51 protein-coding genes, 1 tRNA gene and 2 pseudogenes (1 of these 54 running past the window's edge) are annotated in these 57,671 nt (G+C 42.0%); 27 read left to right on the forward strand and 27 right to left on the reverse strand.

Annotated features, from left to right (window positions below; translation table 11 throughout):
* Window positions 1–875: 875 nt before the first annotated feature.
* A pseudogene (locus tag HUS62_RS23480) lies at window positions 876–1,090 on the forward strand (DUF2787 family protein).
* A 482-nt stretch (window positions 1,091–1,572) separates the two neighbouring features.
* Here HUS62_RS23480 and HUS62_RS04125 read toward each other — a convergent pair.
* A tRNA-Leu gene (locus HUS62_RS04125) sits at window positions 1,573–1,657 on the reverse strand.
* Between the two features lie 176 nt (window positions 1,658–1,833).
* Window positions 1,834–3,486, reverse strand: a complete 1,653-nt coding sequence (locus tag HUS62_RS04130; RefSeq protein ID WP_175078632.1) for an acyl-CoA dehydrogenase family protein — start codon at window positions 3,484–3,486, stop codon at window positions 1,834–1,836.
* Between the two features lie 140 nt (window positions 3,487–3,626).
* Between HUS62_RS04130 and HUS62_RS04135 the strand changes: the two genes are divergently transcribed.
* Window positions 3,627–4,127: an RDD family protein gene (locus HUS62_RS04135; RefSeq protein WP_058586574.1), complete on the forward strand. Its 501-nt coding sequence runs from the start codon at window positions 3,627–3,629 to the stop codon at window positions 4,125–4,127.
* 73 nt (window positions 4,128–4,200) lie between these two features.
* Here HUS62_RS04135 and lptG read toward each other — a convergent pair whose 3' ends face one another.
* Entirely contained in the window at window positions 4,201–5,268 is a 1,068-nt protein-coding gene (lptG, locus tag HUS62_RS04140; protein WP_054562714.1) for an LPS export ABC transporter permease LptG, read from the reverse strand.
* Entirely contained in the window at window positions 5,265–6,377 is a 1,113-nt protein-coding gene (gene lptF / locus HUS62_RS04145) for an LPS export ABC transporter permease LptF (protein WP_175078633.1), read from the reverse strand. Before lptF ends, lptG begins: the two co-directional genes overlap by 4 nt.
* Before the next feature lie 322 nt (window positions 6,378–6,699).
* Between lptF and pepA the strand changes: the two genes are divergently transcribed.
* The 3 genes from pepA (at window position 6,700) to HUS62_RS04160 (ending at window position 11,666) form a co-directional block, all read left to right on the forward strand.
* Window positions 6,700–8,214 (forward strand): leucyl aminopeptidase, encoded by a 1,515-nt coding sequence (gene pepA, locus HUS62_RS04150; RefSeq protein ID WP_054552638.1) that lies wholly within the window; start codon window positions 6,700–6,702, stop codon window positions 8,212–8,214.
* A gap of 126 nt (window positions 8,215–8,340) precedes the next feature.
* Window positions 8,341–8,787 carry a DNA polymerase III subunit chi gene (locus tag HUS62_RS04155; RefSeq protein ID WP_054562716.1) on the forward strand — a complete coding sequence of 149 codons (447 nt, stop codon included), beginning with the start codon at window positions 8,341–8,343 and terminating at the stop codon, window positions 8,785–8,787.
* Window positions 8,788–8,810: 23 nt separating this feature from the next.
* Window positions 8,811–11,666, forward strand: coding sequence for a valine--tRNA ligase (locus HUS62_RS04160; RefSeq protein WP_175078634.1), 2,856 nt, complete (start codon window positions 8,811–8,813; stop codon window positions 11,664–11,666).
* A 110-nt stretch (window positions 11,667–11,776) separates the two neighbouring features.
* On the opposite strand, the gene HUS62_RS04165 is transcribed toward HUS62_RS04160, so the two are convergent.
* Window positions 11,777–13,054: an outer membrane protein transport protein gene (locus tag HUS62_RS04165; RefSeq protein ID WP_175078635.1), complete on the reverse strand. Its 1,278-nt coding sequence runs from the start codon at window positions 13,052–13,054 to the stop codon at window positions 11,777–11,779.
* Window positions 13,055–13,390: 336 nt separating this feature from the next.
* Here HUS62_RS04165 and HUS62_RS04170 point away from each other — a divergent pair, with 336 nt between their 5' ends.
* A complete protein-coding gene (locus HUS62_RS04170; protein WP_175078730.1) occupies window positions 13,391–13,714 on the forward strand; it encodes a hypothetical protein in 324 nt (107 codons plus the stop codon).
* On the opposite strand, the gene HUS62_RS04175 is transcribed toward HUS62_RS04170, so the two are convergent.
* From HUS62_RS04175 to HUS62_RS04220, 10 genes are all read right to left on the reverse strand, one after another.
* Window positions 13,674–14,891 (reverse strand): HD-GYP domain-containing protein, encoded by a 1,218-nt coding sequence (locus HUS62_RS04175; RefSeq protein WP_054562720.1) that lies wholly within the window; start codon window positions 14,889–14,891, stop codon window positions 13,674–13,676. The genes HUS62_RS04170 and HUS62_RS04175 overlap by 41 nt on opposite strands.
* 182 nt (window positions 14,892–15,073) lie before the next feature.
* Window positions 15,074–15,409 (reverse strand): ribonuclease E inhibitor RraB, encoded by a 336-nt coding sequence (rraB, locus tag HUS62_RS04180; RefSeq protein ID WP_054562721.1) that lies wholly within the window; start codon window positions 15,407–15,409, stop codon window positions 15,074–15,076.
* A complete protein-coding gene (locus tag HUS62_RS04185) occupies window positions 15,409–16,095 on the reverse strand; it encodes a 1-acylglycerol-3-phosphate O-acyltransferase (RefSeq protein WP_082389235.1) in 687 nt (228 codons plus the stop codon). Before HUS62_RS04185 ends, rraB begins: the two co-directional genes overlap by 1 nt.
* Before the next feature lie 165 nt (window positions 16,096–16,260).
* Window positions 16,261–18,558, reverse strand: coding sequence for a DNA topoisomerase IV subunit A (gene parC / locus HUS62_RS04190; protein WP_175078636.1), 2,298 nt, complete (start codon window positions 18,556–18,558; stop codon window positions 16,261–16,263).
* 10 nt (window positions 18,559–18,568) lie between these two features.
* A complete protein-coding gene (locus HUS62_RS04195; protein ID WP_175078637.1) occupies window positions 18,569–19,669 on the reverse strand; it encodes a sorbosone dehydrogenase family protein in 1,101 nt (366 codons plus the stop codon).
* A 52-nt stretch (window positions 19,670–19,721) separates the two neighbouring features.
* On the reverse strand, window positions 19,722–21,611 hold the full coding sequence (gene parE / locus HUS62_RS04200) for a DNA topoisomerase IV subunit B (RefSeq protein ID WP_054552648.1): 1,890 nt from the start codon (window positions 21,609–21,611) through the stop codon (window positions 19,722–19,724).
* A 33-nt stretch (window positions 21,612–21,644) separates the two neighbouring features.
* The gene (locus tag HUS62_RS04205; protein ID WP_175078638.1) at window positions 21,645–22,205 is read right to left on the reverse strand and encodes a YqiA/YcfP family alpha/beta fold hydrolase; all 561 of its coding nucleotides are present in this window, start codon (window positions 22,203–22,205) and stop codon (window positions 21,645–21,647) included.
* Entirely contained in the window at window positions 22,190–22,972 is a 783-nt protein-coding gene (locus tag HUS62_RS04210; protein WP_175078639.1) for a metallophosphoesterase, read from the reverse strand. Before HUS62_RS04210 ends, HUS62_RS04205 begins: the two co-directional genes overlap by 16 nt.
* Window positions 22,959–23,417: a DUF1249 domain-containing protein gene (locus HUS62_RS04215; RefSeq protein WP_054562727.1), complete on the reverse strand. Its 459-nt coding sequence runs from the start codon at window positions 23,415–23,417 to the stop codon at window positions 22,959–22,961. The genes HUS62_RS04210 and HUS62_RS04215 overlap by 14 nt, the downstream gene beginning before the upstream one ends.
* 9 nt (window positions 23,418–23,426) lie before the next feature.
* A complete protein-coding gene (locus HUS62_RS04220; protein ID WP_055197686.1) occupies window positions 23,427–24,059 on the reverse strand; it encodes an NUDIX domain-containing protein in 633 nt (210 codons plus the stop codon).
* Between the two features lie 150 nt (window positions 24,060–24,209).
* Between HUS62_RS04220 and tolC the strand changes: the two genes are divergently transcribed.
* The 3 genes from tolC (at window position 24,210) to HUS62_RS04235 (ending at window position 27,219) form a co-directional block, all read left to right on the forward strand.
* Complete coding sequence (gene tolC, locus HUS62_RS04225) at window positions 24,210–25,550, forward strand: outer membrane channel protein TolC (protein WP_058586583.1); 1,341 nt, start codon at window positions 24,210–24,212, stop codon at window positions 25,548–25,550.
* Window positions 25,551–25,657: 107 nt separating this feature from the next.
* On the forward strand, window positions 25,658–26,584 hold the full coding sequence (lpxL, locus tag HUS62_RS04230; RefSeq protein ID WP_175078640.1) for an LpxL/LpxP family Kdo(2)-lipid IV(A) lauroyl/palmitoleoyl acyltransferase: 927 nt from the start codon (window positions 25,658–25,660) through the stop codon (window positions 26,582–26,584).
* A 59-nt stretch (window positions 26,585–26,643) separates the two neighbouring features.
* Entirely contained in the window at window positions 26,644–27,219 is a 576-nt protein-coding gene (locus HUS62_RS04235) for a TcpQ domain-containing protein (protein WP_175078641.1), read from the forward strand.
* On the opposite strand, the gene glnE is transcribed toward HUS62_RS04235, so the two are convergent.
* On the reverse strand, window positions 27,216–30,002 hold the full coding sequence (gene glnE, locus HUS62_RS04240) for a bifunctional [glutamate--ammonia ligase]-adenylyl-L-tyrosine phosphorylase/[glutamate--ammonia-ligase] adenylyltransferase (RefSeq protein WP_175078642.1): 2,787 nt from the start codon (window positions 30,000–30,002) through the stop codon (window positions 27,216–27,218). The two genes, HUS62_RS04235 and glnE, sit on opposite strands and share 4 nt — an antisense overlap.
* 72 nt (window positions 30,003–30,074) lie before the next feature.
* Here glnE and HUS62_RS04245 point away from each other — a divergent pair, with 72 nt between their 5' ends.
* The 6 genes from HUS62_RS04245 (at window position 30,075) to ruvX (ending at window position 34,336) form a co-directional block, all read left to right on the forward strand.
* Window positions 30,075–30,968: a hypothetical protein gene (locus HUS62_RS04245; RefSeq protein WP_175078643.1), complete on the forward strand. Its 894-nt coding sequence runs from the start codon at window positions 30,075–30,077 to the stop codon at window positions 30,966–30,968.
* Between the two features lie 28 nt (window positions 30,969–30,996).
* A complete protein-coding gene (locus HUS62_RS04250; protein WP_175078644.1) occupies window positions 30,997–31,458 on the forward strand; it encodes a hypothetical protein in 462 nt (153 codons plus the stop codon).
* 69 nt (window positions 31,459–31,527) lie between these two features.
* On the forward strand, window positions 31,528–32,262 hold the full coding sequence (gene rsmE / locus HUS62_RS04255) for a 16S rRNA (uracil(1498)-N(3))-methyltransferase (protein WP_175078645.1): 735 nt from the start codon (window positions 31,528–31,530) through the stop codon (window positions 32,260–32,262).
* 68 nt (window positions 32,263–32,330) lie between these two features.
* On the forward strand, window positions 32,331–33,284 hold the full coding sequence (gene gshB, locus HUS62_RS04260; protein ID WP_054562736.1) for a glutathione synthase: 954 nt from the start codon (window positions 32,331–32,333) through the stop codon (window positions 33,282–33,284).
* Between the two features lie 24 nt (window positions 33,285–33,308).
* Complete coding sequence (locus tag HUS62_RS04265) at window positions 33,309–33,866, forward strand: YqgE/AlgH family protein (protein ID WP_054562737.1); 558 nt, start codon at window positions 33,309–33,311, stop codon at window positions 33,864–33,866.
* Window positions 33,867–33,886: 20 nt separating this feature from the next.
* Window positions 33,887–34,336, forward strand: a complete 450-nt coding sequence (ruvX, locus tag HUS62_RS04270) for a Holliday junction resolvase RuvX (RefSeq protein WP_175078646.1) — start codon at window positions 33,887–33,889, stop codon at window positions 34,334–34,336.
* Here the strand turns inward: ruvX and HUS62_RS04275 are convergent.
* The 3 genes from HUS62_RS04275 to HUS62_RS04285 are packed head-to-tail and all read right to left on the reverse strand — an operon-like array spanning window position 34,333 to window position 37,394.
* Window positions 34,333–35,205, reverse strand: a complete 873-nt coding sequence (locus HUS62_RS04275) for a hypothetical protein (protein WP_258536711.1) — start codon at window positions 35,203–35,205, stop codon at window positions 34,333–34,335. The genes ruvX and HUS62_RS04275 overlap by 4 nt on opposite strands.
* The gene (locus HUS62_RS04280; protein WP_175078647.1) at window positions 35,206–36,339 is read right to left on the reverse strand and encodes a PilT/PilU family type 4a pilus ATPase; all 1,134 of its coding nucleotides are present in this window, start codon (window positions 36,337–36,339) and stop codon (window positions 35,206–35,208) included.
* A 14-nt stretch (window positions 36,340–36,353) separates the two neighbouring features.
* The gene (locus HUS62_RS04285) at window positions 36,354–37,394 is read right to left on the reverse strand and encodes a type IV pilus twitching motility protein PilT (RefSeq protein ID WP_054562740.1); all 1,041 of its coding nucleotides are present in this window, start codon (window positions 37,392–37,394) and stop codon (window positions 36,354–36,356) included.
* A gap of 1 nt (window position 37,395) precedes the next feature.
* Between HUS62_RS04285 and HUS62_RS04290 the strand changes: the two genes are divergently transcribed.
* The 3 genes from HUS62_RS04290 to HUS62_RS04300 are packed head-to-tail and all read left to right on the forward strand — an operon-like array spanning window position 37,396 to window position 39,505.
* Complete coding sequence (locus HUS62_RS04290; RefSeq protein ID WP_175078648.1) at window positions 37,396–38,109, forward strand: YggS family pyridoxal phosphate-dependent enzyme; 714 nt, start codon at window positions 37,396–37,398, stop codon at window positions 38,107–38,109.
* Between the two features lie 17 nt (window positions 38,110–38,126).
* On the forward strand, window positions 38,127–38,948 hold the full coding sequence (proC, locus tag HUS62_RS04295; protein ID WP_175078649.1) for a pyrroline-5-carboxylate reductase: 822 nt from the start codon (window positions 38,127–38,129) through the stop codon (window positions 38,946–38,948).
* A gap of 23 nt (window positions 38,949–38,971) precedes the next feature.
* Window positions 38,972–39,505, forward strand: coding sequence for a YggT family protein (locus HUS62_RS04300; protein WP_054562743.1), 534 nt, complete (start codon window positions 38,972–38,974; stop codon window positions 39,503–39,505).
* Window positions 39,506–39,602: 97 nt separating this feature from the next.
* On the opposite strand, the gene HUS62_RS23485 is transcribed toward HUS62_RS04300, so the two are convergent.
* Window positions 39,603–39,677, reverse strand: a complete 75-nt coding sequence (locus HUS62_RS23485; RefSeq protein WP_366518117.1) for a hypothetical protein — start codon at window positions 39,675–39,677, stop codon at window positions 39,603–39,605.
* Here HUS62_RS23485 and HUS62_RS04305 point away from each other — a divergent pair.
* From HUS62_RS04305 to HUS62_RS04330, 6 genes and pseudogenes are all read left to right on the forward strand, one after another.
* Window positions 39,663–40,004: pseudogene (locus HUS62_RS04305) on the forward strand (DUF4426 domain-containing protein); the annotation flags it as partial. The gene HUS62_RS23485 and the pseudogene HUS62_RS04305 overlap by 15 nt on opposite strands.
* Before the next feature lie 7 nt (window positions 40,005–40,011).
* Entirely contained in the window at window positions 40,012–40,611 is a 600-nt protein-coding gene (locus tag HUS62_RS04310; protein WP_175078650.1) for an XTP/dITP diphosphatase, read from the forward strand.
* Window positions 40,608–41,741 (forward strand): radical SAM family heme chaperone HemW, encoded by a 1,134-nt coding sequence (gene hemW, locus HUS62_RS04315; protein ID WP_175078651.1) that lies wholly within the window; start codon window positions 40,608–40,610, stop codon window positions 41,739–41,741. The genes HUS62_RS04310 and hemW overlap by 4 nt, the downstream gene beginning before the upstream one ends.
* 40 nt (window positions 41,742–41,781) lie before the next feature.
* Window positions 41,782–43,617, forward strand: coding sequence for a DUF885 family protein (locus tag HUS62_RS04320; RefSeq protein WP_175078652.1), 1,836 nt, complete (start codon window positions 41,782–41,784; stop codon window positions 43,615–43,617).
* Between the two features lie 99 nt (window positions 43,618–43,716).
* Window positions 43,717–44,421, forward strand: coding sequence for a hypothetical protein (locus tag HUS62_RS04325; RefSeq protein ID WP_175078653.1), 705 nt, complete (start codon window positions 43,717–43,719; stop codon window positions 44,419–44,421).
* 1 nt (window position 44,422) lies between these two features.
* On the forward strand, window positions 44,423–44,611 hold the full coding sequence (locus tag HUS62_RS04330; RefSeq protein WP_175078654.1) for a hypothetical protein: 189 nt from the start codon (window positions 44,423–44,425) through the stop codon (window positions 44,609–44,611).
* Here HUS62_RS04330 and HUS62_RS04335 read toward each other — a convergent pair.
* Window positions 44,600–45,316, reverse strand: a complete 717-nt coding sequence (locus tag HUS62_RS04335; protein WP_054562750.1) for an SIMPL domain-containing protein — start codon at window positions 45,314–45,316, stop codon at window positions 44,600–44,602. The genes HUS62_RS04330 and HUS62_RS04335 overlap by 12 nt on opposite strands.
* A 169-nt stretch (window positions 45,317–45,485) precedes the next feature.
* Here HUS62_RS04335 and HUS62_RS04340 point away from each other — a divergent pair, with 169 nt between their 5' ends.
* The gene (locus HUS62_RS04340) at window positions 45,486–48,155 is read left to right on the forward strand and encodes a bifunctional acetate--CoA ligase family protein/GNAT family N-acetyltransferase (protein WP_119854039.1); all 2,670 of its coding nucleotides are present in this window, start codon (window positions 45,486–45,488) and stop codon (window positions 48,153–48,155) included.
* Window positions 48,156–48,164: 9 nt separating this feature from the next.
* A complete protein-coding gene (locus HUS62_RS04345) occupies window positions 48,165–49,118 on the forward strand; it encodes an ion transporter (protein WP_282658443.1) in 954 nt (317 codons plus the stop codon).
* Between the two features lie 27 nt (window positions 49,119–49,145).
* Here the strand turns inward: HUS62_RS04345 and HUS62_RS04350 are convergent, their stop codons facing one another.
* The 3 genes from HUS62_RS04350 to HUS62_RS04360 are packed head-to-tail and all read right to left on the reverse strand — an operon-like array spanning window position 49,146 to window position 54,289.
* Window positions 49,146–53,645 (reverse strand): EAL domain-containing protein, encoded by a 4,500-nt coding sequence (locus HUS62_RS04350; protein ID WP_175078655.1) that lies wholly within the window; start codon window positions 53,643–53,645, stop codon window positions 49,146–49,148.
* Window positions 53,646–53,660: 15 nt separating this feature from the next.
* Window positions 53,661–54,086: a GNAT family N-acetyltransferase gene (locus HUS62_RS04355; protein WP_175078656.1), complete on the reverse strand. Its 426-nt coding sequence runs from the start codon at window positions 54,084–54,086 to the stop codon at window positions 53,661–53,663.
* 2 nt (window positions 54,087–54,088) lie between these two features.
* Window positions 54,089–54,289: a DUF3283 family protein gene (locus HUS62_RS04360; protein WP_036966037.1), complete on the reverse strand. Its 201-nt coding sequence runs from the start codon at window positions 54,287–54,289 to the stop codon at window positions 54,089–54,091.
* Window positions 54,290–54,442: 153 nt separating this feature from the next.
* Here HUS62_RS04360 and HUS62_RS04365 point away from each other — a divergent pair, with 153 nt between their 5' ends.
* On the forward strand, window positions 54,443–55,144 hold the full coding sequence (locus HUS62_RS04365) for a transporter substrate-binding domain-containing protein (protein ID WP_252949047.1): 702 nt from the start codon (window positions 54,443–54,445) through the stop codon (window positions 55,142–55,144).
* Here the strand turns inward: HUS62_RS04365 and HUS62_RS04370 are convergent.
* From HUS62_RS04370 to HUS62_RS04380, 3 genes are all read right to left on the reverse strand, one after another.
* Window positions 55,141–55,386 (reverse strand): DUF1289 domain-containing protein, encoded by a 246-nt coding sequence (locus tag HUS62_RS04370; protein WP_175078657.1) that lies wholly within the window; start codon window positions 55,384–55,386, stop codon window positions 55,141–55,143. The genes HUS62_RS04365 and HUS62_RS04370 overlap by 4 nt on opposite strands.
* A 99-nt stretch (window positions 55,387–55,485) precedes the next feature.
* The gene (locus HUS62_RS04375; RefSeq protein ID WP_054562756.1) at window positions 55,486–56,616 is read right to left on the reverse strand and encodes a 1-acyl-sn-glycerol-3-phosphate acyltransferase; all 1,131 of its coding nucleotides are present in this window, start codon (window positions 56,614–56,616) and stop codon (window positions 55,486–55,488) included.
* A gap of 155 nt (window positions 56,617–56,771) precedes the next feature.
* Window positions 56,772–57,671, reverse strand: the 3' portion of a protein-coding gene (locus tag HUS62_RS04380; RefSeq protein WP_175078658.1) for an SO_0444 family Cu/Zn efflux transporter. It continues 297 nt past the right edge of the window; 900 of the gene's 1,197 nt are visible here — the last part of the coding sequence; its start codon lies beyond the right edge, outside the window; its stop codon occupies window positions 56,772–56,774.

Raw genomic sequence — 57,671 nt, forward strand, 5'->3', positions numbered from 1 at the left:
CTACTCCATTATTACACTACTCCATTATTACACTACTCCATTATTCCACTACTCCATTATTCCACTACTCCATTATTACACTACTCCATTATTACACTACTCCATTATTCCACTACTCCATTATTCCACTACTCCATTATTCCACTACTCCATTATTCCACTACTCCATTATTCCACCACTCCATTACTCTACCACTCCATTATTCTACTACCCAATTATTCTACTACCCAATTATTATACTACCCCATTATCCTACCACCTTATTATTCTACCACCTTATTATTCTACTACCCTATCATTCTACTACCCTATTATTCTACTACCCTATTATTCTACTACCCTATTATTCTACTACCCTATTATTCTACTACCCTATTATTCTACTACCCTATTATTCTACTACCCTATTATTCTAAGACAATCCAGCTTTTCATTTGCCGAGGCTATGTCCTCAGCATATTTTTGAAACTATGCAACGAACTTTTCATCCGTAGTAATTGAGATTAGCTAATAGGGGTGACTGAATATCCGCTATACCTATATCTATTTACAATGTATTCATCGTTGTAGTGAGCTTCCCCTGAAGAGTTTGAAGTCCGATACAAATCGGTAAGCTAGGTGTCTATGAATTCAGGGGAAGATCATAATAAGAATTTTAAGAGCAGAAGATAGGCATTAATTAAGCTCGCAACAGTAAGTAAATAGCACCAGTTCATACTGCTATCCCAGCGCTAGGGTTCTCTAGCAAACTAAAAAATTAAATCATAATGAAACTGACTTTTGACCAAAGCCAGTACTTTGCTGTGTCTGAAAAGCTACTCTTAGCATTAAACTGACTAAATGGGCTAACGCTAACTAATTAGCTACTAGTATCATCTTTAATTTCACAGATGTTAACTACATTCCTGAAAACGGTGGTTTTCACCCTGTCGAGATAAGGCTGATTAAGCAAAGGGGTTTTGGCATTTTGATTACATCACTAACTTTAGCTACCAAGGTATTGGATACCCTAAATTGGTGAAAGAAATCGATGTATGTTTTCAATCAGCCGAGGTTACTCATTTGCATTTAGGCTTGCTGGCCAAATAGAGTGGAGATGAACTAGTCGAGCTGTTTCTAACCAACTTAATTGATTATGTCGAGCTGGTCGTGTTCACGGTTGAAATAGCGTTTAGCTAGAGTAAAAGTAACGGGGAAAGACCAGAAGACACGGAAGGTTTTCTGGTTATTACTCCATTTAGGGCTACAAGCCTTACCTAGTAAGGGATTTAGTTTTTACTTTCATATTGACGCGGCGGATTCAAAATCCAGCTTACAAAAATTCAAGTTAATAGAAGTGAGCTGTGGCAAAAAATCGTCACAGTTTGGGTTAATTTTATAAAAAAATGGATGTGACTAAGAAAAAACACATTGCAGAAAAGAAAAGATCCTTTTAAAATCAACGGGTTAAAAATTGGTGCCAGTAGGAGGGCTTTTACTTGCTTCAGTGCCACGCCCCGCGTGGCGCTCAAGTCCGCAAACTACTTTTCAGGCATAAAAAAACCCCAGCAAAACTGCTGGGGTCATAAAAGTGGTACCAGTAGGCGGACTTGAACCGCCACGCCCGAAGGCAACGGATTTTGAATCCGTCATGTCTACCAATTCCATCATACTGGCTTCATTTTTCTTTCACCTTCTAAACACGAGAAGATAAAGAAAAACCACTTTAGAGCAAAAGCTTTTTTAACTGCTTTTGTCTCTATGCCAAGCATTATACAAAGAATGGGTAAGGCAGCAAGCGTTTTGTGCGGCGTCACTGATCAATCGCACAATAATTAAACAAGTTGTTAACTTTAGAGTTTTGGCATCATTCGCGAAACAATCGCCTGACAATCGATATCATGACTCAGGCAGCCGTACTGACTAAACCCTGCGCTACTTAAACGACTTTTTACAAACGCATCGGCAATAAGTGGCTCACCAAATTGTAATAGCGTTGCTGCTTGCCAAAGCAACGCGAGCTTTTCAATTATGCGCCGAGCATGCATTTCGAGGTTTGCGGTATCTGTGAGCACCTCTTTAAGTTCATCGAGCTTTATCGCAAAATCGGGGTGCAAACTGCGCGCTTTTTCAAGCTCATTAATAAGCACCTCAAGTGATTCTGGTTCACGGCTAAACACGCGTAGAAGGTCGAGGCATTGCACATTACCAGAACCTTCCCAGATAGAGTTTACCGGCGCTTCTTTATAAAGTCGGCTGGTAATGTTGTCTTGTACATAACCCACACCACCAATACATTCCATAGCCTCATAAGTGTGCTGCACTGCCCGCTTACAGATCCAATATTTACCGATTGCTGTGGCGCTGCGTATTAATGCCACTTCATTACTATCATCTTGATTATCAAGGGCATGAGCAATACGCATTGAAATGGCAAGTGCAGCCTCAGCTTCGATAGCTAAATCAGCCAATACATTGAGCATGAGCGGCTGTTGATGCAAGTTTTTACCAAATACACTGCGCCCAGCTGTATGCCATATCGCTTCTTTTACTGCTTGTAACATCAGCGAGCTTGAACCCAACATGCAGTCATAACGAGTTAAAGCGACCATTTGAATAATAGTGGCAATGCCTCGCCCCGGCTCACCGAGTAACCAGCCATGCGCGCCTCTGAATTCAATTTCAGAACTCGCATTTGATTGATTACCTAATTTACTTTTTAAGCGCTGAATATACATGGCATTTTTCTCGCCAGTTTCGAGCCAGCGCGGCACTAAAAAGCAAGATAACTGCTTGTCATCGGTATTAGCAAGTACCAAAAAGGCGTCGCTCATAGGCGCTGAGCAAAACCATTTGTGGCCGGTTAAAGCATATAATTGCCCTGCACCACTTTCATTGATGGCGTCTGCTTTAGTGGTATTAGCCCGAACATCAGAGCCGCCCTGTTTTTCGGTCATCGCCATACCTATGGTGACACCTTTTTTCTCTGTCCAAGGCTTATTGTCAGAATCGTAATGATTTGCCAGTATTTTAGGTAGCCACATAGCCGCTACATTTTCTTGACTCGCAATGGCAGGCACACTAGCAAACGTCATGGTTAATGGGCAACCAGAGCCCGGATCAGCATGATTGTGTAGCACCGCCATTACCGCTCTTACAACATGGCTACCGGCTTTCTTTTGCTGCCAAGGCAAAGCGCAGTGCCCTTGCTCTATAGCATGCTGCATTAGCTGATGGTAACTTGGATGATAATCAACTTGGTCTATGCGTTCGCCAAAGCGGCTGTGAGTTGTTAATTCGGGTAAGTGTTTGTTTGCTAAGAACCCAGCTTGCAGTAATACACCTCCCACTTGCTCCCCAAACGCCGTTAAATGCGCAGTTCCCCATTGCCCAGCAAAACGATTTTGCCAGTATTGAAGTACCCTGTCGGCCTCATAGGCGTTGTAGTTTTCAAGTGGTTTGGGTTGATTAAATACTTGGTGAGTTTCGCTTTGAGAAACGGCCATAACTGTGTGCTCATTTTTATTATTTTCTCAACTATAGCAGGTCAGACCTGTTTGTCGACTTGCTAAACGGCCGTTAAGTATTTCTTGTTTGCGAAGGACTTTGCTAAACTACTGCGCAATTTAATTGGACGAGATTGTTTATGTCAGCTGAGTTTCCACGTGCCGGTTTCTGGCGCCGCTTTGCCTCTTTAATCTACGATACCTTGGTTATCATTGCTTTTGCGATGCTGACAACCGTACTGTATTTATTAGCTGTTCAAGGGCTAATTTCTTTAGACTTACTAAGTATTGGTGACGCTGAAGATGTATCTGCTTTCATTCAAAACTCGCCACTACTGTATGGCATTCGTAGTGCATTATTGGTAGTAGTGAGTGTTAGTTTCTTTAGCTATTTTTGGGCTAAGAGCGGCCAAACTATTGGTATGCGTGCATGGCGTTTGAAGGTGCAAACTCTCGATGGTCATTTAATTAGCTGGCATCAAGGTGCACTTAGAGCCATTACTGCACTATTAGGTTTAGGTAACTTAGTGGTGTTGGTCGATTTTAAAAATAAGCGTGCCTTACAAGATTACATCGCAAAAACAGAAGTGATCACCCTCACCAAAGAAGAAAATAAACGTATTTATCGCTCACTTGATTAAGTGATTAAGCAACACAGCAAGCACAAAAAAGCGTGGCTCAAACCACGCTTTTTTTGTGCTTTTTAAACGAGCATTACACTCGTTTATTCAATAGATAAGTTGCAAACCCTATAAACAGTAGGCTTGGTAACACAGCACCAACCACAGCTGGAATTTGGTAAACCATCACCACAGGACCAAATATCTCATTGGTTAAGTGGAAAGTAATACCGGTTATAACACCCATGATGATACGTGCGCCCATGGTTACTGTGCGAAGCGGGCCGAATATAAACGATAAAGCAACTAACAACATAACGGCGATAGATACAGGCTGCATGATCTTACGCCATAGTGCTAGCTCATAAGTGCTGGTGTCTTGCTCATTTTGCTGCAAATAACCTAAATATGACCAAAGCCCAGTAAACGACAGCGCTTCGGGCTTAACCGACACCACTCCTAATTTTTCGGCGGTCAGCTGCGAGTCGTAAAACTCTTCTTTATGCTGCTCAGTACTGATCTGCTCTGGCGTGATCATTACTTTATTTACATCACGAAGTAACCAACCATCTTTACGGTTTATTGCCTCTTCTGCCTTGGTAATTTGAGTAAGTTGTAACGATTTATCAAAGTGATACATATGCACGCCACGTAAAGTGCCTTGCTGATCGACATCTTCAATATTAATGAAGTTGCTACCATCTTTCGCCCACACACCTTGCTTAGCATTAAATACATCACCACCATAAATCGCTTGGTTACGTATTTCTTTTGCTTTGAGCTGTGCTTCTGGGGCACCCCATTCACCTAGCGCCATCATACAAATCGCCATAAACATCGCGGTTTTCATGACTGATGCAATAATTTGCAGGCGTGACATACCCGCCGCTTGCATAACGACCAGCTCACTGTTTGATGCCAACGCACCTAAACCTGTTAAGCCACCAATCAAGGCTGCCATTGGGAAAAAGATAACTAAATCACCCGGCATGCTATACAGGGTGTAAATCAACGCAGTTGCAATATCATAGCTACCACGGCCAACTGATTTTAACTGCTCAATAAACTTAATGAGGGTACTAATACCTACCAGAACCATTAAAGCAAAACCGGTGGTTTGAATTATGCTGCGACCTAAATACCAGTCGAGTGTTTTCATCATGCGCTTAACTCCCGCTTAGTCACAACTGCCTTTAACCATGCGCCGAGCGGACGACCTTTTATAATCAAGAAACCACCAATAAACAAGGCTGATAAATGGATCCACCATAAGCCAATTGAAGGCGGAATTTTACCATCTTCAACAGCAAACTTAGCTGCATTCAATAAAATGAAGTACCCTAAATACAAACTGATTGCAGGCACCAATTTAGCGAATTTACCTTGGCGCGGATTCACCACACTCAAAGGTACTGCGAGTAAAGTTAATAATGGAATTGAAAGCGGAATAGCTAAACGCCACTGCCACTGTGCAATAGCTTCAGAGGTTTTCATTTTGAATAAATCAAACGTTGGTATAGCTTCTAACTTACGACTCTGGTGCTCTATTTCTTGATCTTGAATTTGCACACTGTAACCATCGAACTCTGTTAGGTTTAACGCAGCAGACTCGCCATCTGTTTCATAGCGCTTACCATCATTAAGAACAAGTTGCTGCTCACCGTTATCTTGCTCAATCACCACACCACGCTCTGCATATACTAAACGGGCTAAGTCACCTTTTTCACGATCTGGTAGCTGTGCAACAAATACCTTGTGTAGCTCTTTACCGCTATTTTCGATGTTGTGAATGAAGACTACGGCTTTCTCATTACCCGTTTGCTGAAAACGCCCTGCACGTAATGCCGATAAGCCTGCATCAGCTTTGGCTTGCTCTTTTAATTGATATTCTTGCTCACTGGCCCACGGCGCAACATAAAGAGTAAGCGCACCGGCTAAAATAGCCATCGCAGTACTTGAGATAAGCGTGACACGAACCACATACCACTCACTGACACCACAGGCTTTGAAAACAGTCATTTCGCTGTCTGCATAAATGCGACTGTAGGCCAAAATAATCCCTAAGAAGATACTCAAAGGCAGAATAAGGGAAGCAAGTTGAGGAAGTTTTAGTGCAATCATCGAAAGCACAAGTTTAGCTGGAAGACCCCCTTCTGAGGCGTCTCCTAAAATAACAACAAACTTTTGAGACACAAAAATAGTCATCAAAGTTAAAAATACGGCGACCTGCGACTTGAAGACTTCAGTGGTCAAATAACGAAAAATTAGCAATGCTCGCCCCTGTTAAACATCGAGTTTCACTGGAATAGTAAGGAATTTTGAGTAAACTAGTTATTTTACTCACTTTATTATATGCCATCAAAGTTAAATATCATACCTAGCAAGAACATATAATCTTGCATAAATGGTGCAGATGGCGTCTATTATGTGATATTGATATTCACATTAAGATAAAGTTCAAAAACACATAAATAGAGTCATAGTTTATGTACTAAGATTAGTGCTATTAAACTAAAAAATGTAAGAAAGGACTCGAAAAAGAATTTCTTACCCTTATAAACTAAGGTTATACGACTCAATATCAGGAGTAACAATGGAATTTAGCGTAAAAAGTGGTAGTCCAGAAAAGCAACGTAGCGCATGTATTGTAGTAGGCGTTTATGAGCCACGTCGTTTATCCCCCATTGGTGAACAATTAGATAAAATCAGTGACGGTTATATCTCAAACTTACTACGCCGTGGTGACCTTGAAGGTAAACCAGGACAAGTATTGCTATTGCATCATGTACCTAACGTACTGAGCGAGCGTGTACTACTAGTAGGTTGTGGTAAAGAGCGTGAGCTTGATGACAAACAATATAAACAAATCATCTCAAAAACGATAAACACGCTAAACGAAACAGGTTCAATGGAAGCGGTATGCTTTTTAACTGAGCAACACGTTAAAAGCCGTGACACTTATTGGAAAGTACGCCAAGCAGTTGAAACAACTCAAGACTGCTTGTATACCTTCAATCAACTGAAAAGCAAAAAGAGCGACCCACGTCGCCCACTACGTAAAATTGTTTTCAACGTGCCAACGCGTCGCGAGTTGACTATTGGCGAAAGTGCAATTGAGCATGGCTTAGCCATCGCTGCTGGTAGCAAGTTATGTAAAGACGTTGCTAACATGCCGCCAAATATCTGTAACCCAGCTTATTTAGGTGAGCAAGCACAAGAAATTGCTGATAATTTCGATAATGTAAGCGTTGATATCATTGGCGAAGAAAAAATGGCAGAGCTGGGCATGAATTCATACCTAGCGGTTGGCCGTGGTAGTGCTAATGAATCGGTTATGTCGGTGATCAACTATCAAGGTGGCGACAAAGACCAAGCGCCAATCGTGTTAGTGGGTAAAGGCTTAACCTTTGACTCAGGTGGTATTTCGATCAAACCAGGCGAAGCCATGGATGAAATGAAATACGACATGGGTGGTGCAGCAGGTGTTATTGGTACTATGCGCGCTTTAGTGCAAATGCAATTACCGATTAACGTTGTCGGTGTTTTAGCAGGTTGTGAAAACATGCCAGGCTCAAACGCTTATCGCCCGGGTGATATCTTAACAACTATGTCGGGGCAAACAGTTGAAGTGTTAAATACCGACGCTGAAGGCCGTTTAGTACTGTGTGATGCACTCACTTATGTTGAGCGCTTTGAACCTGATACCGTTGTCGATGTAGCAACACTGACAGGTGCGTGTATTATCGCGCTGGGTTCACATGCTACAGGTTTACTATCAAACCACAACCCACTTGCCCATGACCTACTAAAAGCGTCTGAGCAAAGTGGCGACCGCGCATGGCAGTTACCTTTATGGGATGACTATCAAGAGCAACTTGAAAGCCCATTCGCTGATTTCACCAACTTAGGTGGCCGTGCTGCAGGTACGATTACAGCGGCATGCTTCTTATCTAAATTCACCAAAAAATACAATTGGGCGCATTTAGATATCGCAGGTACAGCATGGCGCAGCGGCGGTAAAAACAAAGGCGCAACCGGTCGTCCGGTGCCTATGTTGACTCAGTATTTACTGAACCGCGCAGGCGTGAGTGAAGCAAGTCACGATTAAGCCTTACCGTAAGCTTAAAACTAACCCTAAATAAGGCGCCAAATGGCGCCTTATTAATTGAAGCAATTCGCGTTCTATGTCAAAATCCCTGCTTTGATCTGTGTATCTGTGGGGACGAAAGTCACTATGAATATGAACGCACAATTTTACGTTCTAAAACAAGATGATAGTGCCCACCAAACGGCTGGCGCTGTTTTCGATCTGGCAGCTAAAATTGCTGCGGATCAGTATCGTCTAGGTCATCGCGTATTTATTTACGCTGATAACACCGACACGGCCCACACAATCGACGACATCATTTGGTCATTTGAACCAGATAGTTTTGTACCACATAACTTACAAGGTGAAGGCCCTAAAGGTGGCGCTCCGGTTGAAATTGGTATGACTCCACCTGTCGGCAACAGAAAAATATTAATCAACTTAGCTGAACACCTACCGGATTTTATTCGCCGTTTTCAGCAGGTTTATGATTTCGTACCCGTTGAGCCAAATGCTAAGCAAGCCGCCCGTGAGCGGTTTAAAAAGCTTCGCCAACTGGGCGCCCATATTGCAACGCAAGAAATTGACATTTAAGCATTTATTTAAGGTTCTGTGTAATGGATAAAACCTATAATCCGCAAGATATTGAACAGTCTTTATACCAAGGCTGGGAAGAAAATGGCTACTTTAAACCGTCTGGCCAAGGTGACGCATACTCAATTATGATCCCGCCACCAAACGTCACGGGTAGCTTACACATGGGCCACGCGTTCCAAGATACCATCATGGATACGCTAACGCGTTTAAAGCGTATGCAAGGCAACAACACTTTATGGCAAGTAGGTACTGACCACGCAGGTATCGCAACGCAAATGCTTGTTGAGCGTAAGCTTGCTGCTGAAGAAGGTAAAACACGTCACGACCTAGGCCGTGAAGCATTTATCGATAAAATCTGGGAGTGGAAAAACCACTCTGGTGGCACGATCACTAAACAATTACGTCGTTTAGGCGCTTCTGTAGATTGGGACCGTGAGCGTTTCACTATGGACGAAGGCCTTTCTGAAGCGGTTAAAGAAGTATTCGTACGTCTTCACAAAGAAGATTTAATCTACCGTGGTAAGCGCCTAGTTAACTGGGATCCTAAGCTACACACTGCGATTTCTGATCTTGAAGTTGAAAACAAAGACAAACAAGGTCACATGTGGAACCTACGTTACCCACTTGCTGATGGCGTAAAAACCAAAGATGGTAAAGACTACATCATTGTTGCGACAACACGTCCTGAAACAATGCTAGGTGATTCAGGTGTTGCTGTTAACCCTGATGATGAGCGTTACCAAGATCTGATCGGTAAAGAAATTTTACTGCCTATCGTAAACCGTCGTATTCCAATTGTTGCCGATGAACATGCAGACATGGAAAAAGGCACAGGTTGTGTGAAAATCACGCCTGCCCACGATTTTAACGATAACGAAGTAGGTAAACGTCACCAACTACCAATGATCAACATCTTTAATAAAGATGCAGCGGTATTAAGCGAAGGCGAAAGCTACACATTCGACGGTAAAGAGCTTGAATTAGATGCGCCAATCCCTGAGCGCCTACACGGCCTTGACCGCTTTGATGCACGTAAAGCGATTGTGAGCGAATTTGAAGAACTTGGCCTATTAGAAAAAATTGAAGATCACAGCCTAACTGTACCTTTCGGTGACCGTTCTGGCGTAGTGATTGAGCCTCTTCTTACTGATCAGTGGTACGTTCGCGTAGCACCACTTGCTGAGCCTGCAAAAGAAGCAGTTAAAAATGGCGACATTAAATTTGTTCCTCAACAATACGAGAACATGTACTTCTCGTGGATGAACGACGTACAAGACTGGTGTATTTCACGTCAGCTTTGGTGGGGTCACCGCATCCCTGCTTGGTACGACAACGAAGGTAACGTATACGTTGGTCGTGACGAAGCTGAAGTACGCCGCGATAACAACCTTGCTGATGATGTTGCACTTAAGCAAGACGAAGACGTTTTAGATACCTGGTTCTCGTCTGCGCTTTGGACTTTCTCAACGCAAGGCTGGCCGGCAAACACAGACGATTTAAAAACGTTCCACCCGTCTGACGTATTGGTAACAGGTTTCGACATCATCTTCTTCTGGGTTGCACGTATGATCATGATGACCATGCACTTCATCAAAGATGAAGACGGCAAGCCACAAGTACCATTTAAAACCGTTTACGTAACTGGCCTTATCCGCGATGAAAACGGCGATAAGATGTCTAAATCGAAAGGTAACGTACTTGATCCTATCGACATGATTGACGGTATCGATCTTGAAAGCCTAGTTGAAAAGCGCACTGGTAATATGATGCAGCCACAACTAGCGAAGAAGATTGAGAAGAACACTCGTAAAACATTCGAAAACGGTATCGAAGCACACGGTACAGACGCACTGCGTTTCACCCTTGCTGCAATGGCTTCAACGGGTCGTGATATCAACTGGGATATGAACCGTCTTGAAGGTTACCGTAACTTCTGTAACAAACTATGGAACGCAAGTCGTTACGTATTGATGAACACAGAAGAGCAAGACTGTGGTTTCGCTACAGATGCTGAAAAACAGTACTCACTCGCTGATCGTTGGGTTTTAGGCCAGTTTGAAGCAACTGTTAAAACCTATACTGAGCATCTAGAAAACTACCGTTTTGACCTAGCTGCAAACACCATTTATGAGTTCACTTGGAACCAATTCTGTGACTGGTACCTAGAACTTACTAAACCAGTATTGTTTAAAGGTAACGAAGCACAGCAACGTGGCACTCGTCATACCTTAATCACGGTATTAGAAAGCCTACTTCGCTTAATGCACCCGTTAATGCCATACATCACAGAAACGATTTGGCAACGTGTTGCACCACTTGCAGGTATCGAAACTGCGGGCACTAGCATCATGGTTCAAGGTTTCCCTGTATACAATGAAGCAAATGTTGATAGCCAAGCGATGGACGACCTTGAGTGGGTTAAGCAATTCATTCTTGCTATTCGTAACATCCGTGGTGAAATGGATATCAGCCCAAGCAAACCATTATCGGTATTGCTTGCTAATGCGTCTGACGAAGACAAGCGTCGCTTAACGGATAACGAAGCATTCTTAGCGTCTCTTGCTAAGCTTGAAGAGTTCACGTTACTAGATAACAAAGACGATGCACCAGCATGTGCAACATCGTATGTTGGTAACCTTGAGATCATGATCCCAATGGCTGGCCTAATCGATGTTGAAGCTGAACTAGCTCGTATCGCGAAGCAACTTGAAAAAGCAGAGAAAGGCTTAGCTCAAGTTAATAACAAATTAGCTAACGAGAAGTTCGTAAATAACGCGCCAGAAGCTGTACTTGCTAAAGAGCATGCTAAGCTGGCTGAGTTTACAGATGCGAAAGACAAACTATTAGCGCAAAAAGCGAAAATCGAAAGTCTATAACAGCATATATAAAGCGCGATTTATTCGCGCTTACAAAAAAGCCGCGCTATAACATTGTTATAGCGCGGCTTTTTAATGCTCTGTAGCAGCGACTTTACGTCGCGTCACAATTAAAATTTGTAGTTGTACTGAGCACCAATTAGAACTGCGTGACCTTTAGATTCATATTCCCATGAAACATCTTGGCCTAAAGAAGCAGCTAGGCTGTCTTTTTCAGAGAAGTTTTGTGTTTTACCACGAAGGATACTTACACCTAAGTCAACATTTGAGTTTTCGCTGAATGCGTAGTTACCACCAAACGAGAACCAGAAACGATCTGTATCAGGGATAGAGATTGAAAGGTGTGATTGGTCTGCTGGTGACTCATCGTATGCAATACCTGCACGAAGTAAAAGTGCATCGCTGTACTGGTAGTCAGTACCGATAGAGTAACGCATTGAATCTGAGAAGTTCTCTTCTTTAGAGAATACAACCGTTTCAAGGCTTGGTGTATAAGCTTCTAATTTTTGGAAGCTGTCCCAACCAGTCCATAAGATGCTGTAGTGTACGCCTAGCTTCTTATCAAGTTGATGTGAACCAGAAAATTCAGCAATTGCTGGTAAAGTCAGTTTTAACTCACCCGGTACTGTAGTACCCGCAAAACCGCCAACTGCAGCTGGAAGTTGGTTTGAGTACTCGCCCTCAAAGTCGATATCTGTTTCACTGCGGTAGTTAAAACCAAAACGGTTGTTTTCATCTAACTGATACATCGCACCAATGTTCCAACCAAAGCCGTAGTCGTCACCTTCAAGGTGAGCGATTTGCGTGCTCGCTGGTATGCCAAATGGGTTAGTACCTGCATTACGAATCACTTTCGCATCAGCATAAACATAGTTTAAACCAAGACCTAAGCTGAACTGTTCGTTGATTTTATATGAAGCGCTAGCATTCATGTTAACTGTTACGATTTCAGTTTCACCAGCAATAGAGCCTGCCGCGTAGTCATCTTTAAACTCAGTTGAAAGACCGAAGTTTGAAAAAGCACCAAAGCCTAAAGACACTTTATCGTTTAAAGGCATTGTGAAGTAACCTGCAGGGATAAATGCAGATGGTGCGATGCTATCGTCATCGATAGAGCTTTCATCTAAGCCGTATGCAGCACTTTCGCCTTTTAAGCTTACATCTGGAATTACAGCGATACCTGCTACTGAGATTTGCTTGTCTTTGAATAAAGACATAAGTGCAGGGTTACGAGCAACAACTGATGCGTCATCTGCAACAGCTGCTTCACCAGCGTATGCACGACCTAAACCTGAAACGTTTTGCTCTGCTAATTGGAAAGCTGCAGCAAAGCTGTCAGCAGAAACAACAGCAAGTGATGCTGCAATTAGTGTTTTAGTGAACTTCATAAATCTGTGTCCTCTTGCAAACTTGTGCGAAAGCTAATCCAACAATGAGGGCAACCTATTAGTTAAGCATAAAAGATTAGCGCTGGATGTTGGTATTAGATGTTTTATTCTAATGATTACAAACTTTCGAACATTACCTTAATTAAGATCAAAAAGCTGTAATTTTTCGTTAGAAATAGGTAAAAAACCCGCATTTTAACAACAAGATAACAACCTATTAAAACTCATCAGAGCTCTGATAACAAAAACAATAAACAGTAGTAATTATCATTTGCATTGACATCAGTTTATTGTCCCATTAGACTAAAAATAAAGGTTTTACTGTTGAGTTTGAGTATGGAAATCGCATTGATTATTGCGGCTCTGATGTTATGCGGTGTGAGTGTTCATTATTTTTGTAAAGCAAACTATTGCGCGTGCACTAAAGCAGGTGATTGCGATAACCCAGTTAATCACTATTGGCTAGGCGCCATGCTGAGTGCTGTTTTATCACTACTACTATGTTGCGTGGCCTTACATGTAGAAAAAGGCACATTGCTGTGGTTGGTATTAATGACGAGTTGTTTTAGTGGTGCATTTATATCAGCAAAACGCTGTGCCAAAAAACGCTGTGTTAAGTCTAAACAAGCAGATGCTCTTTTAACAAACGAGCCAAATTAAGCTGATAATCTAGAGGCTTAATACTAGCAATAATTTTTAGTTCTTTTTCTACACTTAAATCGACATCTTTGGCAGTAATATGATGCTTATGCTTGGCATTATAGAAGATCTTTATTTTCGGCTTAATTGGGTTTTCGTGGTTACCTTCCATCACTAACGCCAAGCGCTCATTATTCAACTTCACAATCGTTCCAACAGGGTGCACCCCTAGGCATTTAATAAAGCGTTGCACCAACTCAGAGTCAAACAATTGCTTATTGGCAAGTAAATAACGCAGCGCTGAGATTGGCTCTTCTCCCATTTGATGCGGCCTGTCTGCTGTCATAGCATCATAAACATCAACGATTGCCATCATACGGGCTGCACGGCTCAGCTTTTCAGCTGCAATACCGCGAGGGTAACCTGTACCATCTAAACGCTCATGGTGATTCACTATCATATCGAGCATTAACGGCGTAATGCCCTTTTCACCTTTCACTAAACCTAAACTCTGCGCCACATGCTTTTTAACAACTTGCATTTCGTTGTCGTTCAAAGCGCTTGGTTTTGACAATACACCTTGTGGCATTTTCGCCTGACCAATATCGTGCATCAATGCACCCATTGCCAGCTCTTTAATTGTCTTTTCTTTGTAACCTAGGTACTTAGCAAACACACTCACCAAAATAGCGGTGTTGATCATGTGCCGCCAGTTATAAATATGTTTATCTTTAAGGCGAGTTAAGATAGTTAAGGCATTGTGATTACGAAATACCGAGCTGACTATATCAACGGCGATATCATCAAGCACAGCTACATTCATCTTTAAACCCGATGTGATATCTGAGTAGAAACCTTGCAATTTTCGGCTGTGCTGCTCGTAATGCACGCTGGCTTTTAGAAACTCTTGTTGAACCGTGATCCCTTGCGGTGCTTCGTTAGCTGCAGGTTTTTGTTCAACCTTAGGTTTAGCCGGTTCAGGCTTTGGTTGGTATTTTTTAGGGAGTGCAACATCGCTTTGTGTAAAGTCGATGAGTAGCTCTTCAACCCCTTCAGAGATCAGGCGCTGAATAATCGTTTTATCACGCACTAAACCACGTGTTTTGATCTTAATACTATTTACATGCTCTTGTTGCTTACTGACACTGTCAACAAACATCCCTGGTACAAGTTCGGCAATGGGTAAGGTAATAAGCATATGTGAGCTTAGCGCATAAAAACATCGAGTTTTTTATTATCGCTAATTGATTACAAATGTCTATAGATTGGGTAGCGAATACGAAATAGGTATTAGTTAGAAAGGGGAAAGTTAGAAAGAGTAAAGTTAGAAAGTAGCAACTCGCTAACTTTATCCCTGATAGCTGACAGCTCTGTAGCTGTTTATTCCTGAAAGTAAGTACCCCAGCCGTCGTATTCTACGTCGGTTTGCTGAGCAAGCGCTTCTAGCTTGTCTACATCCTCCATAATCGCTTCTACTTCAAGTTCACACTCAACAACCACGTCAAAGCTCCACACTTTCTCGCCGTCTTCTAGCTCAAGTTCTGCAGGTTCTTCAACATCGTAACCCAGTTTAAAAGCGGCTAAAGCGGCTTGCTCTAACTTTTCAAAATTTTCGCTAACAAAGTGGTGCTCCACTTCATAAAGTACTTCAGGATCTGAGCCATCTTCAAGTAATGAAGTAACGATGTCTTCAGTAATTTCGCGCCAATTTTCCATTATTTGTTTCTCACTTGAGCATCTAATTCAGTTATTTTAGCAGCCATAATCTGATGAACATGTGAAGCATGGTCACGAGCAGATACGTCTTTATCAAGATAAATCGGCGCTAACATTTCGAGGTAAATTGTACCATTATCCCAGCGATTTAGCTTAATAGTTTTGTGTGTTGTACTCATACAAACTGGCACAACAGGCACATCAGCACTCATTGCTGTGTGGAAAGCACCTGTTTTGAAGGGTAATAAACCACGACCATAGCTTCGCGTGCCCTCAGGAAACATCCAAACCGATAAGCCTTTTTGTTTTATTTTCTCAGCTGATTTAGAGATTGTGCCTGCTGCTTTTGAACGGTTAGCGCGGTCAATCAAGATATTTCCCGATAACCAATACAGCTGACCAAAAAACGGGATCCATTTGAGGCTTTTTTTACCTAGGCTTACGCAGTTCTCCGGCACCATGGCAGGTAAAGTGAATAGGTCATAGTTATTTTGATGATTTGCTACATAGACAGCAGGGCCAATATTTTTTGGAGTCTCGTGATATTTAAGCTCTAGTTTGACACCTAAAATTTTAGCTACCTTGCAAAACCAACCCGCAATAATATGCACGTTATTAGTATGAAACGGCTTAACGATGCATAAAAGCAGCCCAAAAACACAGCTTAAAACAATGAATAACGCCATGAAAATTATGCGAAAAATAGCTAACAAACGAATTCTCCTCGTACTAATCAGCGCGCATTATAACGTGAAAAACACCATTTCCATAGCTTTAAGCGCACATGTGTACGCTTAAAATTTCATAACGTTTTAACAATAAAAAGGCCTGCAATTGCAGGCCTCTGGTTTTTACTCTGTTACTTCGCTTGGCGACTCATCACTATCATCTGTTTGAGTCACTTCGACTACAGCTTCGTCAACACGCTGTAAGCCTCTGGGTAACTTATTACCTCGTCTACCGCGTTCACCATGATAATGCTCAAGATCTGCCGGTTTCAGTGTTAGTTTTCGTTTCCCTGCATGCAGGGTTACGCTACTGCCCTCAGGCACCACAGCCAGTACTTTTACAAACTCTTCACGGGCTTGTACTTTCGCACTTGGGATAGAAATAATCTTATTTCCTTTACCTTTGCTTAGCTTAGGTAAATCACGCAGTGGGAATAACAACATGCGGCCTTCGTTAGAAATTGCCATACAGTAATCTGTTGCTACGTCAGTTACTCTAATTGGCGCGAGTAATTCACCGCCTTTAGGGACACTAACCAGCGCTTTACCGTTTTTGTTCTTACTCACCAGATCTTTAAAGTCGCTTATAAAGCCATAACCTGCATCTGAAGCCATTAACAACACTTGGTTGTCTTCTGCCATCACCACATGCTCAAAGTTGGCTCCTGCGCTTAAGTTAAAGCGCCCTGTCATTGGCTCACCTTGGCTTCGAGCTGAAGGTAAACTGTGTGCATCAGTAGCAAAAGCACGACCACTTGAGTCTAAGAACACTGCTGGTTGGTTACTCTTACCGCGCGCTGAGGCTTTATAGCTGTCGCCTGACTTATAACTTAGCCCTTCAACATCTAAATCATGGCCTTTACCAACACGTGCCCAACCTTTTTCAGATAACACAACGGTCACTGACTCTGAAGGAATAAGGTCTTTTTCACTTAGCGCTTTAGCTTCAACACGTTCAACAACTGGTGAGCGACGATCATCGCCATACATTTCAGCCGCTTCTTGAATTTCTTTTTTCATCAAGGTCGACATACGACGCTCTGAACCAAGCGTTTGCTCTAGCTTGTCACGCTCAAGGGCAAGCTCATCCTGCTCACCTTTAATCTTGAACTCTTCAAGTTTTGCTAAATGACGTAGTTTTAACTCTAAAATCGCTTCCGCTTGAATATCAGTTAAACCAAAACGCTCCATTAATACAGGCTTTGGTTTATCTTCAGTACGGATAATTTCGATAACTTCATCAATATTTAAAAAGGCCGTTAATAAACCTTCTAAAATATGTAAGCGAGCTAATACTTTATCTAAACGGTGCTGTAAGCGGCGGCGAACTGTTTCACGGCGGAACGTTAACCACTCAGTTAAGATACTACGTAAATCTTTAACTTGCGGACGACCATCAAGTCCAAGCATGTTTAAGTTTACGCGGTAGTTCTTTTCTAAATCTGTGGTTGCAAATAGGTGTGCCATTAATGGCTCAGCTTTAATGCGGTTTGAACGCGGTACAATCACGATACGAGTTGGATTTTCGTGATCAGATTCGTCACGTAAATCAGCAACCATTGGCAACTTTTTAGCATTCATCTGCGCTGCAATTTGCTCAAGTACTTTTGCACCTGAACACTGATGAGGCAGCGCGGTGATCACTATATCACCTTGCTCTTCAGTGTAAATTGCACGCATCTTTATAGAACCACGTCCGGTTTGATAAATCTTACGAATATCGTCTTTCGGTGTAATGATCTCAGCTTCTGTTGGGTAGTCAGGCGCATGCACTAACTCAAGCAACTCTTCGATTTCTGTCTTTGGTTTATCAAGTAATAGACAACAGGCACTGGCAACTTCACGCACATTGTGTGGTGGAATATCGGTTGCCATACCTACCGCAATCCCCGTTACACCATTAAGTAAGATGTGCGGTAAGCGCGCAGGTAACACCATTGGCTCATCAAGTGTACCGTCAAAGTTTGCGGTCCAATCGACCGTGCCTTGACCCAGTTCTTTTAATAGAACTTCTGAGAACTTAGATAAACGCGCTTCGGTGTAACGCATTGCTGCAAATGATTTAGGATCATCAGCAGCACCCCAGTTACCTTGACCGTCCACCAGCGGGTAGCGGTAAGAAAACGGCTGCGCCATTAACACCATCGCTTCGTAACAAGCACTATCGCCATGGGGGTGGTATTTACCTAGTACATCACCCACGGTACGGGCTGATTTTTTATATTTTGCTTGCGCCGATAGCCCCAGCTCGCTCATTGCATAGATGATACGACGCTGTACAGGCTTAAGACCATCACCTACATGAGGTAAAGCACGGTCCATGATGACGTACATTGAGTAGTTTAAGTAGGCGTCTTCAGTAAAGCGCCCCATTGTTTGTTGTTCTACGCCTTGCATCAGCAAGGTATCTGTATCACTCATTAACGCTTACCTATTTTTTCTTAGCACTAACGCGATAGATCACATTAGCAAAGTCGTCTGAGATCAATAAGCTGCCATCTGCAAGCTCTGCAAATGCAACCGGGCGACCAAATGTTTCTTCGTTTTGCATAAAGCCTGTGATGAACGGGGTGTACTTAGTAATACGACCTTGTTCAACGTTTGCTAGCATCACTTTATAGCCTGATTTTTTACTACGGTTCCACGAACCATGCTCAGCAACAAAAAGCTGCTCTTTGTATTTAGCAGGAAACTGCTTACCGTTATAAAAATGAATACCTAGAGGAGCAACATGAGCACCAAGTGCAAGGGCTGGCGATTTGTAGTCAGCAATACTTTTACCTTTGCCAAACTCAGGATCTAAAATCGCACCAGCGTGAACATAAGGGAAACCATAATGCGCGCCCTCTTCACCTTCACCAACACGGTTAATTTCACAAGGTGGCATGTCATCGCCCATCATGTCACGGCCGTTATCACTAAACCAAAATGCATTCGTTGTAGGGTGATAATCAAAACCAACTGAGTTACGAACACCTTTGGCGATGGTTTTAATTTCTTTTGTATCAACATCTAACGAGAAGATGCGGCCGTATTTGTCGTCTTCCGCACAAATGTTACATGGCACACCCACTGGCACAATTAGCTCACCGGTTGGCGCAAAACTAATAAACTTCCAACCATGGTGACGATCAGTCGGAAACTTGTCGTATACCACGTCGAATTTAGGATCTTTTAGGTTTTTGTCTACGTCTTTAAAACGAATGATACGTGACACTTCAGCCACATATAAATCACCATCTTTAATCGCTAAACCTGATGGCATTTCAAGGCCAGTAGCAATGACAATCTTTTTATCTGCAACACCGTCACTGTTATGATCAATCAGTGCATAAACATTACCTGCTTTACGCGAACCTGCGTAAACAATGCCTCTTTTTGATACCGCGATTTGACGCGCGTTTTCAACATCATCGGCAAACAGGCTTATAGCAAAGCCATCAGCAACTGTTAACTTATCAAGAATATCTTTTGCCATTACAGGCGCTGATAACAAGCTCAGCGATAATAATGAGGTCAGTAGTTTTTTCATTTTTGTCTTGCCCTTTAATTCTTTGCTAGCAACTAGGTTGCTACACCTATTATTAAACTTCTGCGCGGTTACCGTGATCTTCTAACCACTGACGACGGTCTGACGAACGCTTTTTCGCAAGTAGCATGTCCATCATCTCCATGGTTTGCTCTTCTTCATCCAAAGTAAGCTGTACTAAACGACGCGTATTAGGATCCATGGTGGTTTCGCGCAGTTGTAATGGGTTCATTTCACCTAACCCTTTGAAACGCTGTACATTGACTTTACCGCGTTTTTTCTCAGCTTCAATACGCGCTAAAATACCGTTCTTTTCGTCTTCATCAAGGGCGTAGTAAACCTCTTTACCAATGTCGATACGAAATAGCGGCGGCATAGCTACATACACATGGCCTTGTTTGATAAGCGATGGAAAGTGGCGAACAAACAGCGCACAAAGCAAGGTAGCAATGTGCAATCCATCCGAGTCAGCATCGGCCAAAATACAAATTTTGTTATAACGCAGACCAGATAAATCACTTGAATCAGGGTCAATCCCCAAAGCGACAGAAATATCATGCACCTCTTGCGATGCTAAAATCTGCCCAGACTCAACTTCCCAGGTATTTAAGATTTTACCGCGCAGCGGCATAATTGCTTGGAACTCACGGTCGCGCGCTTGTTTTGCTGAGCCACCCGCTGAGTCACCCTCTACTAAAAACAGTTCAGTACGGTCATTATCTTGGGCGCTACAGTCAGTTAATTTACCCGGTAATGCAGGGCCTGAGGTAACACGCTTACGCACAACTTTTTTAGCAGCACGTAAACGGCGCTGCGCATTTGAGATACATAACTCAGCTAATAATTCTGCCGTTTCTGTATGCTCGTTTAACCATAAACTAAATGAGTCTTTCACTACACCAGATACAAATGCAGCACATGAGCGAGATGAAAGCTTCTCTTTTGTTTGGCCAGCAAATTGTGGGTCTTGCATTTTAACCGATAATACGTAGCTACAGCGCTCCCAAATATCATCTGGTGTTAGCTTTACACCACGTGGTAATAAGTTTCTGAATTCGCAGAATTCACGCATTGCTTCAAGCAAGCCTTGTCGTAAACCATTAACATGCGTACCGCCTTGCGCGGTAGGAATTAAGTTTACATAACTTTCAGCGATTGATTCACCGCCTTCAGGTAGCCAAACAACCGCCCAGTCAGCGCCTTCTGTTGAACTTGAAAAGTCACCAATAAACGGCTCTTTTGGTAATACTTCAAAACCTTTAACAGCTTCAACTAGATAATCTTTTAAGCCAGTTTCGTAATACCATTCTTGGCTTTCTTTGGTTTGCTTGTTGGTAAACTTAATGCGCAGGCCTGGGCATAATACCGCTTTGGCTTTTAATAAGTGATTAAGCTTAGTGATAGAAAAGTTAGCTGAGTCAAAATAGCTCGCATCAGGCCAAAAACGCACGGTTGTACCTGTGTTACGTTTACCTACAGTGCCAATGACGTTTAAGTCTTCAACCTTGTCACCGTTTTCAAAGGCCATACGAAATTGCTGCGCATCACGGCGCACAGTGACTTCAACACGAGTCGATAGCGCATTTACAACCGAAATACCTACACCGTGTAAACCACCAGAAAACTGATAGTTTTTATTAGAGAACTTACCACCGGCGTGCAGCTTGGTAAAAATAAGTTCCACCCCTGGAATACCTTCCTCAGGGTGAATATCAATTGGCATACCACGGCCATCATCGATAACCTCAAGGGAGTTATCTTCATGAAGGATGACATCTATTTTAGTGGCATGACCTGCCATTGCTTCATCGACACTGTTATCGATAACTTCTTGACCTAAATGATTAGGTCGAACCGTGTCGGTATACATACCTGGGCGGCGTTTTACGGGCTCTAATCCGTTTAAGACTTCAATTGCTTCGGCGTTATAATTTTGCTGACTCATAGTTTTTATATCTTTTATGCGCTTAGCTATGTTTTACGTGATTTTAAGAAAATCTACAATACTTGCAAAGGTTTGTTCGAAGCCGATAAAACTATGATCGCCTCCAAATTCAACGTGTTGCTTACACTGAGAATAATATTTAACCGCCTGCTGAAACGGCAGTACTTCATCGCCCGTTTGCTGTAGCAAATAAATCAATGAAGGGGTGTCTAATTGCGGCAAATATAAGCTGCGCAATGCATCCATGTGACGAGTATCAAGTTCATAATGACTATCTTGATACGGGTTATAGTTTTCCCCTAAATAGTTATCGAGTAACTCAAATGGGCGAACCGCAGGGTTAATGACCACCGCAGGTATCGAATAACGTTGCGACAAATAGGTCGCATAAAAACCGCCTAATGAACTACCTAGTAATACAGTATCATCATTTAGCAGTTGTTCTAATTGTAAAATTGCATGTAATGGCTCATGAGTTAATCGCGGCACCTGATAATCGACATCAAATTGCGCCATGTGCTCACCAAAACGAACGGCTTTGTAAGATTGCTCAGAGCTATTAAAGCCATGAATATAAATTACTCGTTTAGCCATACTACATCCGTACTTAACAGTAAGTATTGTTGCTCATCAATTATTAAGTCGATGATTCGAAATGCGGGGCCTAAATCCTCTTGCTGCCACGCCATAGTGTGTTTGGTAAATTGGATTGAGCTGGCTGGAGTCGCATACACACTAAGGTCACGGTAGGTTTGCCTGTACTCATGATGCACATGACCATGGAACACACCCACACACTGCTCAGTATTAACGCAGGTATTTAAAAACTGCGGGCCATTTTCTAGCATATGTTTATCTAGATAGGCTTGAATAGGCAGCGGGTTATGATGACAAAACACCACGCTAGGTACCTGCCCTATTGCTTGGCTTAATTCATCTAAATGCGCTTGTGTTACCCAACCTGCTGGCGTCGGGCCTTTTGAGTTTGCCAACAGCAACTGCCCACCTAAAAAGGTAATTCGCTTATTGTTTAAAATTTGCGGGCTTGTAAGCTTTTCATATTCACCGAGTTCATCATGATTACCCGGCAACCAAAACACCGGACAACTCAGCGCTGAGTCTGCTATTAACTTAGCAAAAAGCTGGTAAGACTCCGTGCTGTGATCTTGTGTTAAATCACCACCAAATACCACACAATCCACATCGAGCTCAGCAATAGCCTGTAAACAACGCCCAAAATACGCTGCCGTATTTACGTTAAAGTATTCACTCGTTGTGTCTTTTGATAAGTGGCAATCAGTGATATGGGCAACTTTCAGTGCTGTTTTATCAAAATGGTAGGCGTTACTAAACCAAGCCATTATTTACATCCCAATTTAAAACTGCTCGGCCGTTTTCAACACAAGCCACCAGCCAGTCATATAAGAAGGCGTTAAGCTGATATTTTTCATCTTTTTGATGCATATTCGGATTCGGGTAAGCATAGGAAGGCTTGATGCGCTGATGAAAATCATGATGCACAATTTCAGCGACTTTCGCATCATGATACATACGTACCGTTAAATACAAAGGCTTAACCGAAGGTAAATGACCGGCTTCTTGTTTGATAGAAATATCTGTGGTGTATTTTGCTGTATCGTCAACTTTAACCGCAAAAGTGCTGTGCCCTAGTTGTACCTTTCGCTCCTGACCTATTCGGCGCTCATTGGGTAATAGCTTTAGCGCACGCACGTAATTATGCTCACACAAAGTTAAGTACTTAGGTAAGCTTTGAATATAACGCTGCTGGGCACTGACGTACGACAAAATAATCCCCTATGAGTTTTTCCAATCAGACAGTATACGTTGCTTATTCAGTGCTAACCACTGTAATGAGATAACTGTCGCTGCATTATCTATTTCGCCCTGTTCTAGGCGCAGCATAGCTTCATCGTATGACATTACATGGGTTTTGATATCTTCATCTTCATTATCAAGGCCAAAAATACCGCCTTGATACCCTGCTAAGTCAGTGCGCGCTAAATATAAATACAAACGCTCCGTGGTGCCGCCGGGACTTGAAAGATATGACATCATAAATTCTAGCTCGTTAAGCTCAATACCCGCTTCTTCGAACGCTTCGCGCTTCGCTACATCTTCATAATCAGTACTGCCATCTGCCATGCCTGCAATACACTCAAGTAACCAAGGTGACTGCTTTGATGCGAGCGCACCAATTCTGATTTGTTCGATTAACAAAACTTGGTCAGTCGCCGGGTCATAAGGAAGTACAGCTACAGCATGGCCGCGCTCTAAAATTTCGCGTTTAACTTCTACTGATTTACCACCAGCAAACAATGCATGATGAAAGCGGTAAGTATTAATTTTAAAGAAACCATCATAAACACGCTCAATCGGCTTTAACTCTATGTCATCATGATTAAATTGTGAGATTGCTGATATTTTCATTCACTATTTCCTTTGCGTTTTAAGTAAATGTTACGGCCAATTATATTCTGTTACACTTGGACATGCAGATTTACGTAATTTTTTTTTGGTTATTCATTAAAAAAGAGTACCATGGTGATAGTACAAAATTGTCTAAGGACTGAACGAACAATGAAAAAAACACTACTCGCTGCGCTGATCGGTTTTTCAAGCGCACTGACTGCAACAGCTAGTTATGCTGAAGACTTACTACAAGTTTACGAGATTGCGACAGCAAACGATCCTACCGTACTTAAAGCAAAAGCCCAAGCAGATGCACAAGCCTATGAGAGCGATCGCGCGTTAAGTGCACTATTACCACAAATTGGTCTAAGTCTTGGTTACCAATCAACCAAATCAGATCTTTATGAAGGTAATGATGCAACAGGTTATACAGGATATGACTACGAGCCTGATGAATTTAGCCGTGGTATTAGCTTAAGCCAAACACTGTTTGATTTAGGTGCATGGAATTCACTGGGTATTGCAGATAAACAAGCATTACAAGCAAACGCTCAGTATGATTTTGCTCGCCAAGACTTAATCGTTCGTGTAGCTGAGGGTTACTTCAATGTACTAAGTGCAATCGATAACCTTGAGTTTGTTCAAGCAGAAAAACGTGCCATCGAGCGCCAATTACAACAAACTAAAGAGCGTTATGCGGTAGGTTTAACTGCAATCACTGACGTACACGAAGCGCAAGCTCAGTACGATAACTCTGTTGCACAAGAAATCGTTGCTAAGAACAGTGTTGAAACAGCCCGTGAGCAACTTCGCGAAATCACTGGTAAATACCACGCGAAATTAGACATGTTGAATACTGAAACGTTTTCAACAGTTGCACCTAAAAAGCAGTCAACTGACTACATTGAAATTGCAAAAGACCAAAACTTAAATCTGCAAGTTTCAAAAGTAACGGTTGATATTGCTAAAGATCAAATCGATTTAGCAAAAGCTGGTCACTATCCGAAGCTAACATTAAGCGCTTCATACGGAGACAGCCTAACTGATCTAAACAGCAACTCACACCAACCACGCGAAGATAGTACAAGTATTGGTGTTAACTTCAGCCTACCTATTTACTCAGGTGGTGCAACAACAGCAGCGACAGATCAAGCACGCGCTTTCTATGTTGCGGCAAGTGAAGATTTAGAAGCAAGCTTACGTGCAGTAACTCGCTCGGTTATCACATCGTACAACCAAGTAGTGTCTGACATTGCTACTTATAAAGCGCTACAACAAGCTGTTGTTTCTGCTGAAAGTGCACTTAAAGCAACTGAAGCAGGCTTTGAAGTTGGTACACGTACAATCGTAGACGTACTGATCAGCACACAAAATCTTTATAATGCAAAAAGTAATTTAGCAAACGTTCGTTACCGCTATGTTGTTTCAACACTTCGCTTGAAACAAGCAGCTGGTACACTAACTAGCGAAGACCTTGTTGCAATTAACCAAGGTTTAAAAGAAATCTAAGCATTTCTTCTATAAAGTCCTTATCGTAAAGCCAGCCTCGTGCTGGCTTTTTTGTATTTTTATAGACATACAGTTAAACTAGCTTTTTTATTTTTAGAGATTTTTTTGTGGTTAGTTCTTCTCCTTTTAAAGCGTCTTTTTTAGGCCCTCGTTACTGGTTAACTTGGATTGGCGTGTTCTTTTTATATCTTATCTCTTGGTTACCACACAAATTACAACTTGCACTAGGTAAACTACTGGGCCGTTTAGTGCATCGCTTTATGAAACGCCGTCGCCATATCGCTGAGGTCAACATTCGTTTGTGCTTTCCTGATATGCCAGAACATGAACAGCGCGAATTAGTTCGTAAAAATATGGAAAACACCGGTATTGCCATGATGGAAACTGGCATGGCTTGGTGGTGGCCCGAGTGGCGTGTAAAAAAAGTATATGGCTCCATTAAGGGCCTAGAATACTTTGAGCAAATCCAGCAATCAGGAAAAGGGGTATTGTTACTTGTACCGCATATTCTTCATTTAGAAATGGCAAGCCGTGTCATGGGTTTAAAACACCAAGGCATTGGTTTCTATCGCCCTCATAATAATCCTTTGATGGAATACTTTACGACTAATGGCCGCTTACGCTCAAACGAATACTTAATTGGCAAGCGAGATGTAAAGGGTTTACTAAAAGCGCTTAAAAATAAAAAAGTGTGCTATTACCTTCCTGATCAAGATTATGGCCGTAATCGCTGTGAGTTTGCGCCTTTTTATGCAGTAAAAGAGACAGCAACAACAACTGGGACTTTGCTTTTCGCTGATAGCAAAAACTGCGAAACTGTCAGCCTAACCAGCCGACGTGATGAACAAGGTCGATACCATTTAGAAGTACTGCCTATTTTGCACGATTTCCCAAGTGGCGATGATCTAAAAGATGTAACACGTGTCAATCAACGAATGGAACAAGCCATAGATAATGCCCCAGAGCAATACATGTGGTTACATCGACGTTTTAAAACGCGCCCAGATAAGAACGCACCTTCTTATTACAAGTAGAGTGACATTTTGCTGTTTATATGGTTTTATTAAGCTAATTAACAACAAGAGTATTAGAAATGTGGTTTTGGGTTAAGCATTTATCATTAGCACTTATTTTAATTGCTGCTGCTATTTACTTTCTATTTGGTAGTGGTCCAGTTCTTGATATTAAAAATACACAAAATGCTGCCGCACAAGGTTTGTCTAGGTTTTATTCAGCTCTTCGAAACCAAGTAAATGACAAAAACAATGAGCGAGATAAGTATGTTTTAAAACTCCCCACTCCTGAAACGAGCTTAGACATGGCTTTATTTGAGCGAGAAAAAGTTGTTGAGCCGACTTCCCCGAACTGGACTGGTGATATTGTGCCACGACGATTTGAAAACGGTACAACATTAAAAGATGTCTTATCTGATTATGCTCGCAATGAAGACATCGTACTATATTGGTATTTAAGTAAGGATTATGTAGTAAAAGACCACTTTCGCGTTGATAGTAACTTTGTGTCTGCACTTTACCAAGTTGGCCGCGCCATCAACGATGATTTCGAAAATGAGGTTTACACTTATTTTTGCTTTAAGCAAAGAGCCGCGGTTATCACTGAGCTGCCCTCTGCTTATGTGCGCGAAAACTGTCGTCGCTTAAAAAGCTAAAACACCTGTTGCCACGCCTGACTTACTATGTCAATGTGCTGAGTTAACTCAGCACGTGGCGCACACCGCCCCTGCTGATTCAAACTCATCACATGATAACGTGAACGATAAGCAATATATGCAGCCACTAATTCTTGCTGCATTTGCTCAGTAATACAGCCTAAACGTGCAGCATCAGCTAAAATGCGCACATTATCAGACCATGTTGTTAGCTCAGAGTGTTGCATAGCATTATTTAGCACCAGATACTGAGTGATAAACTCGATATCTGTAATACCGCCCCTATCTTGCTTTAAATCAAACAGATCATCATTACCTTTAGCAAGGTGAGCGCGCATTTTTTCACGCATCTCAACGACATCGGTCTTTAGCTTCTCATTATCGCGGGCTTGGCACAAAACGTCTTTGCGGATTTGTGTAAAGCGCTCTTTCAACGAATCTTGCCCATAAATCATGCGTGAACGAACTAAAGCTTGATGCTCCCAGGTCCATGCTTGAGTTTGCTGATAGTGGTAATAACTTTCTAAATTAATAGCTAGTAAGCCCGATGCCCCTTCAGGACGTAAGCGAGTATCAAGCTCATACAATATGCCTGATGCAGTTCGCGTGTTGAATAGGTGCATTAATCGCTGTGCAAGCTTTAAGTAAAACTGACGCGAATCAATCGACTTATCACCATCGGTATAACTGCTGCCATCGTGGTTATGCACAAATACAAGATCTAAGTCTGAATCGTAGCCAACTTCAAAGCCGCCAGTTTTACCGTACGCAATAACCGCAAAGCCCTTTTCTTGATCTGAGGTATTCGCTGGCCGACCAAAGCGCTCAACACATGCATGCCATGCAATATTGACCGCTTGCTCTACAATAGCCTCAGCAAGCGCAGTAAGATGATCACTTACCTTCATCACACTCAGTACACCGGTTGCATCGGCTGCAGCAATGCGTAACTGATGCGTTTGTTTAAACTGACGAAGTGCTTCCATTTGCAGCTCTAAGTCGCCATGCTCAATACGTAAGAAATACTGTCTAATTTCATCTTTGTAAGCAGATAAAGGGGTTGGTTTATAGAGCACCTGCGGATCTATCAGCTCATCAAGTAAAATTGGGTAACGAGAGATATGCTCGCCAATCCATTTACTATGGCAGCAAAGTGCTACCAGTTGATTTAAGGCACCTGGGTTTTCGTATAACAGCTCTAGGTAAGCAGTTCGTGAGATGATCTTGTTCAGCACTTGGCAGATCATGGTAAAAGCATCGCTACTGGCTTTTGTAACTGTTAGCTGTTTAAGTAAAAGGGGCATTAATTTATCGAGGATATCACGACCTCGACTGCCAATTTTCGCCTTAGTTAAGCGCGCTTTAAAATCTTCAAGCGCCGCTTGCCAGTCAAGGTTCGGTTCACACATCAGGCTTACATCGGTCATTTCCCAAGCGCTAATGTACTCACTTTCACACGGATCCGCCGTTTCACTTTCAAAACCAATCACTTGTTCGAATTCACCATGTACTTGAGACATAGTCTGCTCAATGCTAGTTAAACACTGATTAAAGTCATCTTTGTTGAGCAAATAGCATAAACGTTGCTGGTTTAACTCGTCATCAGGTAGGGTTTGCGTTTGCTTATCATCGAAAATCTGTAAGTACTGCTCAATTTGACGTAAGTCTAAATAGTTTTGTGTTAGTAACTCAGCTTCTTTATCCGACATCACTTGGTTGTTAACCAGCTCTTTTAAAGCAACCAGCAATGACTGAGTTTGTAGGTTAGCTTCACGGCCGCCTCGAACCATTTGCAGTGCTTGCACTACAAACTCTACTTCTCGAATACCCCCTGCACCTAATTTAATATTGTTTGTAAGGCGCTTTCGGCGTACCTCTTGGGCAATCATTTGCTTCATCTTGCGCAGCGATTCAATCACCGAAAAATCTATATAGCGGCGGTATACAAACGGGCGTAGCAATTCATAAAACTCATCCCAATACCGATTTTCAGTGCCAATTAGTCGCCCTTTTAGCATGGCGTAACGTTCCCACTCACGTCCTTGCTCTTGGTAATAATCTTCCATTGCATGAAAACTCATTACCAAAGGTCCACTTTCACCAAATGGGCGCAGGCGCATATCGACTCGAAATACTTGGCCATTTACCGTGGTTTGGTTAAGCGCCATAATTAGCTTTTGCGCCACTTTGGTATAAAACACTTGGGCTTCTACTGAGCGACGACCGCCTTGCGTTGCAGCATCGCGAGGATAAGAAAAAATTAAATCTATGTCTGATGAGTAGTTAAGCTCTCCCCCACCAAGTTTGCCCATACCTAAAACTAACATTGGCATTGCATTACCGTCATCATCAAGCGGCATACCACTGACTTTTGCGACCTGCGCAAACGCCCACTGATTAGCACTATCGATAAGCTGGTTTGCAAGGGCCGAGATATAAGCGATGCTATCGGCAATTGGGTTTGCACAGCACAAATCAAGAAAAGCCACTTTCAACCAGTACTTTTCTCGATACAAACGTAGCTTTGCCATCGCAGCATTGTCGTCAAGCTCATTGATTTCAGTACTACTTAACGGAGCTTCAACTGCGCGATTAGCAAGCTCTTTGTCATCAAGTAACCAGTCTTTTAAATCAGGCTGAGATTGTAAGCAGTTCCACGCAAAATCACTTAAAGACAACAAGTTAATAATTTTTTGTTGTTCTTTTTGCCCCTCATATAAGCTTGCGAAGCGGGTTTGGCCTAACTGATGAAGTGACTCGGGAAGCGCGTGTAAATTACTCATTAAATACTCTCTTTTAACTTGCCAATAACCGTACTAGAATGATTATCAAAGAATTATTTAGCAGGGACCTGCATGTCATATTTATCACTATCTAACACTAGTTTAGTCGCGATTGCTATTAGTTTCGCTGTAATTTGCGTCACTATAGTACTGCTGCGTATTCTAACGCAAATCAAAGCAAAACAAGCGCTTAAAGAAGAGCTTGCGCAACATGATAACTTTGCCATGGGGATCAGCTTTGCCAGCGAAATTATGGTCGTTATAGCCACCATCGCTTATATATTTGATGAAATTAGCTTAAGTGCAGCCCAATCTAACCCGCTAAAGGTACTTTTACTCATTGTGCTGTTATTTGCCTTTATAAAAATAGGTCATTTAATTCATCGTAAATGGATTTTGCATCACTTTAATGAAGAAGCAGCCATTCTAAAGCAAAATGTCTGCGCCGCTTTAGTTGATTCAGGCATGTTAATCGCAAACTGCATTATCGCTCTTGGCCTTTATAACTGGTGCCATACCCAAGGTTACAGCAGCTTATTGATCGCCACTGTGAGTTTTTTTGTGCTGCAAGGTATGTTTGCCCTTGATAGTAAAATTCGTGAATATCGCTTTGCAAAAGCCAACCAAGGTGCATCACTACAAAGTAACTTTAATCTTGAAAATACCTCTATTGGCATTCGCTACGCGGGTAAGTCTATCGGCCTTGCACTTGCGGGCTATGCTGGTCTTGCCAGTGCATCATTTATTAGTGGTAAGATGGTAGAAAATTTATTCACTCTAGTATCTCATTGCGGTGCAATGTGGGTATTGTTATATATTTTGAGCTACATTATTAAATATATCTCTCTACCTAATATCGACACATCGTTAGAAGTAGATCACCAAGATAACATTGGCATAGCCTGTATAGAGTTTGCCGTTTTCGGTGCAATAGGCTATTTACTAATAAGTATGTTTTCAATTTGATACGGAAGTATTTGAATCGTGAGGCATCATGCCCTTTAAAGTTAATAATTATTTATTAGTTGATATAGATGATGAGTTTAGCCGCGCATTTGCTCAGCACTACTTTGCAAATGCCGAAAATTCGACTCTAGTTGTGGCTGGCGCTAATAGCCGCCATATGGTTAAACTCATGTTTGATCAACTCGTTAAGGATTATTGCTATTGCGATTTTAGTAATGAAATTAGTGTCTCAGAACTCGCCAGCTATTTACATGAACACCACGATATTCAAGGTGTACTGATTAATCACACCGACTATCAGCTGGCGAATGATGCACAAAAATTTATTTATAACTCACTTCATAAAATACGTTACTTAGTGCAACAAGATGGACATAGCTTTAGTTTTAAACCTTGCCCAGATGCTGCTCACATTAACCACCTTTCTTGCCAATCTGAGATTGCCGAAACCACTGCAGATGTTTTAAGTGCCAAAGACGAATTTAAATAACAAATAAATAATTGCACCTAAGCCGCTGTATACTTACCATATTGCTAAATTTATTGATAAGTGACAGCCATGCGAGTTCCACATATTTACCAACCTTCAGCGATTTCTTTAAACACCCCAGTAGCACTTGATGATGATGCAGCAGGTCATGTTAGCCGTGTATTGCGTATGCAAGTCGGTGATAAGGTTTCGATTTTTAATGGTGAAGGAGGTGAATACCTCAGTGAAATTATTGAAGTCAGCAAAAAAAATGTGGTCGTTGAGCCACAAGAATTTGTTGATCATGATGTTGAATCGCCTTTAAAAATTCACTTGGGTCAAGGCATTTCTCGTGGCGATAAAATGGATTTCACTATTCAAAAATCTGTTGAACTGGGTATCACAGAAATCACCCCAATTTTTAGCCAACGTTGTGGCGTAAAACTAAGTGGCGATCGCCTTGCTAAAAAACATCAACAATGGCAAAAAATTGCAATTGCCGCCGCAGAACAATCAGGCCGTAACTTTGTGCCTGTTGTACACCCTCCTATTGATATTAAAGAGTGGCTAGAACAAATAAGTGATGCGATTAAACTTACTTTGCACCCGCGTGCTGAGCACAGTATTAAAACTATTCAAGTACCAAACGAAGGAGTGCGCTTTTTAGTCGGCCCAGAAGGTGGATTTACCGATGCAGAAATTGACATTGCTAAACAGCAAAACTTTGTTGATATTCGCTTAGGCCCACGTGTTCTGCGAACAGAAACAGCCGCTCTGACGGTATTGAGCGCATTACAATTACAGTTTGGCGATTTAGCGAATTGAAAACCGTAAAAATACCCATATATCAAAGTAACAAAACATAGTATGGCATACGATTCTAAGGCAAAAATATGGCAATTAAGCTAGGCATAATCTCTGATCCAATTAGTGGCTTTAATATTAAAAAAGACACTGGCTTTGCAATGATGATGGAAGCGCAACAGCGCGGTTACGAAATTTACTACATGGAGATGGATGACCTTTCTCTACGTCAAGGTCAAGGCTTTGCAACAGCCGCCAAAGCCCGTGTGTTTGATGATGTAAATCACTGGTATGAATTAGAAGAAAAAGCCACCATTGCTTTAGCAGATTTAGACGTTATTTTAATGCGTAAAGATCCGCCTTTTGATACTGAGTACATCTACGCTACCTATATTTTAGAGCGTGCTGAGCAAGCTGGCACGCTTATAATCAATAAGCCGCAAAGCTTACGCGATGCTAACGAAAAGCTATTCACAGCTTGGTTTAGCGAACATACGCCAGATACTTTAGTAACACGTAGCCAAGCAGACATTCGTGCATTTTTAGCTGAGCATAAAGATATTATTTTAAAACCGCTAGATGGTATGGGTGGTGCATCTATCTTTAGAGTTAAAGAAGATGATGCCAATATTGGTGTGATCTGCGAAACGCTAACCGAACATGGTAGTCGTTTTGCAATGGCACAAAACTATATTCCTGAAATCAAGCAAGGCGATAAACGCGTACTTGTGGTTGATGGTGAAGTAATGCCGTATTGCCTAGCTCGTATCCCACAAAATGGCGAAACGCGCGGTAACTTGGCAGCAGGTGGTAGAGGTGAAGCACGCCCGATTAGCGATTCAGACCGTAAAATTGCAGAGGCTGTAGCACCTACGCTGAAAGAAAAAGGCCTTATTTTTGTTGGTCTAGATATCATTGGCGATCGTTTAACTGAAATCAATGTCACTGCGCCAACGTGTGTAAAAGAGATTGAAGCCGCTTATGACATTTCAATCACTGGTCACTTATTTGATGCCATTGAAAGAAAACTGAGCCATACTTAATTTAAACAACAAAAGGGGCGACCTATGCAGTCATTAGAGAATCATTTCTTAATCGCGATGCCGAGCATGCAAGACCCTTTTTTTAAGCGTGCAGTCACTTACATTTGTGAGCACAATCAAGATGGTGCGATGGGCTTGGTAATTAACCAGCCTATCAATATCACCGTGGGCGAGCTACTCGATAAAATCGAAATTGATAACGACAAAAGCAAGCAAGCTGCAGGTTTAGCTGTGTACGCAGGCGGACCGGTAAAAACCGATCGCGGTTTTGTTTTGCATTCACCAAAACCTGGTTATGCAGCGAGTCAAAAACTTAGTAGTGATATTATGATCACTACTTCAAAAGATGTGCTAGCAAGCCTAACCACGAGTGAGGCTCCTGAACAGTTTATTATCACTTTGGGTTATGCGGGTTGGGATCAAGGACAGCTAGAGCAAGAACTGTTAGAAAATTCATGGTTAATTATCAAAGCAGATCCAGAGATCATCTTTAACACCCCAGTTGAAAAACGCTGGGAAAAAGCAGTTTCTATGCTGGGTTTTGATATCGGGCAATTAAGCTCTGAAGCTGGCCACGCTTAACATTTATAAACTTTAAAACTATGACAAAACGAACGTTTAAGCCACTCGGTGAACGCACCGTAATGGGTTTTGACTTTGGCACCAAAAGTATTGGTATTGCCATTGGTCAAGAACTCACTGGAACAGCATCAAGCTTACAAGCTGTAAAAGCGAAAGATGGTATTCCTGATTGGCAACTTATAAAAAAACAGGTGGATGAGTGGCAACCAGATTTAATGGTGGTTGGTTTACCGCTTAATATGGACGGCACCAATCAAGAAGTTACCTTTAAAGCTAAGAAGTTCGCAAATCGCTTACACAACCACTTTGCTATACCGGTTGAAACGCAGGACGAACGACTAACAACGGCAGATGCCAAAGCGCGTTTGTTCGAACAAGGTGGCTACCGAAACCTTGGTAAAGGTAATATTGATAATATGTCTGCGGTGATCATCTTAGAAAGCTTTTTTGAGCAGTTTTATGGCGACTAAAGCGCCTTGTTAATCACCGTATAATCGTTTAAATCAGGAATAAAGCCTGCCTCTCGGTAGGCTTTTTCAATTGCGCCTGTTTTACGAAGCTGCGCAAGCCCCTTTTGAATTGCAACAAAAGCCGCTTTGCCATCTGGGTGACTCTTCGAAAGAATAAAATGACGGCTATCATTGAGCTGGAGCACAAGATTTGGCACAGCAACCAATTCAATATTTTCTAAGGTATAGCGATTATTGAGGCTAGGCATTAAGGGCATCATCATAAAATCAACCCACTGCATCGATACAGTACGAACTTGCCCAAGCCACTCATCTTCTCTGAGCAACTCTTTTAAGGGCAGAGCAGATAACGTTTGCCAATCGGTTTGCCAGCGTGGCGTTGACACTGCTGTTAATTGTTTAAAGTCAGCAAGCTGTTTTACTTGCTGCACTTTCTTATTGTTCGGTGAAGTGAATATACCTGCAAAATACTCACCATCTCTAATCACAGGATCAGAGATATATACCGACTCAACTAGCTGCTTTGCATCAACAGACCACACACTATCGAAGCTTAATAGTAGCTGGCCATCTTCTAACAGCTTGGTATTGCGATAATTAACCTTGCCTTTGTGATAACGAAATGGCTTGGTAAAACCGCCTAAACTCAATGCTTGTTGAGCTATGATCATATCGACCACATCACGGCGTATGTAGGCACCACTGAAGTCTTTAACTTCAAGAGGTTTGCGACCATTCAAAAAGCGACTGTAATCGTCATACACATCATCGCGAATAAAAATAACCACGCTTTTACTATCATTGCCATATACCTGAAAGGTACTCAATAATAAAAATAGCCAGCCGATTAAATTTACTCGCAATTTCATTTACGCGTCACTCTTGCCATCAAGGCCATCAATAGTCACGCCTTGTAAGAAGCCCGCACCACTTTGCTCATTGTTTTGCAGCTTTATCATTAAGCGCAAGTCATTTGGCGAGTCAGCATGATGTAGCGCATCAGCGTAGTTAATACGGCGCTGTTTATAAAGCTCAAATAACGCTTGGTCAAAGGTCTGCATGCCCATTTCTTTCGATTTAGCCATGGTTTCTTTGATAGAGCCAATATCGCCTTTTTTAATAAGCTCTGCCACCATCGGTGAATTAAGCAAAATTTCGATAGCAGCAACACGCCCTTCCCCATCGGCAGTTGGCACCAACTGCTGCGCAACAATGGCACGAAGGTTAAGTGCTAAGTCGTACTTTAACTTATCGTGCTTTTCTTTTGGTACTAAGTGCATGATACGGTCAATGGCTTGGTTGGCATTATTCGCATGCAGTGTTGCTACACACAAGTGACCTGTTTCAGCGAAGCTGAGTGCGTATTCCATGGTTTCTTGTGAACGGATCTCACCAATTAAGATCACATCAGGTGCTTGACGTAACGAGCTTTTTAGCGCCGATTCAAAGCTTTCAGTATCTAAACCAACTTCACGTTGGGTGATGATACTTTTACGATGTTCGTGAACAAATTCGATAGGGTCTTCAATAGTAAGAATATGACCACGTTGATTGCGGTTACGATAACCTAAAAGCGCTGCTAATGATGTTGATTTACCTGTACCTGTACCACCCACAAACAGTACTAAACCACGTTTTGCCATGATCACATCGGTTAATGTTGATGGTAAACCTAGTTCGTTCACATCTGGGATTTGCGTCACGATACGACGAATAACCATACCCGCTCTATCACGCTGCCAAAAAGCAGAAACACGGAAACGACCTTCATCGGTTGCAATTGCAAAGTTACACTCTTTAGTGTCATGAAACTCTTTGCGTTGTTTATCATTCATAGCCGACTCAACTAACGCAAGAGAAGCATCATCCGAAAGCCTTTCGTCGGTAAGGTGTACTAGCTCACCGTTGATTTTTGCACTGACCGGCAGTTGGCTAGAAACAAACAAGTCAGACGCTTTTTTATCTATCATAACTTGTAAAAAATGATTTAAAGGTAAAGACATTTTAAATAGCTCCGTTAACCACCAAACTGGGTTTTATCTTGTGCTTTAGCTCGCGCATCATTGGTTGTAATAATGCCGTAGTTAACTAAGTTTGCTAAACATTGATCCATGGTCTGCATACCATGCGATGCACCGGTTTGAATTGATGAATACATTTGTGCAATTTTATCTTCACGGATCAGATTTCGGATTGCAGGAATACCTATCATGATCTCGTGAGCTGCAACTCGGCCACCGCCCACTTTTTTAAGTAAAGTTTGCGAGATTACGGCACGTAATGATTCTGACAACATTGAACGTACCATGTCTTTTTCTTCACCTGGGAATACGTCAATGATACGGTCGATAGTTTTTGGTGCTGATGTGGTATGCAAGGTACCAAACACCAAGTGACCTGTTTCTGCCGCAGTCATCGCTAAGCGAATTGTTTCAAGGTCACGCAGCTCACCCACTAAGATAACGTCAGGGTCTTCACGTAGTGCACTTCTAAGCGCATTAGAGAAGCTATGCGTATCACGGTGTACTTCACGCTGGTTAATAAGGCTCAGCTTATTCTCGTGTACGAATTCGATTGGATCTTCGATAGTTAAAATATGGTGATGCTTATTTTGGTTAATATAATCAACCATCGCCGCTAATGTGGTTGATTTACCAGAACCCGTTGGCCCAGTGACTAGCACCAAACCACGTGGATTATCGGAAATAGTTTTAAAAATATCAGGCGCACCTAAATCATCCAGCGTTAAAACATCACTTGGGATAGTACGAAACACCGCCGCAGGGCCACGGTTTGAATTAAATGCGTTAACACGAAAACGCGCAAGGTTTGGTACTTCGAAAGAAAAATCCACTTCGAGATTTTGTTCGTAGTCCTTACGCTGATTATCGTTCATAATATCGTATACCAGACTATTTACATCTTTTTGTTCTAATGCTGGAATATTAATACGACGCACATCACCATCAACACGTATCATAGGTGATACGCCTGATGACAAGTGTAAATCCGAGGCTTTGTGTTGCACACTAAAGGCCAATAATTCGGTAATATCCATTATGACTCCACAACCAACTGATAATTATATGGTTACAATAGCAGAACGACTTACATCCGCCTACGCAAGAATTGCTCAAGCTGCAAAAAATAATCACCGCGATGAGCAATCAATCAGCCTATTGGCTGTTTCAAAAACAAAACCTGCCGACGATATTATTGCTGCCTATGAGCATGGTCAACGCCAGTTTGGCGAATCATACGTTCAAGAAGCGGTAACAAAAGTTACAGCACTGGCAGATTATAAAGACATTGTTTGGCACTTTATCGGCCCTATTCAATCAAATAAAAGTGCCCAAGTAGCCACGCATTTTGATTGGGTGCAAAGCGTTGACCGCACTAAAATTGCAAAACGTCTTAACGAGCAACGACCAGCCGACAAAGCCCCGCTCAATGTATTAATTCAAGTTAATATTAGTTTAGAAGAGGCTAAGTCAGGCTGCCACCCAGACGAGCTAATGGCATTGGCCGAATTCGTCAATCAATGTCCTAATTTATGCCTGCGCGGTGTGATGGCGATTCCTGCCAAAACCGACGATGCCCAGCTACAATTACAATATTTTGAGCAATTAAGCGCTTGCTTTGATAAACTAAAGGCCCAATATCCCCAAGTAGACACCTTGTCGATGGGTATGAGTAACGATGTTGAAGCGGCGATTGCAGCAGGTTCAACCATGGTACGCATTGGCACGGATATATTTGGCCAACGAAATTAAAAGGTGATAACAGACATATGTCAGACAAAAAAATCGCATTTATAGGCACGGGTAACATGAGCTACGCCATCATTGGCGGCATGGTAAAGAACGGTTTTGCAGCAAAAAACATCATTGCAACCAATCGCAACCAAGAAAAATTAGCTAAGGTTGCTGCTGATTTCGGGGTGCAAACTACCGCGGATAACAACGCGGCACTTCGCGATGCAGATGTGATTGTCTTATCTGTTAAACCACAAATGATGGGCGATCTTTGCCAATCATTCCAAGATTCAGGCGTTGATTTTAGCGACAAGCTATTTATTTCAGTAGCAGCAGGCCTTACCGTAAACCGTTTACGTGAAATGTTAGGTCAAGATGTGAAAATGGTGCGTTGTATGCCAAATACACCATCATTACTAGGTCGTGGTGTTTCTGGTCTATATGGCGCTGGCGAAACTGCTGAAGAGCACGAGTTTGTACAACAAGTTTTTGAGTGTACAGGCATTGTTGTTTGGGTTGAGCAAGAGTCACAAATCAACGACATCATTGCTGTTACAGGCTCATCACCTGCTTACTTCTTCTTATTTATGGAAGCTATTGAAGAAAAAGCTAAAGCACTTGGCTTTAGTGATGAAGATGCGCGCCGTTTAGTACAACAAACCGCACTGGGTGCTGCCGAAATGGCTCTTTCGCAACCAGACATCAGCATTTCTCAGCTACGTGCAAACGTAACCTCTAAAGGGGGGACGACTCACGAAGCTGTTGAGCATCTTAAATCACAAGGTTTAGTCGGCACAGTTGCAGATGCAATGGATGCCTGTATTGCTCGCGCTGAAGCGATGGAAAAAGAACTTTAAGCTTACTTTTTGAAGGTAAAACTATGCAAGCCATGCACTTTTTAGTTGGGATTATTTTTGATCTCTTTTTAATGGTGGTCCTTTTACGCTTTTGGTTACAAGCGGCAAAAGCTGACTTTTACAACCCTATGAGCCAGTTTGTGGTGAAAGCCACTTCGTTCGCAGTGAACCCACTTCGTAAAATCATCCCAGGAGTGGGTGGCTTTGATATTGCCTCGTTAGTGCTTGCTTATTTAGTTGCTGTAGCAAAACTCAGTGTTATTTTTCTGATGTTTTATAACGCTTGGGCGCCAGGTCCGGTATTTATTCAAGCGTTAATTACGGTAGTTAAAGAAGGCCTAAACTTACTATTTTGGGTATTAATTATTCGTGCTTTACTAAGTTGGGTAAGCCAAGGCTACAACCCAATTGAGGCTGTATTCCACCAGCTAACTGAGCCGATGTTACGTCCCATTCGTAAGGTTATCCCACCACTAGGTGGTCTAGACCTATCAATCTTAGTGTTGATTATTGGTCTACAGTTTTTACAGTTTTTAGTAATGGATTTAATTGGCTAAGCGTTTAACGTTAAGCAGTAAGGGGCCGAAAGGCCTCTTTTGTTAAGTGAGATATACCATGAAGCAATTTATTTATTTTTCTTTGATTGTATTGAGTTTATTTACAACCTTTGCCAAAGCTGATGAACAAGCAGGCGCCCAGTACAAGGTTCTTGGCCCTTGGGAAGTTCATTACATTGCATTTCCATCAACTTTTATTCAGCCAAACATTGCTAAAAACTATGATTTAGAGCGTAGCCCTAGCAAAGGGATTATTAATATTTCGGTATTAAAAAACAGCGATAAAACTGCGCAGACTGCAACTTTAACTGGCACTGCACGTAACCTACTTGGTAATAAAAAACAGCTTACATTTAAAGAAGTTGTGGAAGGCGATGCGATTTATTACCTCGCGCAAATCGATTACAGCAACGAAGAAATTTACCGTTTTGATATCGAAATTAATCAAAATGGCAAAGTACAAACGCTGAAGTTTCAGCAAAAATTTTACGTAGATTAATAGACCTATGAACAACACCTTGGTTTTAGCCACGGGTAACCCTGGCAAAGTAAAAGAGCTGGCAAGTATGCTCAGCTCACTTAATATTAACGTGGTTCCACAAAGCGATTTTCAAGTGCCAGACGTGCCAGAAACAGGCACCACATTTGTTGAAAACGCCATTATTAAAGCGCGCCATGCAGCAAAGATCACAGGCATGCCTGCGATTGCTGATGACTCTGGCCTTGAAGTAGACGGTCTAAATGGTGCACCAGGTGTGTACTCTGCACGTTTTGCCGGAGCGGGTGCCAGCGATCAAGATAATATCGACAAGCTACTAAAAGAGCTTGCTGATAACCCAGTTCGCAGTGCGCGTTTTTGGTGTGTGTTAGTATTAATGCGCCATGCTGACGACCCTACACCACTTATTTGTAGTGCTAGCTGGGAAGGCGAAATCACTCATAGCCAAGATGGTCAAGGTGGTTTTGGTTATGATCCTGTTTTTTACGTACCGTCTGAGCAATGCACTAGCGCTCAATTAACTAAAGAGCAAAAAAATGCCCTTAGCCATCGCGGCCAAGCTTTAAAACAACTACTTGCGCAATTGCAGCAAAAAGGCGGCCTGTGAGTTTACCGCCTTTAAGTTTATATGTGCACGTGCCTTGGTGCGTGCAAAAGTGCCCATACTGTGACTTTAATAGCCATGGCCAAAAAGGCACAATCCCCGAAAAAGAATACGTTCAACATCTTATTGATGATCTCAAGGCTGATTTGCATTTAGTGCAAGGGCGTAAAATCCACAGCATTTTTATTGGCGGCGGCACGCCAAGCTTATTAACCGGTGACGCATATACTCGCCTACTTGGTGAAGTCGACAGATTAATTGGCCTAACTGATGACTGTGAAATTACCCTAGAGGCAAACCCAGGTACCGTCGAAACAGGTCGCTTTAAAGAATATGTTGCCGCTGGCATCAATCGTATTTCGATTGGTGTGCAAAGCATGCAAAATGATAAGCTAAAAGCCCTTGGCCGTATTCATGGTGCTGATGAAGCAAGTTATGCGGCTAAACAGGCGCATCAAGCGGGGCTAAACAGCTTTAACCTTGATTTAATGCATGGCTTACCAGGGCAATCTGTTGCAGACGCCTTGGATGACCTTGAAAAAATCATCGCCCTAAATCCACCTCATATCTCGTGGTATCAACTAACCATTGAGGCGAATACTCAGTTTGCTTCTAAACCACCGACCTTACCTCATGACGACACCCTTTGGGATATTCAAGAACAAGGTCAAGCGTTACTCGCAGCAGCAGGTTATGAGCAATACGAGATCTCAGGCTACGCGAAGCCCGGTTACCAATGCCGTCATAACTTGAATTATTGGCGATTTGGCGATTATCTCGGTATCGGCTGCGGTGCCCATGGTAAAATTACTGATGAAAATAAAGTCATCACCCGTACGGTGAAAGTAAAACACCCTCGAGGTTATATGGATCTTGCCAAACCGTATTTATACGAACAATGGCAAGTAGCAGAAGACGACTTAGCTTTTGAATTCTTTATGAATCGTTTTCGTTTAGTCGAACCCTGCCCCAAAGCTGATTTACCTTTGCTTACAAGTTTGTCACTGCAAAGTCAGGAACAAGCCTTGACTGATGCAATTGCAAAAGGCTTACTAATTGATGATAAAGATAACTGGCAGGTAAGCCAAAAAGGCCACCGCTTTTTAAATGACCTGCTAGAATTATTCGTTTAAGAATTATAATTAAATTTCTAACAACTACAAAGGAACGATAATGCGTAAACTGACCTTCATCGCTGCGGCGGTAAGTGTTGCATTACTTGGCGGCTGCCAACAAATGCAAGAGCAACCGAAGCCTGCACCAAGTGTACAAAGCCAACCTGTACAAAGTGAAATCGATAAAGCTAATGCCTTCTTCGAAGATACTTTTAACCGTGATGTAATGAAAAGCCCTATCTATCAAACATACATGGGCATCAAAAAAGATTACGACAAATGGGACGATGGCAGCGAAGAGCGCGTTTTAGAAGACTTTGAACAAACTAAAGCTGACCTAGTTGCGCTTAACGCAATTAACCGCGACCTATTAGATGACGCAACAAAAGTAAGCTACGACCTTAAAAAGCAAGATTTAGAAAACGAAATTGCTGATTTCAAATGGCGTCATTACAACTACCCTGTGAACCAAATGTTTGGTGTTCACTCGATGATCCCTGCGTTTTTAATCAATCAACATCAAATTGCCGATGTATCTGATGCTAAAGCGTATATCTCACGTTTAAATGGTGTTACAACGGTTATTGAACAGCTAATCAAAGACCTTGAAGTACGTGCAGATAAAGGCATTATCGCGCCTAAGTTTGTTTTCCCACACGTGATTGATTCAAGCAATAATATCTTACGCGGCGCACCATTTCATGACGGTGAAGACTCAACGTTACTAGCTGACTTTAAACGTAAAGTTAATGCGTTAGAGATTGCCGATAGCGAAAAATCAGCACTTATCAGCGATGCTGAAAAAGCCCTAAAAGCAGCAGTAAAGCCTTCTTACACTAAGCTAATTAACTTCTTAGCTCAGTTAGAAAAACGCGCTGATGACCGCGATGGTGCTTGGAAATTCCCTGACGGTGAAGCGTTCTACAATAATGCTTTAGCACGTACCACAACGACTGATTTAACAGCAAAAGAAATCCACACAATCGGTTTAGCTGAAGTCGCGCGTATTCACGACGAAATGCGTGAGATTAAGGACAAAGTAGGCTTTAAAGGTGACCTTAAAGCATTCATGGAATTCATGAAAACTGATAAGCAGTTCTACTACCCTAACACAGCTGAAGGTAAGCAACGTTACCTTGATGAGGCAACAGCACTTATCGATAACATGAAATCTCGTCTAGACGAGCTATTCATTGTTAAGCCAAAAGCTGACCTTAAAGTTAAAGCTGTTGAAGCATTCCGCGAAAAAGCAGCAGGTAAAGCGTTCTACCAACAACCTGCACCAGATGGCTCACGCCCAGGCATTTATTACGCAAACCTTTACGACATGGAAGCAATGCCAACATACCAAATGGAAGCACTTGCGTACCACGAAGGTATTCCGGGTCACCACATGCAAATTGCTATCGCGCAAGAGCTTGAAGATGTACCTAAGTTCCGTAAGTTTGGCGGCTACACAGCGTATGTTGAAGGCTGGGGTTTATACTCAGAGCTAGTACCAAAAGAAATGGGCTTATACGAAGACCCATATTCAGATTTTGGTCGTCTTGCGATGGAATTATGGCGTGCATGTCGCCTAGTAGTAGATACAGGTATCCACGCTATGAAGTGGACACGTCAAGAAGGTATCGACTACTACGTAAATAACACACCAAATGCGACGTCTGATGGCGTTAAAATGGTTGAACGTCACATTGTAATGCCTTCACAAGCAACGGCATACAAAGTGGGCATGCTGAAAATTTTAGAGCTTCGTGAAGCGGCTAAAGAAAAACTAGGCGATAAATTCGATATTCGTGAATTCCACGATGTAGTACTTAAAAATGGTGCAGTACCATTAAATGTACTAGAGAAGTTTGTTGACCAATGGGTTGCTAAGAAACAAGCAGCATAATCAATAAAGACTTGAAAAAGGCCGCTAAGCGGCCTTTTTTATTTATTTAAACAACTAGTTGAGCTATAAATGTATAAATAATAAAAAACGAGTATCTCCATGCAAAGCGCGATTGAGCAATTGAACAGCCGGCTTCAACATCATCAGTTAAAAGAACTCATTGCCGATTACCAAAGTTTATCGGGAGTTTTGCAAGCGGCACAATTACAGCACATTTATCAATTAGCTTGCAGTAGTGAAGTTAAATACTTGTTTTTACAAAATGTGGCAGCGCATTTACTCGAAGCAAGCCCGCTGCCAAGTGAAGCTGTAGCCTTAATTGATGATATCGATAAACTGAGCTTTTTCACGCCTGGTCTTAAGTTTCAAAATGCTTTTTGTGTAACAGACAATCAGGGCAATACCTTACTACATCATTTATTTACGCAATGTCAGGCTTATAACCTACCCTTTAATTACTTGCGTTCGTTAATGTTATTTGAAAGCAACGAAAGCTTAGGCAAAGCGTTAAAAACATTAAATAAACAGCAGCTCACTCCTATTGGTTGCTTTATAGCGCAAAATAGTACGACCCAAATGCTAGCCAAACATGAGTTCTCTGCGTTATTAGCTATGATGGAAGTCGACCAAAGCCATAGCCCTAGCGCAGTCAGCGCCTTAATACATACCCTTAAGCAATTTTATGGTGCCAATCAACCAACGAGTAGCGACAGTAAAGTTCTACTGTGCGCGGCCTATTTGCAAGTGCCAACAGCGCAGTTACTAAACGCGCTCAATCAAGTTAAAAGGAAACCCGCTTATTAACTTGTACGTATTACTTGGCGCAACCAGTGTCACGGTTTTAATGGCAGTACTGTTAAAAGATCAGTTTGGCTTATTGGGGGTGGCTGTGGCATTTAGTGGCGGCTTTATGCTTGGTGCGCTTTGCCGCATGGTGATTGTATGCACACGCATGCGGCTGCCTTTATCTGTGGTATTGGGTTTAGTCAGATAGATAATATTCAACACTGGTAACAACACGCACTTTTTTCAGCTGAGGTGTGTTTGAATCTCTATCAGAAATTGAAAACTGCCCCTGACGCGCTGTTTTAATTTTACCTAATTTAGACTGTGAATCTTTGGCAAATTTCATTGCCACTTCACGGGCTTTTTCGGTTGCTTCTTGAATCATATTTGGCTTAATTTCATTTAAGCCATTAAATAAATATTGAATACGCGTTTCGTAATTGTCTTGTACTATCGCAATGCCTTGCTTGGCTAATTGGCTTACTGCGCCTAACGCATGTTGCACTTTTTCGATGTCATTTGAATAAACAATAACATTATTACGGGCAATATAACGAAACTGCTGATTCTCGCCGCCATACTCACGGGCTTGTTTATCAATAATTGACTGACTACCAAGGCTGATTTCTTCATCACTAAAACCATGTAGCTTTAAAAAGGCGACGACTGCATCGCTTTTCTCTTCAACCCGCCCCACTAATTTTTCAAGGTTGTTATCGGCATCAGAAAACTGTAACGGCCAAATTACGGTGTCGGCTGGCACTTCCATTTCGGCTAACCCTTTAACATGAACAGTGCGCTCCATGCCTTTCACATCAAGGGCTGCACTTTTCAAAATAAAACCTAATCCAAGCAAACCAACCGCCAATGCACACGCTGCAATAACGATATTAAATGGTTGCGCTTTATTCATGCTTTTCTCCTTGATGTAGGTCACTGTTTTTGACTCGAAAAGTAGTTATAAACAGGTTATCTTATGAGTATAACTTTTAATACTTTAGAAGCGTGTCGGTTCTAGTTTGGGTGTATTAAACTTAACAGACCCTGAAGTTTTAACAAACAGCGCAAGCGAAGGAAACAGCATGAGCGTTAAACGTATTAGCCAATTTTTTAACCCTAAATCAGTCGCGGTCATTGGCGCCTCAAATTCCCCTAACCGAGCGGGCTTTGTGGTTATGCGCAACCTTTTACAAGGGGGTTTTAAAGGCCCAATCATGCCTGTTAGCTTAAATCACAGCGCTGTACACGGCGTATTAGCCTACCCGAGCATTGCTGCTCTACCTAAAGTGCCTGATCTTGCGGTTATTTGTACTAATAAAAACACCTTAATCAACATCATTAATGAGCTTGGAGAGCTTGGCTGTAAACATGCGGTAGTGATTGCTGCGGGTTTAAACGCCGACCAAAAGCTCGCACTGAAAGAAGCAGCTGCTGAGGCTAATGTGTCTTTACTTGGGCCTAATTGCTTGGGCTTGCTGATTCCTCACATTGGCTTAAATGCTAGTTTTTCGCATACAGTTGCAAGCCCAGGAAAGCTCGCTTTTGTGTCGCAATCGGCCGCGGTTTGCTCAACGATTCTTGATTGGGCGAAGAACAAAGAGATTGGCTTTTCATATTTTGTGTCTGTAGGTGATTGCCTTGATATCGACTTTGATGAGTTACTCGACTTTTTAGGCCGAGATGCAAAAACCAAGGCTATTTTGTTGTATATCGATAATATAGAGGATATTCGCAGCTTTATTTCCGCAGCGCGAGCCGCTGCGTTTAGTAAACCTGTTATTGCCATTAAAACCGGTAAAACCAGTGCCGGTGCCCTTGCAGCAGAAATACACACTGGTGGCAAACAAAGCTCAGATGCAGTCTATGATGCGCTGTTTCAGCGAGCGGGTATGCTAAGGGTAAATGACTTACGAGAGCTTTTTGCAGCAACACAAACGCTGGCAATGCACCCCAAACTACTTAAAGTCGAGCAACTGACTATTCTAACCAATGGCGGCGGCCCAGGTGTCATGGCTGTGGATACGCTCTTGCAAAGCTCAGGAAAGTTGGCAGAGCTTAGCGACGAGACCAGAGCTGCGCTTAATAAAGTGATTCCGCAATCAGAAATGACCTCGAATCCGGTGGATATTTTTGGTGACTCAGCGCCAAGACGCTATCAACAAGCCTTAGAAATCTTGCTGCAAGCCAAAGAAGTTAAAAACCTGCTGATCATTCATACCCCTTCTGCGCTTGCACCGAGTGAAGATTATGCAGAGATCATTGTTGAAACCTTAGAGAAAATCCCGAAGATGGCTCGCCCTTATGTTATGACAAACTTTATGGGTGAAGATGCCGCGTATGCCGCGCGTAAGGTCTGCGCTAATAATGCCATTCCGACCTACCGTACACCTGAAGGTGCGGTTGGTGCGTTTATGCACTTGGTAAGTTATCGTCGTAACCAAAAACATTTAACGCAAACGCCAGAATCGAACACCGATGATGCAAAAATAAATAAAGACGCAGCACGCACTGTAGTGAATGAGTTTTTAGCCGAAGAGCAAAGCTATCTATCAACCCATGAAGCAAGCCAAATTCTCACTCATTATGGTATTGATTGTATTCAAACTGAGGTTGCTTACACGCCAACAGAAGCCAAAGAGCAAGCCATTGAACTGGGTTTTCCGGTAGCGTTAAAACTAATTAGCCCAAGTATTCCTTCAAAATCAGAAGTCGGTGGTGTGGTCCTTAATTTAAATGATGCGCAAGAAGTTGAACAAACAGCCTTTGCCATGCTGCTACGAATCAAAAACACCTACCCTGATGCGCATATAGAAGGTTTTTCACTGCAAAAGATGGCGCCGCGAGCAGGAGCTAATGAGCTGCGCATCGCTATAAAAACAGAGCCTAACTTTGGCCCAGTGATCTTACTGGGTGAAGCAGGCACCGGACTTGAATTCGCTCAAGCTGCAGTGGCATTACCGCCACTGAATATGAACTTGGCAAAATACCTGATTGCTGCGGCGCACGATAAAGGCGTACTTAAAGACCGCGTACTACCAGAAAAAGTCGATAAATACCGTTTATGTGCCCTACTCACCCGCATCTCGCAGCTGGTTATCGACCAACCTGATATTACTAGTGTTGAGCTAAACCCTATTTTAGCCAGCAACGGGCAGTTTTTGGTACTTGATGCAACCATTGGCCTTAGCCGTTATAAAGCAAAAGCGAACCGTAAACGCTTGTGTATTCGCCCCTACCCGATTGAATTGGTGAAAGAAGTAACCCTTAAAAACAATACCCAAGCACAGCTAAGACCTATCAAACCGGAAGATGAGCAAGCACACTTAGAGTTTGATCAATCATTGAGTAAAGAAGACAGATATAAACGCTTCTTCGGTGAATTACCGCAATTTAACCATGATCAGCTCGCGAAAATGACGCAAATTGATTATGACCGAGAAATGGCGTTTATTGTCAGCCAAGAGCAAAATGGTTCAGCCTGTACATTAGGGGTGTCTCGTGTACTTATGGATCCAGACAAACTCGATGCTGAGTTTGCAATTGTGGTGCGCTCTGATTGCCAAGGTTTAGGACTTGGCACAATATTAATGAATGCGGCGATTGAGCATTGCAAGAACCAAGGCGTAAAACAAATTGCTGGTATTACCTTGCCAGAAAACACCGGCATGATTGAACTGGCACGAAAACTCGGGTTTAAGATCACCCGCGACTTTGAAGAAGGCAGCATTAATATGGTGCTAAAACTTAACTAAAACTGGATCATTATTTTGCATCGTTTAAGAAATTACACTGCACGAGTTTTTGAAGGTAACGGTAAATATCGACGTATAGGACGCGCTCTCGACGTGTTTTTAATGTCGTTGATCATGATTAATGTGGTGGCGATTGTGCTGGAGTCAGTCGGCCCTTTAGCAAAGCAATATCATCACGAATTTTTAATGATTGAGCTGATTTCTGTCGGTATCTTTACCTTAGAATATGTGCTCAGGCTTTGGTCTTGTGTAGATAAAAGCGTGCATAAAGAAAGCCCGTTAACAAATTCAAAAATTCGCATTAAGTATTTCTTTTCGCCCATGGCGCTGATTGATCTCATCGCGATTTTACCCACCATTCTGATGGTCTTTGTGAGTGTTGATTTACGCTTCTTACGAGTGCTTAGATTAATGCGTATCTTTAAGCTGACGCGCTATTCAAGGGCGATGCAGCTACTATTAAACTCATTCAAAGAAGAAAGCAGCTCACTGCTTGCGGCTTTTTTTATAATGGCCGTAGTGCTGATCATTGCTTCATGCGGTATTTACTTAATTGAACACGATGTACAGCCAGATAAATTTGGCTCTATCCCTGCTGCAATGTGGTGGGCAATGGTGACATTAACAACCGTTGGTTATGGCGATGTCGTGCCTGTGACTCCCCTTGGTCGTTTATTTGGTGGTGCTATTACACTGGTAAGTATGGGCATGGTGGCTATTCCAACTGGTTTGTTAGCCTCAAGCTTTTCTGAGCAGTTACGTAAACGCAGACAGGTGTTTACCGATGCAGTGCATGAAGCCGTTGAAGATGGGCACTTATCGCCTGTTGAAGAAGAGCACTTAGAAAACTTACGGTATAAACTGGGTTTAAGTCAGCAAGAGGCGAATAAAGCGATTCATAACGAGCTTAAAAACCGCAATCGCAATCTGTATTGCCGCCACTGTGGTAAACGCCAAGATTAACGAAAAGGGTAAAGTTTTAGCTTTACCCTAAAATTCATCATCCCACTGGGTATCTAAAAGCGCTTTCACCTCATCACCTGCCACAGGTTTGCTAAACAGGTAACCTTGGAAATACTCACAGCCTAAAGAGCGTAAAAACTGCAATTGCGTGCGGTTTTCAACCCCTTCTGCTACACACTCTTTACCCAAGCTTTTTGCCAGAGTAAGCGTTGAGTTGATAATCGCTTCATCACCTTTATCAATTCCAATATCATTAACAAAACTTTTGTCTATTTTAAGCACATCAACCGGAAAACGTTTCAAATAGGTCAGTGACGCATAACCCGTTCCAAAGTCATCCATATAAATACGACAGCCTAGGGCTTTGAGTTTTTCCATACTTTGCTGCGCTTTATCTGAGTCATGCATCATCACTGATTCGGTGATCTCAAACACTAACGCGCTCGCAGGAACTTTAATTGCGTTTATTGATTGATGTATTTTCTCAACCAGATTTTCGCTTTCAAAATCAAGAGCTGATAGATTAATAGAAATATATAAATCAGGATGCGTGGTACGCCATTGGCGCAGCTCAATCAATGCTCTTGATAGAGTCTGCAGCATAATTTTGGTGATTAGCCCGGAGCTTTCTGCTGCATTTGCAAAGTCTTCTGGTTTATATTCATCATTACTCGGCCAACGTAACAACACTTCAAGCCCCGCCACTTGGCGAGTCTCAGCGCTCACGATTGGCTGATAAAAATTACAAAACTCATGTTCTTGGTAAGCTTTACTTAGCTGTGATTCAAGGTGCAAAGTACGCTGCACTTGTAAATTCATTTCTTGCTTATAGAACTGATAACAGCCTTCGACATGACTTTTCGCGTGGTACAGTGCCACATTGGAGGCTTTTAATAAGGCTTTGGTGTCCTTTGCATCATCAGGATAAACAGCAACACCAACACTCAGGTTCACCTTTACAGCTTGCTGGCTCAATTCAATATGAGTATCGACACAATCCATCACTTTTGCACATAACAGCAGTAACTCATCAAGCTGTTTAAAATCTTCGGCAAGGATCACAAACTCGTCACCATCGAAACGTGCCACGCTATCTTGTGGACGCAACACCTGTTTTAAACGCTTAGCAACACGCTTAATTAATTCATCAGACTCTTCACGCCCAAGCGAATCATTAAAGTGCTTAAAGCGCTTAATATTAACGTTTAATAACGCCACTTTTGTTTGATGGTAATCCGCTTGCTCAATAGCGTGAACGACTCGGTCGTTAAACAAGGTTTTATTTGGCAGCCCCGTCAAAGCATCGTAGTTGGCCAGTAGATGCAGCTCGTTTTCAGCCAGCTTTTGCGCGCTAATATCAGTAACTATAATCACATAGCTATCAAGTTGGCGATTATTGCCTGCAACCGCACTTATTTTTATTAATACTTGGCGCTTTTCACCGCCAGCAACTTCAACAACATCTTCGGCTGAAAAGTGCTCACCCGATTCAAGCTTTTGCATAATGCGTAAGTAATGGATACGAGTTGATATAGGCATACCAAGTGTGAGCGAACGGCTAGAGCGAGGCTCTGCAGGAAAACCAAAGGCATCTTGGAATGACTTATTGGTAGCGCGAATACGCAGATTTTTATCTAAGATAAACACCCAGTCGCGAGTTTGTTCAAATGCTGCACCAAACAAGCGGGCATTTTCTTCAAATACCAGCTCTCGGGTCATATTTGTGTAGGTACCAGCTACTTTTTCAGGGGCGCTGTCTTGCCACTCAACCACTTTGCCAAAGTCTTTATACCAGCGCCAATTACCATCAGCATGGCGCAGCCTGTAGGTGCAATTGAAGTAGCCTTTTTGTGTAGATAAAAACTCTAACCACTCTAACCGGAAAGTTTGTTTATCATGGGGGTGAATCTTTGCTAAATAATCATCTAAATTAACGCTGTCAGTTTCATAGCCTAACTCATTTTTAAGACGCGGCTGATAAATAATCGGGCTTTGCGAAGACCAATCCCAAACCCCTGAATGACTGCCTTCGAGAGCAAGTTTTAAGCGTGCTTCACTCTCTTTACTTTCTTTATGGGCGGCTAGCAATATTTGTTGCATACGGTTACGTCTAAACACCCATGCAGCAACAAACAGAGCAACCAAAATTACATACAAAACAATAAAGTGAGGTGCACGCCAAGGTGGGTATTTCACTTCGATATTTAAAATTGCCGGCGGCGTTAACTCTCCGGTTAATGGATCTTTTGCCCATACCTTAAGGTGGTATTTTCCTGCACTGAGTTTTGGGAAGAGCACTCGGTTGTTATTGCGGGTATAAGTTTTTTGACCATCACCTAGCTGGTATTCATAAATGATACGTTCTTGATAGTTAAATGCCATCGCCGAAAAGGCAACTTCGAGGCCTATATCATCATGCTCAAGGACGACACTATCGATTGGCTGCTTTAGTTCAGCGGGTAAATCACGAGACATCAAATCAAGGTTGGTAATATTTACGTGATCAATTAAAGCTTGCTGATAGTGGTTATCCATAGGGTAAAAATAGGTAAAGCCTTTTAGCGTACCATAGACAATTTGCCCTGACTCAAGCTTAGTAAATGCACCACTATTAAACTCGGTTGAGAATAACCCTTCTGAGCCAGTAAATTGCTGAAAATGTAAATTATCTGGGTTCAGTCGCCAAAGTCCTTTGTGGCTACTCATCCAGATCATACCGGCTTCATCAAGCACCATGTCGTATAACAAAGTACCTAACTTATTCTTTTCAAGGTCGATGGTATAAATATGTTCGTAGGTGCTGGCGTCTAAGCCGATTAAGCCAAAGTTTGAAAGCGATAACCACAACACATTGTTGTTATCTATGATGTAAGACATCACATTCACAGCAACATTTTCATGCTGTTCTGGTACTTTATATATCGTCGAGAGCTCGTATGTATCAGGGTCAACTTGATACAGAATACCTGCATTATAAAATAACGGCGCTTTTGGGTTTGACGACAACGCAGGTAAAAATCCGTAGGCTAAAAACGGCTCAAACTCATCAAACTTGCCGCCTAGTCGGGTCACTTTTTGGCTATCGATATTATAAACAAACATGCCGTAATCAGGGTGAACATAGTAAAGATCCCCCGATGGCATCAACAATATGCCATGCACCCAATCGTTAATTAAAACTTGGTTCTCGGGGTTTGCGGCTTTGACTGGGGTGGCCTGCCCGGTTTTCGGATCAAAGCTTAATATACCGCGATTAGTATGCAGCCATAACTTATCTTTGTACGGCATGATTTGGTAAATACTGAATTCAGTAGTTATAAGGTCAACCTGATAATCTTTTAAAAACACTTCACTTTCGTAGGTTTCTAAATCAACCGCTGTTAAACCATTATGGGTGGCAAGCCAGAGACGATTTTGAAACTCAGTGATACTCCAAATTGAATGATGCGATAGCCCATCGCCTGTTAATGAGTTGGCTGTTACATTGATAAAATTGTAATTGTCGTATGACTGATAGAATGCACCATCATTTTTGGTTGCCAGCCACATTCCACCAGAGCGGTCTTTCACAATATCAATAATGCTGGTGTCAGCTAGTGTGTAACCACTTTCCTTTAGGCGCATATTCTTAGCTAACTCACCCGTTTCAGGGTTATATTCAAATAACCCTTTATCAGTGCCAAGCGTAATCGAGTTAGCCTCAGGAATAATCTTCCAAATATTTAATTCACTAATGAGTGTTTTATTTTTAAAGGCGATGTCTGGGGTATCAAACATGGCTTTTAAATTGCTAATATCAACCTGATAAAGCCCTCTAACAGCCCCCACTAGCAATGTTTGTTCATTGATAATAGCGAATGATTTCACATAATTTTGATAAATATGACTTGGCTCATTTTGCAAATGCTCAAGTTTACGGACTTTTCCTGATGCCAGCTCATAGACATAAGCACCATTACTGGTGCCCATAAAAATATAACCTTGGTACGCGAAAAGCTCTCGAATAACACTGCTTTTAACTCGCTCAGGAATTTCAAAAATAGAGGTGATTTTTTTCGTTTCTAAGTCTAGTTTGGCAAAATCCCAGCCTCGCCCTAGCCAAAGTGTTTTGTCATCAACAGCTACCATGCTAAACACCGACTCAATAAAAATTTGCTCTTCAGTGGTTGGTTTAGCAATAAACTGCTGATAAGTATCGGAAGTGGGATCATAGCGGAATAAACCCGCTTGTAGTGAAGCTATCCAGATATAGCCTTGTGGATCTTGGTAAATACGGTCAATAATGGCATCTTCAAGCTCACCATTAGGGCCTTTGATATGAACCACCTGATAACCATCGTAGCGATTGAGGCCACCTTCAGTCGATAACCACAAGTAGCCACTGTTATCGATAAGCATAGTGTTTACATAACTTTGCGATAAGCCTTCACTGGTTGATAAACGTTTTACCTGAGAGATAGCGGGATGGCTAAACAAGCCACAGGTCAAAATAAAAAATAACGCTATACTGGAGAAGAACTTAGTCATTGACGTTCCAAATTGCTAACTTGGCACTGTGTCACGCGTAAAGTGCATCGCAACTACGTTTCGATGCGCATATACCTCAAACAACGATTGCAAAGAATTGGGTAATGTTAATGCATAGTTAAACCCATTTTGTAGATAAAAATCAATCAGATTTTGGTACACGAAGGTAAAAACTGTCCCTTTTTGTGCGGCGGTGACAGCCGCAAGTAATTGTGAGGCAATTTTTTGACCCCGCCATACTTCATCAACATAAAGGGTAGACAAAAATAACAGCCCAGCTTGGTTTTGAACTCGGCAAGCGGCAATTATTTCTGTTTCTTTGTAAGCAACCCATACTTGGTCAGCTTTGGTCGCTCTGCCGCGAGCCTTGTGTTTATCATAAAATTTGTTTACTAACGGCGTTTTAATTGGCTCAAGTAAACAAAATCTAAACACAGCCATGGTTAGCTCATTAACGAAAGGTAATGCTCAAATTGCTGCTTAAGAAAAGCTTGCTCAGACATAGGGCGATTATTTATTGCAGTGTAAACACCTTCGCGAGTGTTCTTACCGCGCTTTATTTGATAAGCCCAAAAAGACGCTTCGTAATCCAATTGAATTTGATATTTTTGCTCTCGTGGCAATTTACATAAATTGAAACTCATACTTTCTCAGCAATAAATTTTTGATTTTGCAAGTATAACAAAATTAACAGGCTTTAATCCCTTTTATTAGCTTAAAAAGCCCACGGATAAGCTTGATTTTGGAAACACATATCAGTAAATTAACGAGCAATTTATGTACGCAAGGAACGCACGTTGTCGAAGTATCTGAGTCACAGATTTGCCTTATTTTTGCTGTTTTTTTGCTTCTCAAGTAGTGCCAGCACTAATTTACTGATCTTTAATCGCCCCGCCGATACACCACAAGCTCGCTATGTTATTGATTTAATGAAAATGGCATACAAAGAAATTGGCTATGAGATCCATATTATCGACTTTAATCATCAAAATGCCTTGGTTGCCGCGAATCAAGGAGTACTCGATGGGCAACTAGGCCGCATTGCCAATGTTAAAGATGATTACCCTAATTTATTGAAAGTAGACTATCCGCTTTTTGATTTTAATCTAGTGCTACTGAAAAACTGCCGACAATGCCAATATGAAGATCTTAAATCGTTAGCAATTCAGTCAAGCTACCCGGCAGCCCAGAGTTATATCGATAACCATCCATTTGATGGTGATGTGATCAAGGTCAGAAATGTCACTGCGCAGCTTAACTTACTCACGCAAAAACGTGTTGAAGGAACAATATTACTAGAATTTTTACTGTCGACTAAGCACCCGGGGTTTGATCAAACAGCCTTTCATAAACAGGTTTTAATGCCGATGCAGAGCTTTCACTTTGTGCATAAACGGCATAAAGCGATTATTCCGCAACTAACTAAAGTACTTAAAAAGCTTGATGAAAACGGCACGGTGCAATTTTTAAAATCGAAATACAACCTCAGTAAATTTTAAAAATCAAAACCGCCTTGCTCAGGATTTTTTTGTTGCAGCTCTGCCTGCTGTTTTTTCTGAAGGAAACGTTTATAGCGCTGTTGGCATAAGCTAATGACTTTACGTTTTTCTGCATTGGTAAACTTATTCCAATAAAAACGCTCATCACGACTACGGTAGCAACCTTTACAATAGCCTCGATTATTAACTTGGCATATTCCTTTGCAAGGGCTTGGAATTTCAAATATTTCAATCTGTTGCATCACAAATGCCGGTTAATAAGTAATATTAAAAGTATAGCCTGAAAATTAACCATAAAAAAAGCCACTTTAAAAAGTGGCTTCTTAAACTATCTGTTTCGCTTACTCAGATTCGCTTGTGGCAAGTTCTGCTTTACGATGAAAAGGTTTAGCATACATAGCTAATACCAAAGGTTTTAGCTCCTCTGGCACTTTTGCAAGTCGCTCGTTAAATGCAGCAGCATCTTTTTCGTCAATCACAGCTTGCGTACAACCACCCGCTATGTAGTTACCAGGGTGTAAGAAAAACGAATCAACAATTTGCTGATCAATGGTTTTTGCCAGCTCTTCAGGTGATTCGCAGCCCGATTCAATTGGTTCGCCAAACGCTAAATGTACATGCCCTTTAGCTGTACTAAAGCCTTCAACAATACTAGCAATATCTTCACCTTGCTGTTTCACATACTGACCATGTTGCTGTTTATGATAAAGCTCTTTCGCTTTAGCAATCGCGCATGGCTCGTATTGATAAGAGATAGACACTGGCACAATTTTTAATTCGCGTACGTATTCAGCAAACTCTTTTTTCTGCTTACGACCTTGTAATTGCAACATTTTAAGTAAGGCAGGATCTGTTTGATCAAAACCGTCTTTTGCTCGGCCTTCTTTTTGCGCTATCCAAATTGAGTGGCCTTCAGCAAGTGAGTCATAGATATAAGCAGACAGCTGCGACAGCGCTTTTAACATCTCTTTCGGAGCTTTCGCTGAGCGCTTTACAATAAAGCTTTTGTTTAAACGCATTAACTCAGTGATATAAGGAATTTGCAGTAAGTTATCACCAATTGCGATGCGAACTGTCGGCATGTTGTGCTTGAACAAGCCCCAATTCACCAACGCAGGATCAAGCACGATATCGCGGTGATTAGAGATAAATAAGTAAGCTTGTTTTGGGTCTAGTTTATCGATGCCCGAAAACGTCACTTCTGAAGTCGTACGGGTGATTAGTTTATTTAAATAATCAGCCACTTCATGCTGAACTTGCTCAACCGATGCGGTGTTGCCCCACTTTTTACGCAGCTGACTGCGCACTAATGGGCGAGTAATAAATGGGAAGTTCGATAAAAAGCGCGGTAGGTTATACTTAGCGATTACATCTACAAAGGCATTATCAGCAATCAAACGCGCTACTGAATCAGCTACTTCATCATCATTGTAAGGTCTTATGTCGGCGTATTTATCCACACTTTCACTCATTAAAAACTACTTAAGTTAAAAAACGGCACGCAGAGCGTGCCGTTAAAAATAATTGGCGGATTATAACTCAGGCAATTTTAAATGCGAACCGAGACGCGATAGTTAACCAAATTAAATGCCAATTAATATAGAAAATATATATTTATAACAAACAATTAAGCAATGCTCTTACCAGTTTGCGACGCCTTTTTTAATACCATTTTTAGCAGTAATCTAAGCATTAAAATTGCCAACACAATACCTGCCCCAAGGCTTAACCAATGTGGTAGAACTTCATGCTCTTCGCCCATCATCGGCGCCACCACAAAACCATATTGCGCCACTAAATAATCGGTTAAAAAGCCAAATGCCAGCGCCGTGCCAATCACTCCTATTAAGTAGGCAAATACCGCACGCTTGCCAAGCTCTTTTCCAACCACACCAAGCGTTGCAATGTTGGTTGCCGGCCCTGCCAACATAAACACCAACACCGCCCCCGGAGACACACCACTGAGTAATAAGCCTGCCGCGATAGGTGTCGATGCAGTAGCACAAATATACATAGGAATACTGATTAAAATAACCACCAGCATCGCCAGAATGCCATTACCCCATTGGCTTAAATAAGATTCTGGTACATAAGTTTGAACTAGAGCAGCAAAAAATAAACCGATCATTAGCCAAATCATGGTGTCTTCAAGCAGCTTGTTACAACTAAAGCTCACTGCACGTTTCAGTTTGCTAAAACGGCTTTCAACGGCTTTAGTTGACTGCTCAGTGCTGCAACAGCTTGTTGTTTTAACAGACTCAGGTTCTTTAGGCGTTTGCTTACTGCAACAACTTTGTTCGGGCTTAGGAGGCGCTTCTTTACTGCAACAGCTTGATGTGGTCATAGGCTCAGGCTGTTTACTGCTACAACAAGAATCTTTTTTCGTGCTTTCTTGATCTGATTCTGAACTTTGCACTTGATGAAGTTCACTGTCTTTCCCTACTAATACTCCCGCCACAATGGCACTACACACGGCGGCAATTGGACGTATTACCGCCATAAATGGGCCAAGCAACACATAAGAAAC

It is taken from the genome of Pseudoalteromonas sp. 0303, from assembly GCF_013349995.1.
In the GTDB taxonomy this organism is placed as follows: Bacteria; Pseudomonadota; Gammaproteobacteria; order Enterobacterales; family Alteromonadaceae; genus Pseudoalteromonas.

Coding starts and splice junctions, on each gene's coding strand:
- tolC (WP_058586583.1), top strand. CDS start 24,210: ATGAAAAAAACACTACTCGCTGCGCTGATCGGTTTTTCAAGCGCACTG.
- HUS62_RS04245 (WP_175078643.1), top strand. CDS start 30,075: ATGTCATATTTATCACTATCTAACACTAGTTTAGTCGCGATTGCTATT.
- HUS62_RS04285 (WP_054562740.1), bottom strand. CDS start 37,394: ATGGATATTACCGAATTATTGGCCTTTAGTGTGCAACACAAAGCCTCG.
- HUS62_RS04195 (WP_175078637.1), bottom strand. CDS start 19,669: ATGAAAAAACTACTGACCTCATTATTATCGCTGAGCTTGTTATCAGCG.
- HUS62_RS04310 (WP_175078650.1), top strand. CDS start 40,012: ATGAACAACACCTTGGTTTTAGCCACGGGTAACCCTGGCAAAGTAAAA.
- parE (WP_054552648.1), bottom strand. CDS start 21,611: ATGAGTCAGCAAAATTATAACGCCGAAGCAATTGAAGTCTTAAACGGA.
- HUS62_RS04235 (WP_175078641.1), top strand. CDS start 26,644: ATGTGGTTTTGGGTTAAGCATTTATCATTAGCACTTATTTTAATTGCT.
- HUS62_RS04205 (WP_175078638.1), bottom strand. CDS start 22,205: ATGGCTAAACGAGTAATTTATATTCATGGCTTTAATAGCTCTGAGCAA.
- rsmE (WP_175078645.1), top strand. CDS start 31,528: ATGCGAGTTCCACATATTTACCAACCTTCAGCGATTTCTTTAAACACC.
- HUS62_RS04275 (WP_258536711.1), bottom strand. CDS start 35,205: ATGAAATTGCGAGTAAATTTAATCGGCTGGCTATTTTTATTATTGAGT.
- HUS62_RS04290 (WP_175078648.1), top strand. CDS start 37,396: ATGACTCCACAACCAACTGATAATTATATGGTTACAATAGCAGAACGA.
- HUS62_RS04300 (WP_054562743.1), top strand. CDS start 38,972: ATGCAAGCCATGCACTTTTTAGTTGGGATTATTTTTGATCTCTTTTTA.
- HUS62_RS04210 (WP_175078639.1), bottom strand. CDS start 22,972: ATGGCTTGGTTTAGTAACGCCTACCATTTTGATAAAACAGCACTGAAA.
- HUS62_RS04375 (WP_054562756.1), bottom strand. CDS start 56,616: ATGAGTGAAAGTGTGGATAAATACGCCGACATAAGACCTTACAATGAT.
- parC (WP_175078636.1), bottom strand. CDS start 18,558: ATGAGTGATACAGATACCTTGCTGATGCAAGGCGTAGAACAACAAACA.
- lptG (WP_054562714.1), bottom strand. CDS start 5,268: ATGATGAAAACACTCGACTGGTATTTAGGTCGCAGCATAATTCAAACC.
- HUS62_RS04155 (WP_054562716.1), top strand. CDS start 8,341: ATGAATATGAACGCACAATTTTACGTTCTAAAACAAGATGATAGTGCC.
- HUS62_RS04370 (WP_175078657.1), bottom strand. CDS start 55,386: ATGCAACAGATTGAAATATTTGAAATTCCAAGCCCTTGCAAAGGAATA.
- HUS62_RS04250 (WP_175078644.1), top strand. CDS start 30,997: ATGCCCTTTAAAGTTAATAATTATTTATTAGTTGATATAGATGATGAG.
- HUS62_RS04160 (WP_175078634.1), top strand. CDS start 8,811: ATGGATAAAACCTATAATCCGCAAGATATTGAACAGTCTTTATACCAA.
- HUS62_RS04355 (WP_175078656.1), bottom strand. CDS start 54,086: ATGGCTGTGTTTAGATTTTGTTTACTTGAGCCAATTAAAACGCCGTTA.
- HUS62_RS04325 (WP_175078653.1), top strand. CDS start 43,717: ATGCAAAGCGCGATTGAGCAATTGAACAGCCGGCTTCAACATCATCAG.
- pepA (WP_054552638.1), top strand. CDS start 6,700: ATGGAATTTAGCGTAAAAAGTGGTAGTCCAGAAAAGCAACGTAGCGCA.
- ruvX (WP_175078646.1), top strand. CDS start 33,887: ATGACAAAACGAACGTTTAAGCCACTCGGTGAACGCACCGTAATGGGT.
- HUS62_RS04350 (WP_175078655.1), bottom strand. CDS start 53,645: ATGACTAAGTTCTTCTCCAGTATAGCGTTATTTTTTATTTTGACCTGT.
- HUS62_RS04320 (WP_175078652.1), top strand. CDS start 41,782: ATGCGTAAACTGACCTTCATCGCTGCGGCGGTAAGTGTTGCATTACTT.
- gshB (WP_054562736.1), top strand. CDS start 32,331: ATGGCAATTAAGCTAGGCATAATCTCTGATCCAATTAGTGGCTTTAAT.
- HUS62_RS04335 (WP_054562750.1), bottom strand. CDS start 45,316: ATGAATAAAGCGCAACCATTTAATATCGTTATTGCAGCGTGTGCATTG.
- glnE (WP_175078642.1), bottom strand. CDS start 30,002: ATGAGTAATTTACACGCGCTTCCCGAGTCACTTCATCAGTTAGGCCAA.
- HUS62_RS04340 (WP_119854039.1), top strand. CDS start 45,486: ATGAGCGTTAAACGTATTAGCCAATTTTTTAACCCTAAATCAGTCGCG.
- HUS62_RS04165 (WP_175078635.1), bottom strand. CDS start 13,054: ATGAAGTTCACTAAAACACTAATTGCAGCATCACTTGCTGTTGTTTCT.
- HUS62_RS04265 (WP_054562737.1), top strand. CDS start 33,309: ATGCAGTCATTAGAGAATCATTTCTTAATCGCGATGCCGAGCATGCAA.
- HUS62_RS04175 (WP_054562720.1), bottom strand. CDS start 14,891: ATGCTTATTACCTTACCCATTGCCGAACTTGTACCAGGGATGTTTGTT.
- HUS62_RS04220 (WP_055197686.1), bottom strand. CDS start 24,059: ATGAAAATATCAGCAATCTCACAATTTAATCATGATGACATAGAGTTA.
- HUS62_RS04185 (WP_082389235.1), bottom strand. CDS start 16,095: ATGGCGTTATTCATTGTTTTAAGCTGTGTTTTTGGGCTGCTTTTATGC.
- HUS62_RS04170 (WP_175078730.1), top strand. CDS start 13,391: ATGGAAATCGCATTGATTATTGCGGCTCTGATGTTATGCGGTGTGAGT.
- HUS62_RS04280 (WP_175078647.1), bottom strand. CDS start 36,339: ATGTCTTTACCTTTAAATCATTTTTTACAAGTTATGATAGATAAAAAA.
- rraB (WP_054562721.1), bottom strand. CDS start 15,409: ATGGAAAATTGGCGCGAAATTACTGAAGACATCGTTACTTCATTACTT.
- HUS62_RS04130 (WP_175078632.1), bottom strand. CDS start 3,486: ATGGCCGTTTCTCAAAGCGAAACTCACCAAGTATTTAATCAACCCAAA.
- proC (WP_175078649.1), top strand. CDS start 38,127: ATGTCAGACAAAAAAATCGCATTTATAGGCACGGGTAACATGAGCTAC.
- HUS62_RS04360 (WP_036966037.1), bottom strand. CDS start 54,289: ATGAGTTTCAATTTATGTAAATTGCCACGAGAGCAAAAATATCAAATT.
- HUS62_RS04135 (WP_058586574.1), top strand. CDS start 3,627: ATGTCAGCTGAGTTTCCACGTGCCGGTTTCTGGCGCCGCTTTGCCTCT.